Annotated in this window: 57 protein-coding genes and 2 pseudogenes (1 of these 59 cut by a window edge); 29 read left to right on the top strand and 30 right to left on the bottom strand. The window is 71.4% G+C overall.

Features of this window, described 5'->3' with window-relative positions; translation table 11 throughout:
* Window positions 1-65 carry the 3' portion of a DHA2 family efflux MFS transporter permease subunit gene (locus tag BT341_RS12075; RefSeq protein ID WP_072476379.1) on the top strand. It extends 1,468 nt beyond the left edge of the window, so 65 of the gene's 1,533 nt are visible here — the last part of the coding sequence; its start codon lies off the left edge, out of view; the stop codon is at window positions 63-65.
* Here the strand turns inward: BT341_RS12075 and BT341_RS43470 are convergent.
* Together BT341_RS43470 and BT341_RS47830 are read right to left on the bottom strand one after the other, a co-directional pair.
* Window positions 62-331, bottom strand: coding sequence for a transposase (locus BT341_RS43470; RefSeq protein WP_425426474.1), 270 nt, complete (start codon window positions 329-331; stop codon window positions 62-64). The genes BT341_RS12075 and BT341_RS43470 overlap by 4 nt on opposite strands.
* Window positions 259-552, bottom strand: a pseudogene (locus tag BT341_RS47830) (transposase); the annotation flags it as partial. The gene BT341_RS43470 and the pseudogene BT341_RS47830, both read right to left, overlap by 73 nt.
* 259 nt (window positions 553-811) lie before the next feature.
* Between BT341_RS47830 and BT341_RS12090 the strand changes: the two are divergent.
* A pseudogene (locus BT341_RS12090) lies at window positions 812-1,326 on the top strand (leucine zipper domain-containing protein); the annotation flags it as partial.
* Window positions 1,327-1,386: 60 nt separating this feature from the next.
* On the opposite strand, the gene BT341_RS12095 reads toward BT341_RS12090, so the two are convergent.
* Window positions 1,387-2,607 (bottom strand): acetyl-CoA C-acetyltransferase, encoded by a 1,221-nt coding sequence (locus BT341_RS12095; protein WP_072476380.1) that lies wholly within the window; start codon window positions 2,605-2,607, stop codon window positions 1,387-1,389.
* Between the two features lie 112 nt (window positions 2,608-2,719).
* Here BT341_RS12095 and BT341_RS46345 point away from each other — a divergent pair, with 112 nt between their 5' ends.
* The 7 genes from BT341_RS46345 to BT341_RS12125 all read left to right on the top strand — a co-directional run bounded on the left by BT341_RS46345 (window position 2,720) and on the right by BT341_RS12125 (window position 9,225).
* Window positions 2,720-3,181: a hypothetical protein gene (locus BT341_RS46345; RefSeq protein ID WP_245804945.1), complete on the top strand. Its 462-nt coding sequence runs from the start codon at window positions 2,720-2,722 to the stop codon at window positions 3,179-3,181.
* Between the two features lie 50 nt (window positions 3,182-3,231).
* Window positions 3,232-3,432: a pentapeptide repeat-containing protein gene (locus BT341_RS46350; protein ID WP_245805308.1), complete on the top strand. Its 201-nt coding sequence runs from the start codon at window positions 3,232-3,234 to the stop codon at window positions 3,430-3,432.
* A 350-nt stretch (window positions 3,433-3,782) separates the two neighbouring features.
* Window positions 3,783-5,153 (top strand): cystathionine beta-synthase, encoded by a 1,371-nt coding sequence (locus BT341_RS12105; protein WP_072481910.1) that lies wholly within the window; start codon window positions 3,783-3,785, stop codon window positions 5,151-5,153.
* A 129-nt stretch (window positions 5,154-5,282) separates the two neighbouring features.
* A complete protein-coding gene (locus BT341_RS12110; protein ID WP_245804946.1) occupies window positions 5,283-6,779 on the top strand; it encodes a hypothetical protein in 1,497 nt (498 codons plus the stop codon).
* A gap of 383 nt (window positions 6,780-7,162) precedes the next feature.
* The gene (locus BT341_RS12115; protein WP_245804947.1) at window positions 7,163-7,555 is read left to right on the top strand and encodes a hypothetical protein; all 393 of its coding nucleotides are present in this window, start codon (window positions 7,163-7,165) and stop codon (window positions 7,553-7,555) included.
* A gap of 43 nt (window positions 7,556-7,598) precedes the next feature.
* Complete coding sequence (locus BT341_RS12120; protein WP_084742838.1) at window positions 7,599-8,033, top strand: hypothetical protein; 435 nt, start codon at window positions 7,599-7,601, stop codon at window positions 8,031-8,033.
* Window positions 8,034-8,067: 34 nt separating this feature from the next.
* Window positions 8,068-9,225 (top strand): cystathionine gamma-synthase, encoded by a 1,158-nt coding sequence (locus BT341_RS12125; protein ID WP_072476385.1) that lies wholly within the window; start codon window positions 8,068-8,070, stop codon window positions 9,223-9,225.
* Window positions 9,226-9,228: 3 nt separating this feature from the next.
* Here the strand turns inward: BT341_RS12125 and BT341_RS12130 are convergent, their stop codons facing one another.
* Window positions 9,229-9,702, bottom strand: a complete 474-nt coding sequence (locus BT341_RS12130; RefSeq protein ID WP_072476386.1) for a TIGR03618 family F420-dependent PPOX class oxidoreductase — start codon at window positions 9,700-9,702, stop codon at window positions 9,229-9,231.
* Between the two features lie 82 nt (window positions 9,703-9,784).
* Window positions 9,785-10,048, bottom strand: a complete 264-nt coding sequence (locus BT341_RS12135; protein ID WP_072476387.1) for a hypothetical protein — start codon at window positions 10,046-10,048, stop codon at window positions 9,785-9,787.
* Window positions 10,049-10,141: 93 nt separating this feature from the next.
* Between BT341_RS12135 and ilvA the strand changes: the two genes are divergently transcribed.
* The gene (ilvA, locus tag BT341_RS12140; RefSeq protein WP_072476388.1) at window positions 10,142-11,344 is read left to right on the top strand and encodes a threonine ammonia-lyase; all 1,203 of its coding nucleotides are present in this window, start codon (window positions 10,142-10,144) and stop codon (window positions 11,342-11,344) included.
* 39 nt (window positions 11,345-11,383) lie between these two features.
* Here ilvA and BT341_RS12145 read toward each other — a convergent pair whose 3' ends face one another.
* From BT341_RS12145 to hppD, 4 genes are all read right to left on the bottom strand, one after another.
* Window positions 11,384-12,217 (bottom strand): ferredoxin, encoded by an 834-nt coding sequence (locus BT341_RS12145; RefSeq protein ID WP_072476389.1) that lies wholly within the window; start codon window positions 12,215-12,217, stop codon window positions 11,384-11,386.
* Between the two features lie 108 nt (window positions 12,218-12,325).
* Window positions 12,326-12,643 carry a type VII secretion target gene (locus BT341_RS12150; protein ID WP_072476390.1) on the bottom strand — a complete coding sequence of 106 codons (318 nt, stop codon included), beginning with the start codon at window positions 12,641-12,643 and terminating at the stop codon, window positions 12,326-12,328.
* An 11-nt stretch (window positions 12,644-12,654) separates the two neighbouring features.
* Window positions 12,655-13,200 carry a YbaB/EbfC family nucleoid-associated protein gene (locus tag BT341_RS12155; protein WP_072476391.1) on the bottom strand — a complete coding sequence of 182 codons (546 nt, stop codon included), beginning with the start codon at window positions 13,198-13,200 and terminating at the stop codon, window positions 12,655-12,657.
* 127 nt (window positions 13,201-13,327) lie between these two features.
* Window positions 13,328-14,527, bottom strand: coding sequence for a 4-hydroxyphenylpyruvate dioxygenase (hppD, locus tag BT341_RS12160; RefSeq protein WP_072476392.1), 1,200 nt, complete (start codon window positions 14,525-14,527; stop codon window positions 13,328-13,330).
* Between the two features lie 109 nt (window positions 14,528-14,636).
* Between hppD and BT341_RS12165 the strand changes: the two genes are divergently transcribed.
* Entirely contained in the window at window positions 14,637-15,110 is a 474-nt protein-coding gene (locus BT341_RS12165) for an Lrp/AsnC family transcriptional regulator (protein WP_072481911.1), read from the top strand.
* Here BT341_RS12165 and BT341_RS12170 read toward each other — a convergent pair whose 3' ends face one another.
* The 3 genes from BT341_RS12170 to BT341_RS12180 all read right to left on the bottom strand — a co-directional run bounded on the left by BT341_RS12170 (window position 15,111) and on the right by BT341_RS12180 (window position 17,205).
* Complete coding sequence (locus BT341_RS12170; RefSeq protein ID WP_072476393.1) at window positions 15,111-15,923, bottom strand: MBL fold metallo-hydrolase; 813 nt, start codon at window positions 15,921-15,923, stop codon at window positions 15,111-15,113. It abuts the gene before it with no gap.
* A 151-nt stretch (window positions 15,924-16,074) separates the two neighbouring features.
* Window positions 16,075-16,578, bottom strand: a complete 504-nt coding sequence (greA, locus tag BT341_RS12175; protein WP_072476394.1) for a transcription elongation factor GreA — start codon at window positions 16,576-16,578, stop codon at window positions 16,075-16,077.
* 195 nt (window positions 16,579-16,773) lie between these two features.
* A complete protein-coding gene (locus BT341_RS12180; protein WP_245804948.1) occupies window positions 16,774-17,205 on the bottom strand; it encodes a DUF4307 domain-containing protein in 432 nt (143 codons plus the stop codon).
* 136 nt (window positions 17,206-17,341) lie between these two features.
* On the opposite strand from BT341_RS12180, the gene mca reads away from it, so the two are divergent.
* Window positions 17,342-18,256 carry a mycothiol conjugate amidase Mca gene (gene mca / locus BT341_RS12185; RefSeq protein ID WP_072476396.1) on the top strand — a complete coding sequence of 305 codons (915 nt, stop codon included), beginning with the start codon at window positions 17,342-17,344 and terminating at the stop codon, window positions 18,254-18,256.
* Window positions 18,253-18,588, top strand: coding sequence for a hypothetical protein (locus BT341_RS12190; RefSeq protein ID WP_072476397.1), 336 nt, complete (start codon window positions 18,253-18,255; stop codon window positions 18,586-18,588). Before mca ends, BT341_RS12190 begins: the two co-directional genes overlap by 4 nt.
* Before the next feature lie 254 nt (window positions 18,589-18,842).
* On the opposite strand, the gene BT341_RS12195 is transcribed toward BT341_RS12190, so the two are convergent.
* Both BT341_RS12195 and BT341_RS12200 read right to left on the bottom strand, forming a co-directional pair.
* The gene (locus BT341_RS12195) at window positions 18,843-21,335 is read right to left on the bottom strand and encodes a polynucleotide kinase-phosphatase (protein WP_072476398.1); all 2,493 of its coding nucleotides are present in this window, start codon (window positions 21,333-21,335) and stop codon (window positions 18,843-18,845) included.
* Window positions 21,332-22,699, bottom strand: a complete 1,368-nt coding sequence (locus BT341_RS12200; protein ID WP_072476399.1) for a 3' terminal RNA ribose 2'-O-methyltransferase Hen1 — start codon at window positions 22,697-22,699, stop codon at window positions 21,332-21,334. Before BT341_RS12200 ends, BT341_RS12195 begins: the two co-directional genes overlap by 4 nt.
* A gap of 65 nt (window positions 22,700-22,764) precedes the next feature.
* Here BT341_RS12200 and BT341_RS12205 point away from each other — a divergent pair, with 65 nt between their 5' ends.
* The 5 genes from BT341_RS12205 (at window position 22,765) to BT341_RS12225 (ending at window position 29,418) form a co-directional block, all read left to right on the top strand.
* Window positions 22,765-24,741, top strand: a complete 1,977-nt coding sequence (locus tag BT341_RS12205) for a thioredoxin domain-containing protein (RefSeq protein ID WP_072476400.1) — start codon at window positions 22,765-22,767, stop codon at window positions 24,739-24,741.
* Between the two features lie 85 nt (window positions 24,742-24,826).
* Window positions 24,827-25,384 (top strand): hypothetical protein, encoded by a 558-nt coding sequence (locus tag BT341_RS12210; RefSeq protein ID WP_072476401.1) that lies wholly within the window; start codon window positions 24,827-24,829, stop codon window positions 25,382-25,384.
* 116 nt (window positions 25,385-25,500) lie between these two features.
* Window positions 25,501-26,925 carry a glycoside hydrolase family 28 protein gene (locus BT341_RS12215; RefSeq protein ID WP_245804949.1) on the top strand — a complete coding sequence of 475 codons (1,425 nt, stop codon included), beginning with the start codon at window positions 25,501-25,503 and terminating at the stop codon, window positions 26,923-26,925.
* Between the two features lie 80 nt (window positions 26,926-27,005).
* Window positions 27,006-28,895, top strand: a complete 1,890-nt coding sequence (locus tag BT341_RS12220; RefSeq protein ID WP_072476402.1) for an acyl-CoA dehydrogenase family protein — start codon at window positions 27,006-27,008, stop codon at window positions 28,893-28,895.
* A 148-nt stretch (window positions 28,896-29,043) separates the two neighbouring features.
* Window positions 29,044-29,418, top strand: a complete 375-nt coding sequence (locus BT341_RS12225; RefSeq protein ID WP_218177728.1) for a hypothetical protein — start codon at window positions 29,044-29,046, stop codon at window positions 29,416-29,418.
* Window positions 29,419-29,464: 46 nt separating this feature from the next.
* Here the strand turns inward: BT341_RS12225 and BT341_RS12230 are convergent, their stop codons facing one another.
* Window positions 29,465-30,226, bottom strand: coding sequence for a DUF2382 domain-containing protein (locus tag BT341_RS12230; RefSeq protein ID WP_072476404.1), 762 nt, complete (start codon window positions 30,224-30,226; stop codon window positions 29,465-29,467).
* Between the two features lie 50 nt (window positions 30,227-30,276).
* On the opposite strand from BT341_RS12230, the gene BT341_RS45240 reads away from it, so the two are divergent.
* Both BT341_RS45240 and BT341_RS12235 read left to right on the top strand, forming a co-directional pair.
* Window positions 30,277-30,435 (top strand): hypothetical protein, encoded by a 159-nt coding sequence (locus tag BT341_RS45240; RefSeq protein ID WP_177328789.1) that lies wholly within the window; start codon window positions 30,277-30,279, stop codon window positions 30,433-30,435.
* A gap of 80 nt (window positions 30,436-30,515) precedes the next feature.
* A complete protein-coding gene (locus BT341_RS12235) occupies window positions 30,516-30,989 on the top strand; it encodes a carboxymuconolactone decarboxylase family protein (RefSeq protein WP_072476405.1) in 474 nt (157 codons plus the stop codon).
* A gap of 52 nt (window positions 30,990-31,041) precedes the next feature.
* Here BT341_RS12235 and trhA read toward each other — a convergent pair whose 3' ends face one another.
* Entirely contained in the window at window positions 31,042-31,719 is a 678-nt protein-coding gene (trhA, locus tag BT341_RS12240; protein WP_177328790.1) for a PAQR family membrane homeostasis protein TrhA, read from the bottom strand.
* 82 nt (window positions 31,720-31,801) lie between these two features.
* On the opposite strand from trhA, the gene BT341_RS12245 reads away from it, so the two are divergent.
* On the top strand, window positions 31,802-32,578 hold the full coding sequence (locus BT341_RS12245; RefSeq protein ID WP_072476407.1) for an isoprenyl transferase: 777 nt from the start codon (window positions 31,802-31,804) through the stop codon (window positions 32,576-32,578).
* A 48-nt stretch (window positions 32,579-32,626) separates the two neighbouring features.
* Here BT341_RS12245 and BT341_RS12250 read toward each other — a convergent pair whose 3' ends face one another.
* Window positions 32,627-32,875: a hypothetical protein gene (locus BT341_RS12250; RefSeq protein ID WP_072481913.1), complete on the bottom strand. Its 249-nt coding sequence runs from the start codon at window positions 32,873-32,875 to the stop codon at window positions 32,627-32,629.
* 607 nt (window positions 32,876-33,482) lie between these two features.
* On the opposite strand from BT341_RS12250, the gene phoH2 reads away from it, so the two are divergent.
* Entirely contained in the window at window positions 33,483-34,877 is a 1,395-nt protein-coding gene (gene phoH2 / locus BT341_RS12255; RefSeq protein ID WP_072476408.1) for an RNA 5'-3' helicase PhoH2, read from the top strand.
* Window positions 34,878-34,917: 40 nt separating this feature from the next.
* Here the strand turns inward: phoH2 and guaB1 are convergent, their stop codons facing one another.
* On the bottom strand, window positions 34,918-36,357 hold the full coding sequence (guaB1, locus tag BT341_RS12260; protein ID WP_072476409.1) for a GMP reductase: 1,440 nt from the start codon (window positions 36,355-36,357) through the stop codon (window positions 34,918-34,920).
* 44 nt (window positions 36,358-36,401) lie between these two features.
* Here guaB1 and BT341_RS12265 point away from each other — a divergent pair, with 44 nt between their 5' ends.
* The gene (locus BT341_RS12265; RefSeq protein ID WP_072476410.1) at window positions 36,402-36,872 is read left to right on the top strand and encodes a DUF309 domain-containing protein; all 471 of its coding nucleotides are present in this window, start codon (window positions 36,402-36,404) and stop codon (window positions 36,870-36,872) included.
* On the opposite strand, the gene BT341_RS12270 is transcribed toward BT341_RS12265, so the two are convergent.
* Window positions 36,869-37,492: an MBL fold metallo-hydrolase gene (locus BT341_RS12270; protein ID WP_072476411.1), complete on the bottom strand. Its 624-nt coding sequence runs from the start codon at window positions 37,490-37,492 to the stop codon at window positions 36,869-36,871. The two genes, BT341_RS12265 and BT341_RS12270, sit on opposite strands and share 4 nt — an antisense overlap.
* A gap of 97 nt (window positions 37,493-37,589) precedes the next feature.
* On the opposite strand from BT341_RS12270, the gene BT341_RS12275 reads away from it, so the two are divergent.
* Complete coding sequence (locus tag BT341_RS12275) at window positions 37,590-38,804, top strand: NADH:flavin oxidoreductase/NADH oxidase family protein (RefSeq protein ID WP_072476412.1); 1,215 nt, start codon at window positions 37,590-37,592, stop codon at window positions 38,802-38,804.
* Here BT341_RS12275 and BT341_RS12280 read toward each other — a convergent pair.
* Complete coding sequence (locus tag BT341_RS12280) at window positions 38,801-39,424, bottom strand: Pr6Pr family membrane protein (protein ID WP_072476413.1); 624 nt, start codon at window positions 39,422-39,424, stop codon at window positions 38,801-38,803. The genes BT341_RS12275 and BT341_RS12280 overlap by 4 nt on opposite strands.
* Window positions 39,425-39,521: 97 nt before the next feature.
* Between BT341_RS12280 and BT341_RS12285 the strand changes: the two genes are divergently transcribed.
* The 3 genes from BT341_RS12285 (at window position 39,522) to BT341_RS12295 (ending at window position 41,244) form a co-directional block, all read left to right on the top strand.
* A complete protein-coding gene (locus BT341_RS12285; RefSeq protein WP_072476414.1) occupies window positions 39,522-40,343 on the top strand; it encodes an NBR1-Ig-like domain-containing protein in 822 nt (273 codons plus the stop codon).
* 179 nt (window positions 40,344-40,522) lie between these two features.
* Window positions 40,523-40,870: a hypothetical protein gene (locus tag BT341_RS12290; protein WP_072476415.1), complete on the top strand. Its 348-nt coding sequence runs from the start codon at window positions 40,523-40,525 to the stop codon at window positions 40,868-40,870.
* A complete protein-coding gene (locus BT341_RS12295) occupies window positions 40,870-41,244 on the top strand; it encodes a cupredoxin domain-containing protein (RefSeq protein ID WP_072476416.1) in 375 nt (124 codons plus the stop codon). The genes BT341_RS12290 and BT341_RS12295 overlap by 1 nt, the downstream gene beginning before the upstream one ends.
* A gap of 67 nt (window positions 41,245-41,311) precedes the next feature.
* On the opposite strand, the gene BT341_RS12300 is transcribed toward BT341_RS12295, so the two are convergent.
* From BT341_RS12300 to BT341_RS12310, 3 genes are read right to left on the bottom strand one after another with little or no spacing between them, the layout of a single operon-like run.
* Window positions 41,312-42,844, bottom strand: coding sequence for an ATP-dependent DNA ligase (locus BT341_RS12300; RefSeq protein ID WP_072476417.1), 1,533 nt, complete (start codon window positions 42,842-42,844; stop codon window positions 41,312-41,314).
* Window positions 42,845-42,884: 40 nt separating this feature from the next.
* Window positions 42,885-44,552, bottom strand: a complete 1,668-nt coding sequence (locus BT341_RS12305; RefSeq protein WP_084742840.1) for a PstS family phosphate ABC transporter substrate-binding protein — start codon at window positions 44,550-44,552, stop codon at window positions 42,885-42,887.
* A 52-nt stretch (window positions 44,553-44,604) separates the two neighbouring features.
* Window positions 44,605-45,477 carry a helix-turn-helix domain-containing protein gene (locus tag BT341_RS12310; RefSeq protein WP_072476418.1) on the bottom strand — a complete coding sequence of 291 codons (873 nt, stop codon included), beginning with the start codon at window positions 45,475-45,477 and terminating at the stop codon, window positions 44,605-44,607.
* Window positions 45,478-45,579: 102 nt separating this feature from the next.
* Between BT341_RS12310 and BT341_RS12315 the strand changes: the two genes are divergently transcribed.
* Window positions 45,580-46,605, top strand: a complete 1,026-nt coding sequence (locus BT341_RS12315) for an aldo/keto reductase (protein WP_072481915.1) — start codon at window positions 45,580-45,582, stop codon at window positions 46,603-46,605.
* Between the two features lie 985 nt (window positions 46,606-47,590).
* Here BT341_RS12315 and BT341_RS12325 read toward each other — a convergent pair.
* Entirely contained in the window at window positions 47,591-48,988 is a 1,398-nt protein-coding gene (locus BT341_RS12325) for a class II fumarate hydratase (RefSeq protein WP_072476420.1), read from the bottom strand.
* A gap of 122 nt (window positions 48,989-49,110) precedes the next feature.
* Between BT341_RS12325 and BT341_RS12330 the strand changes: the two genes are divergently transcribed.
* Complete coding sequence (locus BT341_RS12330) at window positions 49,111-50,097, top strand: NAD(P)/FAD-dependent oxidoreductase (protein ID WP_072476421.1); 987 nt, start codon at window positions 49,111-49,113, stop codon at window positions 50,095-50,097.
* Between the two features lies 1 nt (window position 50,098).
* On the opposite strand, the gene BT341_RS12335 is transcribed toward BT341_RS12330, so the two are convergent.
* The 6 genes from BT341_RS12335 to BT341_RS12360 form a co-directional block, all read right to left on the bottom strand.
* A complete protein-coding gene (locus BT341_RS12335) occupies window positions 50,099-50,848 on the bottom strand; it encodes a S1 family peptidase (protein ID WP_072476422.1) in 750 nt (249 codons plus the stop codon).
* An 8-nt stretch (window positions 50,849-50,856) separates the two neighbouring features.
* Window positions 50,857-51,906 (bottom strand): class II fructose-bisphosphatase, encoded by a 1,050-nt coding sequence (gene glpX, locus BT341_RS12340; RefSeq protein ID WP_072476423.1) that lies wholly within the window; start codon window positions 51,904-51,906, stop codon window positions 50,857-50,859.
* Window positions 51,907-51,991: 85 nt separating this feature from the next.
* Complete coding sequence (locus BT341_RS12345) at window positions 51,992-52,213, bottom strand: exodeoxyribonuclease VII small subunit (protein ID WP_072476424.1); 222 nt, start codon at window positions 52,211-52,213, stop codon at window positions 51,992-51,994.
* Entirely contained in the window at window positions 52,210-52,608 is a 399-nt protein-coding gene (locus tag BT341_RS12350) for a hypothetical protein (protein WP_072476425.1), read from the bottom strand. The genes BT341_RS12345 and BT341_RS12350 overlap by 4 nt, the downstream gene beginning before the upstream one ends.
* On the bottom strand, window positions 52,605-53,843 hold the full coding sequence (gene xseA / locus BT341_RS12355) for an exodeoxyribonuclease VII large subunit (RefSeq protein WP_072476426.1): 1,239 nt from the start codon (window positions 53,841-53,843) through the stop codon (window positions 52,605-52,607). The genes BT341_RS12350 and xseA overlap by 4 nt, the downstream gene beginning before the upstream one ends.
* Window positions 53,840-54,592: a lipid droplet-associated protein gene (locus BT341_RS12360; protein ID WP_072476427.1), complete on the bottom strand. Its 753-nt coding sequence runs from the start codon at window positions 54,590-54,592 to the stop codon at window positions 53,840-53,842. The genes xseA and BT341_RS12360 overlap by 4 nt, the downstream gene beginning before the upstream one ends.
* Between the last annotated feature and the right edge of the window lie 207 nt (window positions 54,593-54,799).

A 54,799-nucleotide genomic window follows, 5' to 3' on the forward strand; every position in this document is an offset into this window, starting at 1 on the left:
CCCGCCCGGCGGCCCCAGCCGCCCCGGAAGGCGAGGATGTGACGCCACCGGTGATGGTCCACTAGGGAACGGGGATCACGGCGGTGGTGCCGCGGTCCCGCAAATGTCTGCGGATGGCTCTGGAGGAGTAGGCCTTGTCGCCGCGGACGCGGTCGGGCCGGGTGCGGGCCCGGCCGCGTCCAGCGCGTGCCACGCGCAGGTGCCGCATCAGGTGCGGGAACATCGGTGCGTCCCCGGCCTGACCGGGACCGACCAACGTCACCAGCGGCCGGCCGTTGCCGTCGACGAGGTGATGTACCTTGGTGCTCCAGCCGCCGCGGGAACGACCGATCGCGTGATCAAGCGGCTCGGCGTGTAGATCCGTGTAACCCCGCCGCGTCGGCGTCGGTGAGCAGACGCTGCAGCACCGTGTCCCAGGTACCGTCGCCGGCCAACTCGGCGATGCCAGGTCCAGATCATCTGCCACAGACCGAAAACCTCGGGCACGTCCCGCCAGGCGATCCCGCACCGATACCGATAGATGATCCCCTCGACCATCGCCCGCGCATCCGAGAACGGCCGACCACGCTAACCGGTACGGACCGGCAGCAGATCCTCGATCAACGCCCACTGATCGTCTGAGAGCAACTGAAACCGCGACACAACCAGCAGCATCCCAGCCACCAACCAGCATGTTTGTCAGACACGCCCTAGCTGTATGACCGCGGAGGTTGGGTACGGGGCGACACGTGATCTGATGGTCTTGGAATAGGTGAGGGCCTCCGGGTCCGGTGTGGATGGCGACATCTGCACCGGTGACCTGGAGGCCGTCGTGACTCACGCTGACGCACCCTTGGCCCCGGCCGGGAGGCTGCGTCTGGCCCGCTGTGTCGTGGACGACGGCTGGCCGCTGCGACGGGCCGCCGAGCGGTTCCAGGTCTCGGTCGGCATCGCCGTGCGGTGGGCCGGCCGCTACCGCGAGCTGGGCGCGGCGGCGATGGTCGACCGGTCCAGCCAGCCGCGGACCAGCCCGGACCAGACACCTGCCCGGACCGAACGACGATTCATCAAGGTGCGGGTCCTGCGCCGGTGGGGCCCGGCCCTGATCGCCTACCTGCTCGGGCTGCACCGTCCACGGTGCATCGGGTCCTGACCCGGTACCGGCTGGTCCGCCTTGCCCACCTCGATGGGGCGACCAGCCGGCCGGTGCGCCGCTGTGAGCACGCCGGTCCCGGCGATCTGGTGCACGTGGACATCAAGAAGCTGGGCAACATCCCCGACGGCGGCGGCCACAAAGTGCACGGCCGCGTCACCGGCGGACAGGACAGAACAACTAGCGGGTCTGCCGCAGCCGGTCGTGAGTGAGGACAGGGATAGAACCCTGTTCTCACTCACGACCCCGCCGTGTCAGGAAAGCCGCTCCAGGATCATCGCCATGCCCTGGCCGCCGCCGACGCACATCGTCTCCAGGCCGAACTGCTTGTCGTGGTGCTGCAGCGAGTTGATCAGCGTCGACGTGATGCGGGCGCCCGTCATGCCGAACGGGTGGCCCACCGCGATCGCGCCGCCGTTGACGTTCAGGCGGTCCAGGTCGATGCCCAGGTCGCGGTACGACGGGATCACCTGCGCCGCGAACGCCTCGTTGATCTCCACCAGGTCGATGTCGCCGATCGACAGGCCCGCGCGGGCCAGTGCCTGCTTGGACGCCTCCACCGGGCCGTAGCCCATGATCTCGGGCGACAGACCCGTCACGCCCGTCGACACGATCCGGGCCAGCGGGGTCAGGCCCAGCTCACGCGCCTTCGTGTCGGACATGACCACCAGCGCCGCCGCGCCGTCGTTGAGGGGGCAGCAGTTGCCCGCCGTCACGCGGCCGTCCGGGCGGAACACCGGCTTCAGCCCCGAGACGCCCTCCAGCGTCACTCCCGCGCGCGGGCCGTCGTCCTTGGAGACGACGGTGCCGTCCGGCAGCGTCACCGGCGTGATGTCCTTGGCCCAGAAGCCGTCCGCGATGGCCTTCTCCGCCAGGTTCTGCGAGCGGACGCCGAACTCGTCCATCTCCTCGCGCGTGACGCCCTTCAGCCGCGCCAGGTTCTCCGCGGTCTGGCCCATCGCGATGTAGACGTCCGGCACCAAGCCGTCCTCGCGCGGGTCGGTCCAGGTGTCCGCGCCGGACTCGGCGGTCGCGGCGGTGCGCTGCTCGGCCTCGGCGAACAGCGGGTTGTGCGTGTCCGGCCACGAGTCCGAGCTGCCCTTCGAAAACCGGGACACGGTCTCGACGCCGGCCGAGATGAAGACGTCGCCCTCGCCGGCCTTGATCGCGTGGAACGCCATCCGGGTCGTCTGCAGGCTGGACGAGCAGTACCGGGTGATCGTGCAGCCGGGCAGGTGGTCGTAGCCGAGCTCGACGGCGACCGCGCGGCCCATGTTGAACCCGGACTCGCCGCCCGGCAGGCCGCAGCCCAGCATCAGGTCGTCGATGTCGGCGGGGTCCAGCTGCGGCACCTTGGCCAGTGCCGCCTGGACCATCTGCACGGTCAGGTCGTCGGGCCGCATGCTGACCAGCGAGCCCTTGTTGGCGCGCCCGATGGGCGAGCGCGCGGTGGAGACGATGACTGCTTCGGGCATGGCGGACACATCCTCGTATCGGCGTGCTAAGCGGTTGCTCACATACTGCCGCCTCCGCCGCCGGGCGCAAAGCCGAACGTGACCAACCCGAAAGCCGGCAGGATCCGACGGCGTGCCGAACGAGCTCGAACGGGTCCCGCGGACCAGGACGATCCTGCTGTGGGGAGCCCGGCTGCTGGTCGTCGCGGCGCTGGCCGCCCTGCTGCTCGCCGCCCGGCGGCAGCGCTCGGCCGAGCTGGACCTCGTCCAGAAGGACCACGACGCCACCGAGCGCCGCGTCACCGAGATCTACGGCAAGGCCGCCGACCAGCTCGGCAGCGACAAGGCGCCGGTCCGCCTCGCCGGGCTCTGCGCCCTCGAACGGCTGGCCGGCGGGTACGCCGAACACCGGCAGACCATCGTCAACGTCCGGTGCTCCTACGTGCGCATGCCGGTCGGCGGCCCCGGGGAGAACCTCGAGGAGCTGCAGGTCCGCAAGACCGCCCAGCGCATCCTGCTGGTGCACCGGCGGCCCGGCCCGGCCCGGCCGACCGGCCGGACGGGGGCTTCTGGCCGGACATCGGCCTCAACCTGACGCACTGCTCGGTCCGCTCGCTCGCCTGCTACGAAACCACGTTCTCCGAGCTGACGTCTTTCCGCGGCACCGGATTCCGCACCAAGGCGGATTTCGACAAAGCCCGTTTCGACGGCAGCGCCGATTTCCGCGGAACGGTTTTCACCGGCGGCTGCGAGTCCTTCAACAGAACCGTCTTCGCAGGTCCGGCCGATTTCGGGACGAAGTCCGCGGCCCGGCTGGCATGGTCGCGGGAACCCGCCCGGCGGTAGAATCGCCGTACCAATGTGAAGCTGCCATTCCGGGCGGAGGTGACGTGGCGATGCCGGCCAGGTGGGCCGTCCACTGGACGTCCCCGCCCCCGCGGACGGGTTGTCGCGCGGTGCCCGGCACCGGGCCGGAGCTCCGGGACGGGATGACGGCTCAGCGTGCAGCGGCCCGCGGGCCGGCACCGGCGTAGACGCGCGGCTTGGTGGCCGCCCGGGGTCTTCGCCGGGCCGCCCGACCTCGCGCTCGCGACCCGGAATCACCGACGCGCACCCGGAGACCCGCCGGAGCCGGAGCCGGTGCGGCAACGAGCTGAGTGGACAACGCCACCGGTGCGCCGTTTAGGCTGGCGGTCGTGGAGTACGCAGAGCACATCGCAGACCTCGTGGGCAACACCCCGCTGGTCAAGCTGAACTCGTTGACCAAGGGGCTCAAGCCGCTCGTGCTGGCCAAGGTCGAGTACCTGAACCCGGGTGGCTCGGTCAAGGACCGCATCGCGCTGCGCATGATCGAAGCCGCCGAGGCCTCCGGCGAGCTGCGCCCGGGCGGCACGATCGTGGAGCCGACGTCCGGCAACACCGGCGTCGGCCTGGCCATGGTCGCGCAGCGCAAGGGCTACCAGTGCGTGTTCGTCTGCCCGGACAAGGTCAGCGAGGACAAGCGCAACGTGCTCAAGGCGTACGGCGCCCGCGTCGTGGTGTGCCCGACGGCCGTCCCGCCCGAGCACCCGGACTCCTACTACAACGTCTCCGACCGCCTGGTCCGCGAGATCGACGGCGCCTGGAAGCCCAACCAGTACGCCAACCCGCAGAACCCGGAGAGCCACTACCTCTCGACCGGCCCGGAGCTGTGGACGCAGACCGACGGCAAGATCACGCACTTCGTCGCGGGCGTCGGCACCGGTGGCACGATCTCCGGCACCGGCCGCTACCTCAAGGAGGTCAGCGACGGCCGGGTGCGGGTGGTCGGCGCCGACCCCGAGGGCTCGGTCTACTCCGGCGGCTCCGGTCGGCCGTACCTGGTCGAAGGCGTCGGCGAGGACTTCTGGCCGGACACCTACGACCGGAACATCGCCGACGAGATCATCCCGGTCTCCGACGCCGACTCGTTCCAGATCACCCGGCGGCTCGCGCTCGAGGAGGGCCTGCTGGTCGGCGGCTCCTGCGGGATGGCCGTCGCCGCCGCGCTCAAGCTCGCCGAGCGGCTCACCGAGGACGACGTCGTCGTCGTGCTGCTGCCCGACGGCGGCCGCGGCTACCTGACGAAGGTGTTCAACGACACCTGGATGTCCTCCTACGGCTTCCTGCCCCCGGACTCGTCCGGCGCGACGGTCGCCGACGTGCTCACCAAGAAGAGCGGCCACCTGCCGGCACTGGTGCACTCGCACCCGAACGAGACGGTCGCCGAGGCCGTCGCGATCCTGTCCGAGTTCGGCGTCAGCCAGATGCCGGTGGTCAGCGCGGAGCCGCCGGTGATGGCGGCCGAGGTCGTCGGCGCGGTCAACGAGCGCGACCTGCTCGACGCGCTGTTCACCGGCAAGGCGCAGCTGGCCGACCGGCTCGAGCAGCACATGTCGCCGCCGCTGCCGACCATCGGCGGCGGCGAGCAGGTGGGTGCCGCGATGAAGGCGCTCGAAGGCGCCGACGGCGCGCTCGTGCTCGTCGACGGCAAGCCCGCCGGGGTCGTCACCCGGCACGACCTGCTGGGGTTCCTGGCCGGCCGCTGAACCGCGGCCGCGGAGAAGGTCAAATCGGCGGACCCGGCCGGGGCGTTCCGAGCGCCCTGCCGGGTGATCCGATAGCGTGGACGCGAGTAGAACACTTTCGCGTCCTCGTCAAGGGGGTTCAAGACCCACATGAGTGCACCGCAGCCACCGAACCAGCCGTGGGGTGGCGGCCAGCCACCCCAGGGCCCGCCGAGTGGCCCCCAGCCGCAGCAGGACAACCCGTTCGGCAGCCCGGAACCGACGCAGGTCGTGCAGCCCGGCCAGCCGCAGCAGGGTGGGTCCCCTTTCGGGGAGACGCCGGAGCCGACCCAGGTCGTCCAGCCGCCCCAGCCGGGTGACGGCGGGGCGGGCGCGACCCAGGTGGTCCCGCCGGTCGACGCGAACGCGACCCAGATGGTGAACCCGGCCGGGGGCGGCGAGGCCACGGTCGCGGACTCGACGCAGCTGGTCCCGCCGGGCTCGCAGCCGCCGGCGATCCCGTACACCCCGCCGCCGAGCGCGGCCGACAATCCGGCCGCGGCGTTCGGCCAGCAGCCGGGCGGCTTCGGCCAGCCGGGGCAGCAGCCGAGCCACCCGGGACAGCAGCCCGGCCAGCCGGGCGGGTTCGGCCAGCAGCCGGGCTTCGGCCAGCCGGGGCAGCCCGGTCAGCCGCCGCAGGGCTTCGGCGCGCCGGGCTTCGGTGGCCCCCAGCAGCCCGGGTTCGGTGGTCCGCAGCCGTTCGGCGCGCCGTCGCCGGGCGGCAACCGGCAGCTGTTCGGCTACATCGCCGGTGGCGTCGTCGCCGTCCTCGGCCTGATCGCGCTGATCATCTCCTTCGCCTACATGAGCGACGCGAGCGACTATTCGAGCGTCTTCAAACTCGCGCCCAGCCAGGCAGAGGCCGACAAGTTCCTCGACCAGTTCGGGATCGTCGGTCCCGGCACGGTCTGGTTCTACGTGATCATGATCCTGGTCGGCTCGCTGCTGTCGCTGGCCGGCGGTGTCGGGCTCGCGCTGGCGGGCAAGCTGGGCGGGATCCGCAAGTTCGTCCCGATCGTGGTCGTCGCCGGCGGTGCGCTGCTGACGCTGTTCGCCCTGCTGCTCAAGATCGGCATGACCCCGAAAGCCGACGCGCTGGCGCAGGTGTCCGCCACCGCGAAGGACACGTTCGGCCTCGGCCTGCCGCCGCTGATCCTCGGCGTCCTCATCCTCATCGCGGGCGTGCTCGGGCTCGTCCCGGCGACCCGGCAGTTCGTCGGCCTCGGTGACGGCGGCGCCGCCCCGGGCTTCGGCGGCCCGCCGAACCAGGGCTTCGGGGGCCCGCAGCAGCCGGGCGGCTTCGGCCACCCGGGCCAGCAGCAGGGCCCGCCGCCGGGTTACGGCCAGCCGGGTCAGCCGCCGCAGGGGTACGGCCCGCCGCCGGGTTACGGCCAGCCGGGCGGCCCCAACCCGTCCAGCGGCGGCTTCCCGCAGCCCTCGAGCGGCGGTTTCCCGCAGCAGCCGGGCGGGTACGGCCAGCCGCAGCAGGGCTACCCGCAGCAGCCGGGGCAGCCGCCGTACGGCTACGGGCAGCAGCCGGGCCAGCAGGGCCCGCCGAGCGGCGGGTTCGGCCAGCCCGGCCAGCCGCCGCAGCAACAGCAGTGGTGAGCTGACCGCCATTCGTGCCCCGGAACCGATTCGGTTCCGGGGCACGCTGCATTCATGGCCGAATTCGCCATTGTCCGAAGAGGACAAAAGGCCACGCGGCGGAATTCCGGCGCTAGCGCAACAAAATGATCTTGGGTTCCGCCGTCCGGCCGAATTCCGTTCTCTTTCCGTTCCGCCTCCCGTTTTCCGGACTAGGGTGAACGCCGTCGCCTCGCGCTGGAGCAGATGGGGGAGTAGTGACCGGTCCGCACGGATACCCGGTGTCGCATTCGCATTCGTCTTCATCGGCTCGGCCGTCCGGAGTAACGGCGGTTCTCGCCGGCGTGCTCGGGCTCGCGGCCGCCGTCGCCGCGGGGTGTGTACCGGTCAAGATCTTTCTCGAGATGCCCGCCGAATTCAGCCTCGGCGCCCTGCCGGGCTGGGTACTGGCCGACCTGGCCGGCTATCTCGGCGCCGGATTGGTGCTCCTGCTGGGCGCGCTGGCGACGCTGTTCCGCGCGACGGCGGGAGCGGTCCTGCTCGGCGTCGGCGCCGTGCTGGCGATCGGGGCGTTGCTGACGGAACCGGCGTCGGTCGGCGTCCCGCCCGCCCGGTTCGTGGACGCGATGTTCACCCACGGCGGGTTCGCGATGGCCGACCGGGTCGCGCTGGCCGGGCTGGCCGTGCTGGTGCTCGTGCTGGCGTTCCTGCCGCCGACGTTCCGCTACCTGCGCTACCGCACGCCGGCGCTGCCGGTCTGGGCCGGGCGGGAAGCGTACTCGTCGCGCAGCTGGTGACCCACGAGGCTCACTGTCGGTAGCCGGCCGTATCCTCGGCGCCGTGACCTCGACCGAACGCCGGACGGCGGTCGCCGCCGCGTTGCTCGCCCTGCTCGGCGGGCTGCTCTACCTGGCCGGGCTCGTCCTGGACGTCGTCGCGCTCGCCCGCTTCCCCGAAGACGCCGGACGCGTGGCCGTCCACGCCGCGGTCGACGCCGTGCTCGCGGCGACACTGCTGCCCGGCGCCGTCCTCCTGCTGCGGCACCGCCCGGCCGGCCGGATCTGCTGCATCGCCGGAAGTGCCGCGGCCGTGCTCGCGACGCTGACGTCGACGCTGCTCGGAGCCGCCGGGCGCACCCTCGATGGGCCCGGTGCGCTGACCGCGGGCGGCCTCGCGGCGCTGGCCGTGGTCGTACCGCCCGCCTTGGTCACGCTGGGGCTCGCGCTGTCCGATCCCACCGCGCGGTGGTGTGACACTGAGATCCATCCCACCTGACGGGAATGCCGGGGGCTCCCCGTACGCTGGACCAATGGTGGACGACTACTCCGTACTGGGTTTCGAGACGCGCGCGATCCACGCCGGTCAGAAGCCCGACCCCCGCACCGGCGCGGTCATCGTGCCGATCTACCAGACCTCGACCTACGCGCAGGACGGCGTGGGCGGGACCCGTGAGGGCGGCTACGAGTACTCGCGCACCGCGAACCCGACCCGCTCGGCGCTGGAGGAGGCGCTGGCCTCGCTGGAAGGCGGCCGGCACGCGCTGGCCTTCGCCTCCGGCATGGCCGCGTCCGACGTGGTGCTGCGCAGTACCCTGCGCCCCGGTGACCACCTCGTGCTGGGCAACGACGCGTACGGCGGCACGTTCCGCCTGATCGACAAGGTGCTCAGCCTCTGGGGCGTCGAGCACACCGTCGCCGACCTCGCCGACCTCGACCAGGTCCGCGCCGCGATCCGGCCCGAGACCAAGCTGATCTGGTGCGAGACGCCGACCAACCCGCTGCTGGGCATCGCCGACATCGCCGCGCTGGCCGGTGTCGCGCACGACGCGGGCGCCCGCCTGGTGGTCGACAACACGTTCGCGACCCCGTACCTGCAGAACCCGCTCTCGCTGGGCGCGGACGTCGTGCTGCACTCGACGACGAAGTACCTCGGCGGGCACTCCGACGTCGTCGGCGGCGCGGTGATCACGAACGAGGACGAGCTGCGCGAGCAGCTGTTCTACCTCCGCAACGCCGCCGGCGCGGTGCCCGGGCCGTTCGACGCGTGGCTGACGCTGCGCGGCATCAAGACGCTGGCCCTGCGCATGGAGCGGCACAGCGACAATGCCGAGCTGATCGTGCAGGCGCTGGTCAAGCACCCGAAGGTCGCGAAGGTCTACTACCCGGGGCTGCCGGAGCACCCGGGCCACGAGACGGCGGCGAAGCAGATGCGCCGCTTCGGCGGGATGGTGTCGTTCAGCCACGCCGACGGCGAGCAGGCGGCGCTGGAGGTCGCTTCGCGCACGAAGCTGTTCATCCTGGCCGAGTCGCTCGGCGGCATCGAGTCGCTGATCGAGCACCCGGGCAAGATGACCCACGCGAGCACGGCGGGCTCGACCCTGCAGGTCCCGGCCGACCTGCTGCGCCTGTCGGTTGGCATCGAGGACGGCCGCGACCTCGTCGCGGACCTGCTGACCGCGCTGGGTTGAGCCTCAGCGCACGTCCAGACCGCCGCCGTAGAGGCGCTCCACCCGGAGCGTGATCACGACGCGGCGGTCTTCGACCATGTTCCGCAGGAACACGGCTTCGTCTTCGGGATCGGTGAAGGGCGCCTGCATCGCGAGCAGCGCCCGGCCGGTCTCGTCACCGGGCACGGAACTGACCGGCGACACCTCGGCCACGCCCTCCGCGACCGCGAAGGCCAGGTGATCGTCGCTGCTGACGTACAGCGCCGCGCGTGGTTCGCGGGCGAGCTGGCGTACCTTCGCGCGTCCCGCGGTGGATCCGATCCGCACGACGCGCTGCGCCGGATCCCAGGCGTAGGCGACGGTCGACAGGTGCGGGAAACCGGCGCGGTTGACGGTGGCCAGCGCGCCGAGGCTCTGCGAGCCGAGCAGGCGGCTCGAAGCGTCTTCGGTGGGAGTGGCGGGGCCGGGGCCGCGGCCCGGTTCGTACACGGTGGTCATGCGTTGATCATCGGGGAACGCGCCGACACTGCGGAAGAAGGCACTTTCCTGTGCCAGGGGCACATCCAGGTGACCGACCTGGTCAGGGGTTGTAGTTGCCGTGCACGACACCGCCGGGCTTCGGGGTGCCCGTCGCCGGCAGCTTCGAGCCATCCACGCAGCCGCCGACCAGCTCGACGTGGCTGTCGTGGCGGATGTACTGGGCCGGGGTGCCGCAGGCGGCGTTGTCCACGGTGATGTACGCGGCCCCGGTCAACGCGGCGGCCGACGCCAGCCCGACCACGAGCGGAACCAGCCCGGCGGACCGGGTGGCGCGAGCCCGTCGAGCGTCGTTCCCCCGTGCCATGGTTGCTCCCTGTTTACCGTGTGTTGACACGCCAAGGGTACCCGGCTCCCGGTCCGGTCAACCTGTGGAGTTCCTGAGTGGCATAGTCCGGGCATGGAACTCGTCACCCTCGAGCGGATCCAGGCCGCCCGGGAACTCCTAAAAGGAGTGACCCGGGTGACGCCGATGGAGCACGCGCGCGACCTGCGCAAGCTGCACGGCGGTCCGGTGCACCTGAAGTGCGAAAACCTGCAGCGCACCGGGTCGTTCAAGATCCGCGGCGCCTACACGCGCATCCACGGCCTGACCGAAGCCGAGCGCGAACGCGGCGTCGTCGCGGCCAGCGCGGGCAACCACGCGCAGGGCGTCGCGCTCGCGTCGTCGCTGCTCGGCGCCAAGTCGACCGTGTTCATGCCGCTGCGCGCACCGTTGCCGAAGCTCGCCGCCACCTGCGGGTACGGCGCCGACGTCCACCTCCACGGCGTGCTGCTGGAGGAGACCCTGCGTGCCGCGATCGAGTTCGGCGAGCGCACCGGGGCGGTGTTCATCCACCCCTTCGACCACCCGGACGTCATCGCCGGCCAGGGCACCGTCGGCCTCGAGATCCTCGAGCAGGTGCCGGGGGTGAAGACGATCCTGGTCGCCACGGGCGGCGGCGGGCTGGTCGGCGGGGTCGCGTCGGCGGTCAAGGCGCTGCGCCCGGACGTCCGCGTGGTGGGCGTCCAAGCCGAGGAGGCGGCGGCGTACCCGCCGTCGCTGGCCGCGGGCGCGCCGGTGCGGCTGGGGTCGACCTCGACGATGGCCGACGGCATCGCGGTCGGCGAGCCCGGCCTGGTCAGCTTCGCGCACGTCGAATCGCTGGTCGACGACGTCGTGACGGTGTCGGAAGAGTCGTTGTCCCGAGCGGTGCTGCTCTGCCTGGAACGCCGGAAGCTGGTGGTGGAGCCGGCGGGCGCGGCGACGGTCGCGGCCCTGCTGCAGCACGTCGGCGCGTTCGAGCCCCCGGTGGTGGCGGTCCTCTCGGGCGGCAACGTCGACCCGGTGCTGCTCCTGCAGATCATCCAGCACGGCATGACGGCGGGCGGCCGCTACCTGCGCCTGCGCCTGCGCGTCGCGGACCGGCCGGGCTCGCTGGTGGGCGTGCTGTCTTGCGTGAGCGAGCTGGGCGCGAACGTGCTGGACGTCGAGCATTCGCGGATTTCCGGCAACCTGGGCCTCGGCGAGGCCGACGTCGAGCTGGTCCTGGAGACGCGCGGCCCCGAGCACTGCAAGGAGGTCGAGGCCGCGCTCATGGACGCCGGCTACGCGGTCGTCTGACTTCCGGGGGTTCCGGGTCGCGGCGGCCCGGCACGCGGGTCAGGGCTGTTCGCCGGTGATCGCCGCCAGTGCGAGGTCCTTCGCCGGCTCCGGCACTTCCGCCGGGGCGGTGAAGCGGCGGGCCCGGATGTGGGCGACCAGGTCCGGGTCCGGCGGCACCCCGTGCTCGCGCAGGTAGTACGCGACCGCGCCGGGCCACGCCCAGGCGCCGTCGGTGCGGAAGTTCATCGGCACCGCGTCCGTGCGGTCCGGTGCGAACGCGTCCGGGCCGTTGCTGCGCGAGGCCAGGATGACCGGCGCCGCGTCGAGGTAGGCCAGCACCCGTTCGGCCTCCGCCGGCACCAGCGCCGGGCGCCGGACGAGCGGCTTGCCCGCCGCGTCGAGGCCGTCGTAGATCCGGGGCGTGCGGATCTCGCCGTCCGGCACCGGCGGGGTCAGGCCGGCGCGTTCGCGCAGCCACGCCGGGATGTGCTGGTCGGCGCGCGGGAAGAACCGCAGCTCGTCCTGGAACCCGAGCGGCGGCGGCTGCCGGCGGAACGGCGGTTCGAGGTCCGGCCGCACGAACTCGACGTCCGGCGGCTGCCCCGGCGCGAACACGAGGATCGCGGCGAGCCACGTTCCCACGCCCGGCTGGTACATGCCCGACCGCAGCACGCCGAGCAGCCGCACGGCTTCCGGGTGCGGCTGCGCGGGCCTCGGCACGCCGTCCGGCCCGGTCACCAGCAGGTCGGCCTCGACGTGCCGGCCCGCGGCGCGGTATTCGGCGCGCAGCCGGCGCCACCCAGGCGGTACCTGCGCCGCGAGGGCGTGGCCGAGCTGCGCGACGAGCTCCTGCTGCTGCTCGGGGCGCAGCGGCCCCGGTGGCCCGCTCATGGTTGCTCCTCCTCGGATCCGCTCAGGACGTTCCGGCGTTCAGCGAGACTCGATGCCGGACGGGTGGGTCCGGCAGGTCGAGCTCGGCACGGTCACCAGATCAGCTCGTCACCCTTGAGGCCGGCCACCCGCGGACTTGTTCAGGTCGTCGGCGACGCCGGTTTCGTAGGACCGGTAGGCAGCCGCGGCTTCGCGCACCTTGCCGGACACCGCGGTCATCGCCTGCACGGCGTCCTTCAGCGCGTTGATGCCGTACTGCTCGACCGGGTCGAGCATCATCCGGAACGGCTGGCAGAGAATGCCGTACGCGTCGGTCGGCATGCTGACCTGGTTCGCCGCGTCGACGGCCTGCTGCAGCCCGTCACCGATGGCGTCGAGCTGCTTCGCGTGCGCCGTGAGGTCGGTGCTGAGTTCCACGTCTGCCACGGTTTTCCCCCTCAGGAAAGAATCGGTCCGCCGAATTCGTCGTCATCGTCGTCGACCGGGCGACGTCGCCGTGGCGGTTGCGGCGGCGACGGCGGGGTCCGCGGCGGTGCGGGCGGCTGCTCGTCGTTCTCCTCCGGCAGGAACCGGCGGACGCGGTCGGGCTCCGGGAACGCGGGTTCGGGCTCCGGCGGCGGTTCCGGGAACGTGCTCTGCGCCTCGCGGACGATCTCCGCCGCGGCCTGGTCGCCCGTGCCGGTCGTCTCGGCCATCGCCTGCTGCAGCAGCTCCGGGATCCGGGCCTGCGCGCGCTGCACCAGCTGCATCACCTGGGCCGACACCTCGGCCATGCGCTTGCCGGCCGCGGATTCGGCGATGACGAGGTTCTTCAGCAGGCCACGCGAATCGACGGTCACCTGGACCGAGCCGTCCTTCGCGCGCTCGGTGACCGTCTGGCCCTGCATGCGATCGGCCAGCGCCTGGTACCGGGCGGCGTTCTCCTCGAGCCGCTTGGTCCAGTTGTCGATCATCGCGTCGCTGGCGTCGATGCTGTCCGGCATCCCGGCCCCTTCTCCTCTGCTTCTCCCCACTGACGGATCCGGGGAGCCGTTGGTTCCCCCGAACGCCGTGAAGGCCACCATAAGGGACTCGACGTCCCTCATGGTGGCCTTCGCCGGTCTCAGGAGGTCACAGGTTGCCGCGGCGCTCCTGCTCGCGCTCGATCGCCTCGAACAACGCCTTGAAGTTGCCCTTGCCGAAGCCCAGCGAGCCGTGCCGCTCGATCAGCTCGTAGAACACGGTCGGGCGGTCGCCGATCGGCTTGGTGAAGATCTGCAGCAGGTAGCCGTCCTCGTCGCGGTCGACCAGGATGCTGTGCTCCTTGAGCGTCTCGATCGGCACGCGGACGTTGCCGATCCGGGCGCGCAGCTCCGGGTCGTCGTAGTAGGAGGCCGGGGTGTCGAGGAACTCGACGCCGGCGGCGCGCATCGCGGTCACCGTGGCGATGATGTCGTTGGTGGCCAGCGCGATGTGCTGGCAGCCGGCACCGTCGTAGAACTCGAGGTACTCGTCGATCTGCGACTTCTTCTTCGCGACGGCCGGCTCGTTCAGCGGGAACTTGACCCGGTGGTTGCCGTTCGAGACGACCTTGCTCATCAGCGCCGAGTACTCGGTGGCGATGTCGTCGCCGACGAACTCCGCCATGTTCACGAAGCCCATGACGCGGTGGTACCAGTCCACCCAGTAGTCCATCTTGCCGAGCTCGACGTTCCCGACGCAGTGGTCGATGGCCTGGAACAGCCGCTTCGGCGCCCCTTCCGGCCGCTTGACCGTGCTCTCGCGCGGCTCGTAGCCGGGCAGGTAGACGCCGTTGTAGCGCGAGCGGTCGACCAGCGAGTGGCGGGTCTCGCCGTAGGTCGCGATGGCGGCCATGCGGACCGTGCCGTGCTCGTCGGAGACGTCGTGCGGCTCTTCGAGGATGGTCGCGCCCTGCGCGCGGGCGTGCTCGACGCACTTGTCGACGTCGGTGGTCTCCAGCGCCAGGTCTATGACGCCGTCGCCGTGCTTGCGGTGGTGGTCGAGCAGCGGCGAGTCCGGCTTCACGCCGCCGGTGATGACGAACCGGGCCGAGCCGGACTTGAGCACGTAGGACTTGCGGTCGTAGACGCCGGTCTCGGGACCGGAGTAGGCGACGAGCTGCATCCCGAACGCGATCTGGTAGTACCAGGCGGTCTGGGTGGCGTTGCCGGCGACGAACACCACCGCGTCCATGGCCTTGACCGGGAACGGGTCGGTCGAGGCGTCGTGGTCGACGAGCCCGACGAGCTGACGCAGCTGGTCGTAGCTGACGTCGTCGAGTGCACCCTGGGGTTCGGCAGTCTGGGTCATACCTCGAAGGATCAGCCCTGCGAGGCAAGATGTGCAACGGTCTCTGTTTTTACTGGTCAATCTGACCAGTCATGGCCGGACATCGACGGTCATGGTGGACAATCTGTGCATGTCCGAGAACCTGGATGCGCTGGACGCGCGACTGCTGCTGTTGCTCACCGACTCCCCGCGCCTCGGCGTGCTGGAGTGCGCGCGCCGGCTCGGGGTCGCCCGCGGGACGGTCCAGGCACGCCTGGACCGCCTGACCGGGCGCGGCATCCTCGGCGGCTTCCCGCCGGAACTGGACCTGGCGGCGATGGGGTACGGCCTGACGGCGTTCGCGGTGCTGGAAATCGCGCAGGGCCGCCGGGCCGAGGTCGCCGAGGCGCTGGCGGCGATCGACGAGGTCTGCGAGGTGCACGCGACGACCGGGCAGGGCGACCTGTTCGTCCGCATGGTGGCGCGCGGCAACGACGACCTGCAGCGGGTGATCGACGAGGTGGTCGGCGTCCCGGACGTGCTGCGGACCTCGACGTCGATCGCGTTGTCGACGCCGGTGCCGCCGCGGGTCCGCCCCCTGCTGGAGCGGACCGCGCGGGGCTGACTACCGCTCGTCGATCACCTGGGCCAGGTACCGCTCCGCCGAGCGCTGGACCACCGCGGACCCGTCGGTGCGGACGATCGCGTCCCACCACGCGCCGTAGATCGCCTCGAACCGGTACCCGGCCAGCAGTTCCGCGGCGCGGCGGACGATGTGCGGGCGCTCCGGGATGTAGTTCGGGTAGCTGTACATGAAGGCGACGTGCGAGCGGTCACCGATGACCTGCACGATGTCGCCGGACAGCAGCGCGCCGCGGCCCTCCTCGCCGTCCGGCCAGTGCAGGACCGTGCCGCCGGTGAAGTGCACGCCCAGGTTGATCAGGCGCAGGTCGTCGGCGACGTCGAGGGTCGTGCCCGACCACAGCTTCACCGCCGGGTCCGGGCGCCCGATCCACTGCTGGTCGCCTTCGTGCAGGTAGATCGGCACGTCGAAGGCGTGCGCCCACTCCACCATCGTCGTGTAGTAGTGCGGGTGGCTGATCGCGATGCCGGTGATCCCGCCGAGGTCGCGGACCTGCTGGACCAGGGCGTCGTCGAGGTAGGCCGCGCAGTCCCAGAGGAAGTTCCCGGACCGCGCCCGCACCAGCAGCGCGCGCTGGCCGATCGCGAAACCGGGGTTGGAGCCGACGCCGACGAGCCCCGGCCCCTGCTCCTCGATCCGCGGCGTGTACGTGCCGCTCGCGCGGAGCGTTTCGAGGTTCGTCCACTGCTGCCCGGACTGCGGGACGTACTGGCGTTCGTCCTCGCAGACCGGGCAGTCGTCGCGGGCCACGGCGTACTGCATGCCGCACGCCTGGCAGATCGGTTCGGTGCTCACGGCGATGTCCTCCCAGAATGTGGATCCTGGGAGGACACGCTATCCCGGTTCACCGCGCCGATGGTGACCGATCCGGCCACAGCCACGGCCGAATCGCTTCGCGGCAACGGTCAAGCACCGCGTGGAGGGCGGCCTGCTTCGGCAGGACCGGTCACTTGGCGTCGGTGTAGGGCACCGCCTTGATCAGCGTGACCTTTTGGATCTTGCCGTTGGGCAGCTCGTACTCGCGCGACTCGCCTTCCTTCGCGCCGAGCAGGGCCTTGCCCAGCGGCGACTCCGGGGAGTACACGTCGAGTTCGCCCTCGGCGCCCTCTTCGCGGGTGGCGAGCAGGAACTTCTCCTCCTCGTCGTCACCCTCGTACTTGACGGTGAGCACCTTGCCGGGTCCGGCGGTGCCGTCGTTGGCGGGCGCCTCGCCGACCTTGGCCGAGCGCAGCAGCTCCTGGAGGTGCCGGATGCGCGCTTCGGCCTGGCCCTGCTCCTCGCGGGCGGCGTGGTAGCCGCCGTTCTCCTTGAGGTCGCCTTCTTCGCGGCTGTCGTTGATGCGCGCGGCGATGACCGGCCGGTTCTCGATCATTTCGTCGAGCTCCTGCTTGAGCCGGTCGTAGGCATCCTGGGTGAGCCAGGTCACCTTGGTGTCGCTCACGGTCACCATCTCCTCGTCGGGCCTGCCAGGCTTGCGTGTTCAAGCCGGCCCACACGGGCGTAGGTGCCCGCGTGGCTGAGATAAAGGAAAAACACGGCCCGTCCCGGGCCGTGCTGAGGATTCAGAGTATCACGGCGCGACAGTTCGACGCCCGTTAAATCCGCACGCCGTGGGCGTTGGGCGCGCGGTTCACCCCGTTGGCCGCTATGGGGTTGACAGATACCGTGGTATGTCGTACGAGCAGCCGAAGACGTCGGCCGTCACCGGTTCCCCGATGCTCTTGACCGTCGTGCTGATCCGGCTGTACCGCGCGCCGGCGGGGATCAGGAGTTCCTTGCGGCCGCTTTCGGCACCGGTCTTGTCCCGGACGCGCACGATGCACACGCCCGGCCTGTTGTCGTCGTCACGGGTGACGTTCAGGGTGATTTCCATCGCGTTGCCCGGTTTCGCGGCGAAGGCGACGCGCTCGGCGTCGATCGGCGCGGTGCCGAGGTTCACGTACGCGATCCACGCGATCCCGCCGCTGACCAGCAGGGCGACGGCCAGGAACACCCACCGGCGCCAGCGCCGCGACGTCGTCGCGCGCCCGCTGCCGTACCGCCCCTCGGGCAGTGCCGGCGCTGCCGTTTCCGCCAAGCCGGGGCCTCCTGCTCGTTCTTGTCGTACCCACGGGGACAATGGTGGGGCGGGTACGCCTTCGAGTATCCGCCCGCTGGGTGGGCGGCCCGCAGGTGGGTCGCGGAATACGGGGAGAAAAGGAGTCGTTCGCAGCATGGTGGACCAGCTGACGAAGACCGCCAAGCCGCGCCTGCGCATGATGGCCGTGCACGCGCACCCGGACGACGAGTCGAGCAAGGGCGCCGCCACGATGGCGCGCTACGCCGCCGAGGGCCATGAGGTGCTGGTCGTCACGTGCACCGGGGGTGAGGCGGGCAGCATCCTGAACCCGGCCATGGACCGGCCGGACGTGCTGGCGAACATGGCCGAGATCCGCCGCGAGGAGATGGCCCGCGCGGCCAAGATCCTCGGCGTGAGCCAGCGCTGGCTGGGCTTCGTCGACTCCGGCCTGCCCGAGGGCGACCCGCTGCCGCCGGTGCCCGAGGGCTCGTTCGCGGCCATTCCGCTGGAGGAGCCGACCGAGGCGCTGGTGCGCGTGATCCGCGAGTTCCGCCCGCACGTGATCACGACGTACGACGAGAACGGCGGCTACCCGCACCCGGACCACATCCGCACCCACGAGGTGACGATGGCGGCCTGGGAGGCGGCACCGGACCAGTCGCGCTTCCCGGATGCCGGCGAGCCGTGGCAGCCGCTCAAGCTGTACTACATGCACGGGTTCTCGAAGGCCAGGATGGTGGCGTTCGACGCGGCGCTGAAGGAGGCCGGGCTCGAGTCGCCGTACACGGAGTGGCTGGCGAAGTGGGACCCCGAGCGCGCCGATGTGATGGAGCGGGTGACGACCCGCGTGGAGTGCGGTGAATACTTCGAGGTGCGGGACGAGGCGCTGAAGGCGCACGCCACGCAGATCGACCCGAACAGCCGCTGGTTCTTCGTCCCGCTGGAGATCCAGCGGGAGGTCTGGCCGACCGAGGAGTACGAGCTGGTGAAGTCGCAGGTCGACAGCACACTGCCGGAGGACGACCTGTTCGCGGGCATCGCCGGCACCGAGGAGAAGGTGGACACATGAGTCTGACGCTGCCGGCCGGCGTGGCGCTTCCGGTGACCGCGTCGGCCCTGGTGCTGACGCAGCAGCCGGGCAACGGCGACAACGGCGGGCAGGGGGAGGACTTCGGCAAGTCCTCCCCGGTCGGCTTCCTGGTGCTGATCCTCTTCCTCATCGCGGTGGCCTTCCTGGTCCGTTCGATGACGAAGCACCTGAAGCGCGTCCCGGCGAGCTTCGACGAGCCGGCCGCGGAGGCGGCTCCGGAGCCTGGAGAGCCGGAGGAGAAGAAGGCCGAGGCGCCGGCGGAGCAGAAGAAGCCGACGAACAACAACACGTCCTCGTCGAAGGCGGACTGACCGCGGTCAGTGCAGTACTTTCGCAGGCGCTTGCGAAATCCTTGACGGACCCAGAGCGGACTGGAGCTCCATCGGTTCGCGATACTCTGCCGCTCGTGAACGGCAGCCCGTAACTTCGACACTTTCGTGTCGAGCGAGCGTCTCGCACGCCAGGTCGTCGGCCGCCGCTGCCGGGCGAAGGAGAAATGGCCGGCGACCACTGTCGAGGAGGCCGAGAAGCCCGCGAAGGACTCCTCGGCCACCAGGCCGACTAGCTACAACCTCGGGTCAACCGGATCCGACTCCAGCGCGAGGACCGCGAAGACGCACTCGTGGACCCGCCACAACGGCTCACCCCGCGCCAGCCGCTCAAGCGCCTCCAGCCCCAGCGCGTACTCGCGCAGCGCCAGCATCCGCTTCCGGTTCAGCCCGCGCTTGCGCAGCCGCTCCAGGTTCTCCGGCAGCGTGTAGTCCGGGCCGTAAATGATCCGCAGGTACTCGCGCCCGCGGACCTTCACTCCCGGCTGGACCAGGCCGCGCGGGCCGCGCGTCAGGTTCGCCGCCGGCTTCACCACCATGCCTTCGCCGCCCGCCGCGGTCAGTTCCTCCCACCACGCGACGCCCTTCGCGACCGACTCCTCGTCCAGCACGTCCACCGAAAGGGACCGCGTCCGCTGGAACCGCGGCCCTGTCAGGCCGTCCAGTACCGACAGGTGCCACGAGTGCGGCCGGTCATGGTAGGCCGTCCCTTCGGACGCCAGCAGCTGGAACGGCGCCAGCCGCACCCCCTCCAGGCCCGACGTCGGCCAGCAGTAACGCCGGTAAGCCGCCCGGTAAGAGTCCACTGTGGATGAACGCGAAGCCGTGCGCCGCAACAGATCGGAGACGTCGATGCCGCGGGCGGCCGTCGTCGCCAGTGCCGAGACCGCCGCCGGCAGCACCGCCTGGGCCGCCGCGCCCACCGACGCGTACTGCGCTGCGATCAGTGACCCCGCCTTCGCGCTCCACGGCAGCAACTCCGCGTCGAACAGCAGCCAGCCCGACTCCAGCTGCTCGAACAACCCGGCCGCCGCCGATCGCACGTCCGCCAGGAGCAACGCGTTCTGCTCCGCCGAGAAGAACGGCCGTCCGGTCCGCGTGTACACCGCGCCGCCGCCGCTGATCCCGAAGCGCCGCAACGCGACGTCCTCGTCCCGGCACACCAGCACCACGGCCCGCGACCCCATGTGCTTCTCTTCGCACACGACGGACTGCACGCCCGCCGCCCGGTACTCGGCGAACGCCTCCTCCGGGTGCTCGAGGTGATCCGGACGGGACGACGTCGAGCACGGCGCCATCGTCGGCGGCAGGTAGGTCAGCCACCGCGGGTCGACCGCGAACCGGCTCATCACTTCCAGCGCCGCCGCCGACTGCTCCGCCGAGACGCCGATCCGGCCGTGGTGGGCGGTCTGCACGATCCGCTTCCCGGTGACGTCGGCCAGCTCCAGCACCGCCGGCTCACGGCCACCCAGCGGACGCGAAGCATCGAGCGGCCGCGAAGGCTCGTACCAGACCCGATGCGCCTTCACCGACACGACTTGACGCTCCGGGTAGCGCAGCGCGGTCAGCTTCCCGCCGAAGACGCAGCCGGTGTCGAGGCACATCGTGTTGTTGACCCACTCCGGCTCCAGCGTCGGCGTGTGCCCGTAGAGCACCATCGCGGACCCGCGGTAGTCGCGCGCCCACGGCAGCCGCACCGGCAGGCCGTACTCGTCGGTCTCGCCGGTCGTGTCGCCGTACAGCGCCATGCTGCGCACCCGCCCGGACGCGCGCCCGTGGTAACGCTCGGGCAGCCCGGCGTGCGCGACGACGAGCTTGCCGCCGTCGAGGACATAGTGCGCGACCAGCCCGTCGCAGAACTCGTGCGCCTGCCGCCGGAACTCGTCGCTTTCGGCGCCGAGCTGCTCCAGGGACTCGGCGAGCCCGTGCGCGACGTTGACCTTCCGCCCGTGCAGCGCCCGCACCAGCTTCTGCTCGTGGTTGCCGCAGACGACGAGCGCGGTGCCGGCCGAAGCCATTCCCATCACGCGCCGCAGCACGCCCGGGGTGTCCGGTCCGCGGTCGACGAGGTCGCCGACGAACACCGCGGTCCGCCCGTCCGGGTGCACGCCGTCGACGTACCCCAGCTCGGCGAGCAGCTCCTCGAGCTCGGCCGCGCAGCCGTGCACGTCGCCGATCACGTCGAACGGCCCGGTCAGCTCGCGCCTGTCGTTGCGCAGCGGCTCGACGACAATCTCCGCCTCGGCCACCTCGGCTTCTGACCGGAGCACGTGCACGCGCCGGAAACCCTCGCGCTCCAACGACTTCAGCGACCGCTGCAGCTCGCCGCGCTGCCGCCGGACGACGTGGTCGCCGAAGTCGCGGTCCGGCCGTCCGGCGTTGCGGGCGAGGCACACCTGCACCGGCAGGTCCAGCACGATCGCGGTCGGCAGCACGTCGTGCTCCTTCGCGAGCTTCACCAGGCTCGCCCGCGAAGCGCGCTGGACGTTCGTCGCGTCGATGACGGTCATCCGCCCGGCCGCGAGCCGCTTCGCCGCGACGTAGTGCAGCGCGTCGAAGGCCTCGGCCGACGCCGACTGGTCGTTCTCGTCGTCGGCGACGAGCCCGCGGAAGAAGTCGCTGGAGAGCACCTGCGTGGGCGCGAAGTGCGTGCGCGCGAACGTCGACTTGCCGGAGCCGGAAGCGCCGACGAGCACGACGAGCGCCATGTCGGGGACGGTCAGCTTCACGCGGCCACCTCCTCGTGGGTGGTGAAGACCGCCATCTGGGTCGGCGGTCCCGATTCCTGGTCCACCGGTCCGATCGGCACGTATCGGACGTCGTAGCCGCGTCGGGTCGCGACGCCGTCCGCCCAGGCGCGGAACTCGGCTCGCGTCCATTCGAACCGGTGGTCGGCGTGCCGGAAATGCCCCATCGGCAGGAACTCGAACAGCCGGTTGTACTCCGCGTTCGGCGTCGTGACGAACACCGTGCGCGGCGCCGCGACCCCGAACACCGCGTGCTCCAGCGCCGGGAGCCGCTCGGGGTCGACGTGCTCGACGACCTCCATGAGGACAGCGGCGTCGTACCCGGCCAGCGCCGGGTCGGCGTAGGTCAGCGCCGACTGCCGCAGCGTGACGCGGGAGTTGTCCTTCAGCCGCTTCTCGGCGGTGTTCAGGGCGCTGCTGGAGACGTCGACGCCGACGATCTCGGTGAACGAGCGGTCCTCCTCGAGGACGCGCAGGAGTGCGCCGCTCCCGCAGCCGAGGTCGAGCACGCGCCGCGCGCCGGCGGCCCGCAACGCGGCGAGCACGCTGCCGTGACGCTGCGCCGCGAGGCTCTCCGGCCGGTCTGGCACCTCCGTGACCAGTGCTTCGGCTTCGGCGGGGACGTCGTCGGCCTCGGCGAGCCGCGAGAGCGCGTAGGTGACGACCGGACGGCGCCGCTCGAGGTAGCGGTTGGTGATGAGCGTGCGCTCGGGATGCCCGGCGAGCCAGCCGTCGCCGGCGCGCAGCAGCTTGTCGGCCTCGTCCTGCCCGACCCAGTAGTGCTTGTCCCCGTCGAGCGCGGGCAGCAGGACGTAGAGGTGACGCAGCGCGTCGGCGACGCGGTGCGTGCCCGAAAGGCGGAGGTCGACATAGCGGCTGTCGCCCCACTGCGGGAACTGCTCGTCGAGCGGGATCGGCGTGGCGGAGACGTGCCAGCCGAGCGGCTCGAACAGCTTGTGCACGACCTCGGCCCCGCCGCGCGCGGACAGTGACGGCACGTGGATGTCCAGGTCGAAGGGCGCGTCGACGAGGTCAGGACGCGCGGCACACCGTCCGGCGAGCGCGGTCGTGAACGCGGCCCGCAGCGCGACCGCGAGGTACGACCCACCGGCGTAGGGCCGGTCGTTGACGTACTGGGTCAGCGAGGTCCCACCCCCGCGAACGAGCGCGACGGGATCGATCTCGACGAAGAGCGCGACGGTACAGCGCGCCGGCGAAGCCTCCGGGTAGAAGACGTGCGCGGTCCCGGCCGACAGCGCGACCGACTGCGCCTTCTCCGGATGCTTGTGCAGGAGAAAGCCCAGGTCGGTGGCGGGGTCACGGGTCGTGGTGATCGTCAGCAGCACCGGCCCAGTGTGGCGGAGGGGCCGGTGACCGCGCGCCCGGTTTTCCCGGGTGCGACCCTGGAGTCATGAACCGCCTCGCGCGAGCGACCAGTCCGTACCTGCTCCAGCACGCCGACAACCCCGTCGAGTGGTGGCAGTGGGGGCCCGACGCGCTCGCCGAGGCGAAGCGGCGGAACGTGCCGATCCTGCTCTCCGTCGGCTACGCCGCCTGCCACTGGTGCCACGTCATGGCGCACGAGTCGTTCGAGGACGCCGAAACCGCGGCCGTGATGAACGCGCACTTCGTCAACATCAAGGTCGACCGCGAGGAACGGCCCGACATCGACGCCGTCTACATGGCCGCCACGCAGGTGATGACCGGGCAGGGCGGCTGGCCGATGACCTGCTTCCTGACCCCGGACGGCGAGCCGTTCCACTGCGGCACCTACTACCCGCCGTCGCCGCGGCCCGGCATGCCGTCGTTCCGGCAGTTGCTCACCGCCGTCGCGGAGGCCTGGCGGGAGCGGCCCGGCGAGCTGGTGGACGGCGCGAAGCAGGTCGTCGCGCACATCGCCGAGCAGACCGGCCCGCTCCAGGAGTCCGTTGTGGACGAGGCCGTGCTCGCCGGCGCGGTCGGGAAGCTGCAGCAGGAGGCGGACCCGGTCAACGGCGGGTTCGGCCGCGCCCCGAAGTTCCCGCCGTCGATGGTCCTGGAGTTCCTGCTGCGCCACCACGAACGCACCGGCTCGCGGGTCGCTTTGTCCCTGGTGGACGCCACGGCGGAGGCGATGGCCCGCGGCGGCATCTACGACCAGCTCGCCGGCGGCTTCGCGCGCTACTCCGTCGACGCCGAATGGATCGTGCCGCACTTCGAGAAGATGTTGTACGACAACGCGTTGCTGCTCCGGTTCTACGCCCACCTCTGGCGGCGCACCGGCTCGGCGACGGCGTTGCGGGTCGCGACCGGTACCGCGGAGTTCCTGTTCGAAGGGCTGCGCACGCCCGAAGGGGGCTTCGCGTCTTCGCTCGACGCCGACACCGAAGGCGTCGAAGGCTTGACGTACGTCTGGACGCCTTCGCAGCTGCGTGAAGTGCTCGGTGACGAAGACGGTGCTGCGGCGATCGAGCTGTTCGGCGTCACGGACGAGGGGACTTTCGAGCACGGTACGTCCACGCTGCGCCTGTTCGGTGACCTGCCGGAACACATCCGCGTCAAGCTGCTGGAAGAGCGGGCGAAGCGGCCGCAGCCGGGTCGCGACGACAAGGTGATCGCGTCGTGGAACGGCCTGGCGATCACAGCGCTGGCGGAAGCGGGCGTCGCCCTCGATCGTCCACAGTGGATCGAACGGGCCGTCGAGGCCGCGCAGCTGCTGCTGCGGGTGCACGTCGTCGACGGCCGGCTGCGCCGCAGCTCGCGTGACGGTGTGGTCGGGGAGTCCGCCGGCGTGCTCGAGGACTACGCCTGCGTCGCCGACGGGTTCCTCGCCCTGCACCAGGCGACCGCCGACCCGAAGTGGCTGGCCGAGGCGACCCGGCTGCTCGACCTGGCGCTGGCGCACTTCGCGTCCCCGGACGTCCCGGGCGCGTACTTCGACACCGCCGACGACGCCGAGACGCTGGTGCAGCGCCCGGCCGACCCGGGTGACAACGCGAGCCCGGCCGGGGCGTCGGCGCTGGCCGGGGCGCTGCTGACGGCGTCCGCGCTGGCGGGCCACGAGCATGCGGCGCGCTACCGGGAAGCCGCCGAGCAGGCACTTCGCCGCGTCGGCGTGCTGGCCACGCGGGTGCCGCGGTTCGCCGGGCACTGGCTGTCGGTCGCGGAGGCCCTGCGGGCCGGTCCGGTGCAGGTCGCGGTGGCCGGCGTGGATCCGGCGTTGCGCCTGGCCGCGGCGCGGGGCATCCACGGCGGCGGCATCGTGCTGGCCGGCGAGCCGGACGCGCCGGGCGTCCCGCTGCTGGCGGACCGGCCCCTGGTGGGCGGCGCTCCCGCCGCCTACGTCTGCCGTGGCTACGTCTGCGACCGCCCGGTCACCTCGGCCGAGGCGCTGACCGCTCAGCTCTGATCGCCCTCGGTGAACGCCATCCCCACTCGCGTGATTTCGGCGTAGCTTCATTAGCGATGTAATCATGTAATCGCGGAGGTGCGACATGGGACGGGGATGGCGAGGCGGCCGCGGCTGGCAGCAGGCCGAGGTGCCGCCGGCGGACGACGCGGCGGCCTGGTTCGGCGGGCGGCTGCCCGACGGCTGGTTCACCGGCGCACCGGAGGTCACGGTCGACCGCGACGAGATCATCGTGGTCGGCGAGCTGCCGCCGCTGACCGAGGAGTACGCGGACGACGCCGCCCGCGCGGCCGCCGAGGACGGCCGCATCAGCCGGTTCCGCGAGGACACGCGGGACGAGCGCATCGAGATCGCGCGCCAGGGCGAGCACCGCTACCAGCGCAAGGTGGCGTGGGGCGCGCGGCTGGGCGGGACGAAGGCGCTGTTCACGACGCATTCGGTCCCGGTGATGACGCGGCTGCGCCAGCCGGAGCGCCGGGTGCTGGACACGCTGGTCGACGCGGGTGTGGCCCGGTCGCGGTCGGACGCGCTGGCCTGGGCGGTCCGGCTGGTCGGCGAGCACGCGGACAGCTGGCTGGCCGAGCTGCGGGAGGCGATGAGCAAGGTCGACGACCTGCGCTCGAAGGGCCCGGACCTCGCCTGACGAGTCCGCCGTGCGGCCGGTCGTGAGTGTGAACAGGGTTCTAACCCTGTTCACACTCACGACCGGTCTTGGTCCGCGCGGCCGGCACCCGATAGAGTTCGTCGTGCCCACGGTCCGTGCCGTGGATCCGCCGTCGCACAGGGTCTTTCACGCGAAGGAAGGCGTCCACGGACGGCAGGTTCACCCGGCGGCAGCTGATCAAGGGCACGCTGGCGGTCTCACTGGTCCCCGCACTCCCGGCCCCGCCCGCGCGCCGGTACCGCGTCGACGTCCCCGTCCTCCCGTGGCCGGCGGCGAACGACATCGTCGCGAACACCACGATCCCCACCTTCCCGGACCGCAGCTTCCCCATCACCGGCTACGGCGCGAAGAGTGACGGCAAGACCGACAACACCGCGGCCATCGGGAAGGCGATCGACGCCTGCGCCGCGGCCGGCGGCGGGCACGTGATCGTGCCCTCCGGCGGCAGCTTCCTCACCGGCGCGATCCACCTCAAGAGCAACGTCGACCTGCACCTGGAGCCGGGCGCGGTGCTGACGTTCAGCGGGGACGCCTCGAAGTACCCGAACGTGCTGACCCGCTACGAAGGCATCGAGTGCGTCAACCGCTCGCCGATGATCTACGCCTACGGGCAGAAGAACATCGGCCTGACCGGCAAGGGCACGCTCGACGCCGCGGCCACGTCGTCGTGGAACAAGGGCAGCGACCGCGCCTACCTGGAAACGCTGGTGGCCAAGGGAACCCCGCCGGACAAGCGGGTCGTCCCGGGTTCCGGGCACACCATGCGCTCGGCGTTCGTCGAGCCGTACGCCTGCGAGAACGTGCTGATCCAGGGCGTGACGCTCAAGAACCCGATGTTCTGGCAGCTGCACCCGACGCTGTGCCGCAACGTCACGGTCGACGGCGTCACCACCGATCCCAGCACCGCGCACAGCAACACCGACGGCTGCGACCCCGAGTCATGCGACCACGTCGTGATCGCGAACTGCGTCCTCGGCGCGCACGACGACAACATCGCGATCAAGTCCGGCCGCGACGCCGACGGGCGCCGGGTGAACGTGCCCTGCCAGAACCTGGTCGTCGTCAACTGCGTGATGAACGGCAACTGGGGCGCGATCACCTGCGGCAGCGAGCAGACCGGTGGGATCCGCAACGTCTACGCGTACCGGCTCACCGTCAAAGGCGACACGAAGTTCGCGCTGTACGTGAAGTCGAACACGCTGCGTGGCGGGTTCTCGGAGAACATCAACCTGGACAGCGTCAGCGGCACGTTCGCCCGCGCCTTCGTGTACGTGACCTCGACGTACAACAGCCAGACCGGCGGTTACGCCCCGTCGTTCGGGCCGTTCACGATCAGCAACTGCGCGAGCACGAAGGTCGCGGGCAAGACCTTCGACGTCAGCGGGCTGCCGAACGCCCACGTGCACGGGCTCGCCGTGACGAACTGCGCGTTCGCCGGTGTGTCCGACACCTCGAACACGCTGAAGTACGTGGACAACGCCCGGTTCACGAACGTGACGGTCAACGGCAGGCCGATCTGAACCTGCGGGATCGGCGCGGCTGCGGCAGGCTTACTACCAACGAGTAGGAAGCCTGCCGTTCGTCCTTTCCGGAGGTAGCCGTGGACGTCCCCGAAGTGCCCTCGAAGGTGGATCCGGACGCGCTGACCAACGTCCTCGACGGCCGCTGGGCCGACCTGCGGCGCGCGGTGCGGGCCCAGATGACCGGCACGGAGTTCCGGGACCCGGTGGACCTGGACGTCGAGGCCCACCGCGCCCAGGTGCTCGACCAGCTGCGCGCGCTCGCCGCGACCGACCGGCCCGCGCTGGGCTTCGACCCGGCCTACGGCGGCGGGGGCGATGTCGGCGGCTCGGTGACGTCGTTCGAGCTGCTCGGTTACGGCGACCTGTCGCTGATGGTGAAGGCCGGTGTCCAATGGGGACTGTTCGGCGGCGCCGTCCAGCTGCTGGGCACCGAGCGGCACCACGAGAAGTACCTGCGCGAGATCATGAACCTCGACCTGCTCGGCTGCTTCGCGATGACCGAGCACGGTCACGGCTCCGACGTCCAGCACCTCTGCACGACGGCGACCTATGTGGACGGTGGCTTCGTCGTGCACACGCCGGACGCCATGGCGCAGAAGGAATACATCGGCAACGCGGCCCGCGACGGCCGGATGGCGGTGGTGTTCGCCCAGCTCGTCACGGGCGGGGAGTCGCGCGGCGTGCACGCGTTCCTGGTGCCGATCCGCGACGCGGAAGGCAACCCGATGCCGGGGGTGTCCATCGAGGACTGCGGTCCGAAGGCAGGCCTCAACGGCGTCGACAACGGACGGTTGAGCTTCGACCACGTCCGGATTCCCCGCGAGGCCCTGTTGAACCGCTTCGGTGACGTCGCCGAGGACGGGACGTATTCCAGCCCGATCGAGAGCGACAGCCGCCGGTTCTTCACGATGCTGGGCACGCTGATCCGCGGCCGGGTGAGCGTCGCCGGCAGCGCGGGCAGCGCGACGAAACGCGCGCTGGCGCTGGCGATCCGCTACGGCGAGCAACGGCGTCAGTTCATGACGCCGGACGGCGACGAGGTCGTCATCCTCGACTACCTGGCCCACCAGCGGAAGCTCCTGCCGGCGCTGGCGAAGACGTACGCGCTGCACTTCGCGCAGGAGGAGCTGGTGTCGAAGCTGCACGACATCGACTCGTCGGCGCCCGAAGAGGAGCAGCGCGAGCTGGAGTCGCGGGCCGCCGGGCTGAAGGCGGTCGCGACGTGGCACGCGACGTCGACGATCCAGGCGGCGCGCGAAGCGTGCGGTGGCGCGGGCTACCTGTCGGAGAACCTGCTGCCCGGGCTGAAGGCCGACACCGACGTCTTCACGACGTTCGAAGGCGACAACACGGTGTTGCTGCAGCTGGTCGCGAAGGGCCTGCTGACCAGCTACAAGCACGACTTCGAGGACCTTTCGCCGCTGGCGACGGCGCGATTCTTCGCCGAGCAGGTGGTCAGCACGGTCCTGGAGCGCACGTCGGCGCGCAAGGCCGTCGAGTCGCTGACCGTGGGCTCCGACTCGGACGTTTTCTTCCGCCGCGAGTGGCAGCTGCGGCTGTTCGAGGACCGCGAGGAACACGTCGTGGAAGGGGTGGCGAAGCGTCTGCGCAAGGCGGCCTCCGACCCGTTCGGGGTGTTCAACTCGGCGCAGGACCACGTGCTGCGCGCCGGCCGGGTGCACGTGGAGCGGCTGGTGCTGGAGGCGTTCACGGCGGCCGTCGAGCGGTGCGAAGACCCGGACGCCCGCACGCTGCTGGAGCGCGTCTGCGACCTGTACGCGCTGTCGGCGATCGAAGAGGATCTGGCGTGGTTCCTGGGCCACGGCCGCCTGACGGCGTCGCGCGCGAAGGCCGTGACGGCGGCGGTGAACAGCCTGTGCTCCCAGCTGCGGCCGCACGCGCGGGCGCTGGTGGACGCGTTCGCCATCCCGGAGCAGTTCCTGGCGGCGCCGATGCTGCGGTCCTGAGCGGACGGTCCTTCGGGTGGACGTCTACAGTGGCGCGTCCGCTTCCCGTCTCCCCGAAGGACTCCCCGTGGGCGCACGCCGTGAAAGACGCTTGCTCGAAACCGCCGCACCGATGCTGCAACCGGGCGAAACGCCCGAAGTGATCGCCATGGCGAAGGTGGGCTCGCTGCGGAAGGTGATGGGTGAGCACTTCGCGCTGAGCATTGCGACGGCGGTGCTCAGCGGTGGGACGATGTTCTCGCTCACGGCCCAGCGCGAGCTCTACCTGCTGCTGACCGACCGTCAGCTGCTGTTCTTCGAGGCCGACCCGTACACCGGCGGCCCGGGCAAGGCGCTGTTCGGCGTGCCGCGCACGCACGTCGCGATCACCGAGCCGACGTCCGGGTTCCTGGTGAAGTTCGAGCTGTTCGTCCACGGCTGGGACCAGGCCATGACGTTGTCGATGCCGCCGCTTCCGCCCTCGCTGCGGAAGAAGGGCCTGCGCCTGGTCGCCGCGCTGCCGCGGGTGCCTGCCGCGGCCTGACCCCCAGGGGGTGGCCGGCTGTCGGGGAGCCGGCCACCCCGGGCCGTCAGGACCTGCGGCGCTTGCCGTCGTCGTCGGTGACTTCGAACTGCTCCTTGCGGACCTTGCCGGAGACGGTCTGCTCGTCGGTGACCGTCTCGGTCCGCAGCCGCGCCCGCTCCACCGGCACGGATTCCTTGCGCACCACGGGTTTCTCGGCGTGGAGGACGACGTCCTGCTCGGCCTCACCGATCTCGGCCCCGCCCCGGCCGTCCTTGATCGGCTCGCGTTCGATGCGCACTTCCTCGTGCCGCACCGGAACGGTGACCTGCTGCTCTTCGGTGACGACGTACTTGCGCAGGCGCACGCGCCCGGTTTCGACCTGCTCGGTGCCGACGTTCAGCCGCTCCTCGGAGCGGGTCATGGCCTCGGGCTTGCCGCGGCCGCCGCCCATCGCGGGATCGCGGCGCTGCGACCGTTCGCCGGTCCGGCCCGCCATCCGCCCGTCGGGGGAGGTCCGCGGCATCGGCAGGCCGTAGTGCCGGTAGAGCTGCGCGCTCTCCTCCGGAGACAGGTGGCCGTCGGCGTCGATGCGCGGCGCGTCGGTGACGGCTTCCTTGTCGACCTGGACGTGCACGCCGTCCTTGTCGGTGTGCGCGCCGGAGAGCGGGACAAAGCTCTCCTTGGTGCCGAACAGGCCGGTCTTGACGGTGATCCACTCCGGCTGGTGCGTGGCGTCGGCGAGGTAGACGTTGCCGACCTTCCCGAGCTTGTTGCCAGCCGGGTCGACAACGGCGCTGTCGATGAGCTCTTGGGGCTGCATGGTCATGGCCGCTCCTTTCGCACGTTGGGTCCGTACGGCCACCGTCGGACGCGCCGGTGATCACGGCAACCGTCGTGGTGTCCCCGTGGGTGACCCCGGAAAGTGGTGGTTTGAAGCGCGGCCCGCTGGCGAGGACCGGGGTGGCCGCCCAGGTGGTGCGGGGTGCCGCCGCCGTGATCGAAGACGTGGGTGATGCCGCGAAGGTGTATATGTGACCGGCGCCACATTTCGGGCTGTCACAACGCCGCCGCGGACCTCGTCAAGGGGGTGAAGCAAGCGACGGAAGGAAACAGCGATGGAAGCGCGTCTCAACGTGTTCGAGAACGAGGTCACGACGAAGTTCTTCAAGCGCCTGATCGCGGCGTCCCGCCCGATCGAGGAGTCGACGCTGCCGAAGGCGACGCAGGAGCTGGTGAAGATCCGCGCGAGCCAGATCAACGGCTGCGGAATGTGCCTGGACATGCACACGAAGGACGCGGCGGCGGCGGGCGAGACGGCGGTCCGCCTGGCGATGGTGGCGGCGTGGCGCGAAGCGGTGGTGTTCACGGAGGCGGAGCGCGCGGCCCTGGCGCTGACCGAGGAGGGAACCCGCCTGGCGGACGCCCACACGGGAGTCAGCGACGAGACGTGGGCCCAGGTCCGCAAGCACTTCGACGAGGACCAGATCGGCGCGCTGGTCTGCCTGATCGCGGAGATCAACGCGTGGAACCGCTTGAACGTGATCGTCCGCAACCCGGCGGGCGAGTACCAGCCGGGAATGTTCGGCTGAGGTACGTGGGGCTTCGTTCGCCGGGGGTGTGCGAGCGAAGCCCCTTTCCGGCTCAGGCGTACATGGCCAGCCAGATCGCGATGTAGTGCGAAATCGCCGCCAAAACGGTGCAGGCGTGGAAAAACTCGTGGTACCCGAACGTGTCGGGCCAGTAGTTCGGCCATTTCACGGCATAGAACACCGCGCCGAGCGTGTAGAACAGCCCGCCGACGCACAGCAGCACCAGCGCCGCGATTCCGGCGTGCGTTGCCAGCTCCGGGAAGACGAACACCGCCACCCAGCCCAGCGCTATGTAGATCGGCACCCCCACCCAGCGGGGTGCGTGCGGCCACAGCATCTTCAGTGCCACGCCCAGGATCGCGCCGCCCCAGACGATCGACAGGATCACGTAGCCCGTCGGCTTGGACATCGCCAGCAGGGTGAACGGCGTGTACGTGCCCGCGATGAACAGGAAGATCATCGAGTGGTCCGCGCGCTTCATCCACTTGTACCCGCGGGGGCTCCACAGGTGACGGTGGTACAGCGCGCTCACGCCGAACACGCCCATCACCGTCAGGCCGTAGACCGAGGTCGCCAGTGTCGCGAGCGGGGACACTGTGGACGCCGCCAGCGCGATCAGCGTCGCCGCCGCCACCAGGGCGCCGAAGAACGTCCAGAAGTGGATGTGGCCCCGCAGCCGTGGGCGGAGGTCCACTACGGGCTCGGGTGGTTCCGTCTTCAGGCTCACCATTCCAGGTTACGGGACCGTAGGTTTTCCGGCACTGCTCAAGGCGAGTCACGCGCCTCACACCGGGTGCGTACTCTTCCTGGACGTGAGTGTTCGCTCCTTCTTGTCCGACGTCGTGTACAGCGCCTACGGCAGGCGCCTGATCCAGCAGGCGGCCGGCCGGCATCCCCGGCACATCGCCATCATGCTCGACGGCAACCGCCGTTGGGCCCGCGAAGCGGGCTTCACGGACGTTTCGGACGGCCACCGCGCCGGGGCGAAGAAGATCGCGGACTTCCTGAGCTGGTGCCAGGAGGCCGACGTCGAGGTCGTCACGATGTGGCTGCTCTCGACCGACAACCTCAACCGGGACCCCGACGAGCTCACGCCGCTGCTGAAGATCATCACCGACGTCACCGACGAGCTCGCCGCCCCCGGCACGCCCTGGCGGCTGCGGATCGTCGGTGCGCTCGACCTGCTGCCCGCCGACGTCGCCAAGCGCCTCAGCGAAGCCGCGGCGCGGACCGAGGGGCGGACCGGGATGGAGGTCAACGTCGCGGTGGGTTACGGCGGACGCCAGGAAATCGCGGACGCCGTGCGCAAGCTGCTGCTCCAGCACGCCGACGAAGGCACGTCCATTCACGAGCTGGCGAAAATCCTCGACGTCGACCACATCTCGGAGCACCTCTACACGTCCGGGCAGCCGGATCCGGACCTCATCATCCGCACTTCCGGTGAGCAACGGCTTTCCGGATTCCTGCTCTGGCAGTCCGCGCATTCGGAATTCTGGTTCACCGAGGCGTATTGGCCGGCCTTCCGCCGCGTCGACTTCCTGCGTGCCATCCGTGACTACGCCTGGCGGCACCGCCGGTTCGGGGCCTGAACACGCCGAAAGGCCCCGGAGCGCACTCCGGGGCCCTTCGCCGACGGCTCAGTGGTGGTGGTGCTCCAGCGAGTGCAGCACCAGGGCCGGGGTCAGTGCGACGCCGGTGTAGGCGCCCGCGACCAGGGAGGCCGCACCATAGCCCAGGGCGCCGCCGCCTTCGATGAACGTCGCGTACGCGTCGCCGAACGTCGGGTCCGGGGTGCCCGTCGTGTCGCCCGTCGCGGCGAACGCGGTGCTGCCGACCATCATGAGACCCGCGGCGGTGGCCGCGACGAAACCAGCCTTCTTCAGCACTTCGCACACTCCTAGGTAGAACTGGTGAATACGGGCACCGGATGTCCGGTGGTGTGTTCCCGCAGGCAGGAAATTACTCGTTGACCTGGGCTGCCGAGGGGTGAGTAAGCCCATTGTGTGAGCCCTGTGCAGGCGCTTTCACCCGGCCCGGTGGGGAAAACTGCGGCGGAGAACCGGACGTGGTAAAAGCCGTTCAGTCGATCTTGTGAATACGACCGGTCACAATTCTCATCAAGATCATTCCGGTGGGGGCGCGTCGATCGGGGAGTCGATCACTCGCCGTGACCGTAACGGTGTGTCGATGTCGGCCGACCGACGGTGAGGTGACGATCTGGCGAATCACCGTGTTGGCTCCCTGCGCGATCCCGCATTCGTGGGTACCTTCCGAGATGAGGGCACGCGTTCCGTGCGGGTCCTCGCGGGAGGCCCTGGTCGTGACGGTGATCGAGGGGGCGGCTCAGCCGCCCACGAGACGCACGAGGGGGCCGGCACCCGGCCCTCGCGGCCGCGTCACCTGACCCAGGTCAGGAGAACGGTCCAGCCAGGGAGGTGCCCGGCCCAGCGAGTGCGGGCGTGAGGTGCACACGCCCTCGAGGGAGATGCCGTCGTGACTGCGCAGCGTTTACCCCGTAAGGCCTCTGGCCGTTCTTCGACCGGTGCCGTTCCTGGCCCGGAGAAAGCCTCGACCTCGCCCGAATCCCAGCGGTCCACCTTTGTTCTGGACACGTCGGTCCTTCTTTCGGACCCCTGGGCGGTGACCCGGTTCGCCGAGCACGCCGTCGTTCTGCCGCTGGTCGTCATCAGTGAACTGGAGGCGAAGCGCCACCACCCGGAGCTGGGCTGGTTCGCCCGGGAATCCCTGCGCATGCTCGACGACCTGCGCCGCCAGTACGGCAGGCTCGACGCGCCGCTCCCGATCGGGGACCACGGCGGCACGCTGCAGGTGGAGCTGAACCACTCGGACCCGACGGTCCTCCCGGTCGGGTTCCGCACGGACTCCAACGACCACCGCATCCTCGCCTGCGCGCTCAACCTGGCGGCGGAACGCGAGCCGGTCACGCTGGTGACGAAGGACATCCCGCTGCGGGTCAAGGCCGGGGCCGTCGGCCTCGAGGCGGACGAGTACCGCGCGCAGGAAGTGACGCCGTCCGGCTGGACGGGCATGGCCGACGTCGACGTCCAGCAGGAGGTGCTGGACGCGCTGTTCGGCGGCAGCACCGTCGACCCGGTCGAATGGGGCATGGACGAGCTCGCCGAACTGCCCTGCCACACCGGGCTGCGGCTGCTCGCGGGCACCTCCAGCGCGCTGGGGCGGATCACGGCGGACAAGCGCATCCGGCTGGTCCGGGGCGACCGCGAGGCGTTCGGGCTGCACGGCCGCAGCGCGGAGCAGCGCGTCGCGCTCGACCTGCTGCTCGACTCCGACGTCGGCATCGTGTCGCTGGGCGGCCGGGCCGGCACCGGCAAGTCGGCGCTCGCACTGTGCGCCGGGCTGGAAGCGGTGATGGAACGCCGTCAGCACCGCAAGGTCGTGGTGTTCCGCCCGGTCTACGCGGTCGGCGGCCAGGACCTCGGCTACCTGCCCGGGTCCGAGAGCGAGAAGATGCAGCCGTGGGCGCAGGCGGTGTTCGACACGCTCGGCGCGCTGGTCAGCCAGGACGTCCTCGACGAGGTCTTCGACCGCGGCATGCTCGAAGTGCTCCCGCTGACCCACATCCGCGGCCGCTCGCTGCACGACACGTTCGTGATCGTCGACGAGGCCCAGTCGCTGGAGCGCAACGTGCTGCTCACGGTGCTCTCGCGGCTCGGCACGGCGTCACGGGTGGTGCTCACGCACGACGTCGCCCAGCGCGACAACCTGCGCGTCGGACGGCACGACGGCGTCTCCGCGGTGATCGAGAAGCTGAAGGGTCACCCGCTGTTCGCGCACGTCACGCTGACGCGCTCGGAGCGTTCGCCGATCGCCGCCCTGGTCACCGAGATGCTGGAGGACCACGGCTGACGGGCCCCGGGGGCGGCGCGCCCGCGCCGCCCCCGGCTCGTCACCAGCCCGAGGGCAGCGGGCGGCCCTCGGCGAACCCGGCCGCCGACTGGACGCCCAGCAGGGCGCGTTCGTGGAACTCCTCCAGGGTGCGCGCGCCCGCGTAGGTGCAGGACGACCGGACGCCGGAGCCGATCGAGTCCAGCAGGTCCTCGACGCCCGGCCGCTGCGGGTCGAGGGCCATCCGCGACGACGAGATGCCCTCCTCGAACAGCGCCTTGCGCGCCCGGTCGAACACGTTGTCCGTGCGCGTCCGAGCGCCCACCGCGCGCTTCGACGCCATCCCGAACGACTCCTTGTACGGCCGGCCCTGCTCGTCGAACCGCAGGTCACCGGGGGATTCGTACGTCCCGGCGAACCACGAGCCGACCATCGCCGCCGACGCTCCGGCGGCCAGCGCCAGCGCGACGTCACGCGGGTGGCGGACGCCGCCGTCGGCCCAGACGTGCTTGCCCAGCTCGCGCGCCGCGGCCGCGCAGTCGGCGACCGCGGAGAACTGCGGGCGGCCCACGCCGGTCATCATCCGCGTGGTGCACATCGCGCCCGGCCCGACACCGACCTTGACGACGTCCGCGCCGGCCTGGATGAGGTCGCGCGTGCCCTCGGCGGTGACGACGTTCCCGGCGACCACCGGGACCTTCGGCGACACCGACCGGACGGCCTTCAGCGCGGCGATCATCTTCTCCTGGTGCCCGTGCGCGGTGTCGACGACCAGCACGTCGACGCCCGCGCTGAGGACGGCGTCGGCCTTCGCGGCGACGTCGCCGTTGACACCGATCGCGGCCGCGACGCGCAGCTTGCCCGCGTCGTCGACGGCCGGGGTGTAGATCTCCGCGCGGAGAGCCCCGACGGCGGTCAGCACGCCCGCGAGACGGCCGTTGTCGTCCAGGCCGAGCGCCAGGTTGGCGCCGTGGCTGTGCAGCAGCTCGAAGACCTCACGCGCGGGTGTGGTCAGCGGTACCGCGACGCTCGCCGGCTGTGCGACGTCGGCCAGGCGCGCGAAGCGGTCGACGCCCGCGCAGGACGCTTCGTCGACGATGCCGACCGGGCGGCCTTCGCCGTCCACGACCACGACGGCGCCGTGGGCCCGCTTGTGGACGAGGTTGAGCGCGTCGGCGACCGCGTCGCCGCCGGTGAGGACCAGCGGGGTGTCCCAGACCGTGTGCCGGCTCTTCACCCAGCCGACGATCTCGGCGACGGCGTGACTGTCCACATCCTGGGGCAGCACGACCAGGCCGCCGCGGCGGGCGACGGTCTCGGCCATCCGCCGTCCGGCGACCGCGGTCATGTTCGCGACGACGATCGGGATGGTCGCGCCGGTGCCGTCGGCGGTGGAGAGGTCGACGTCGAAGCGGGACTCCACGTCCGAACGGTTCGGCAGCAGGAACACGTCGTCGTAGGTCAGGTCGTGGGCGGGCCGGTGGCCGTCGAGGAAACGCACGAGTCACCAGACTACCTGGCGAGCCCGTGGCAGGATCTCAGGGTATGAGCCGCCGCGACCGGGACGCCGAGGGACGGGCACGCAACGCACGGCCGCGCGACGGCCTTGGCAGGCCGCTCCCGTACGGCGCCGACGGCGTCGAACGCCAGCCGGAGGGCATCGAGCGGACGCCGGCGCAAACGCTTGCGGAGGCCCAGCGCCTGCTCGACGACGGCAAGCCGTTCCACGCGCACGAGGTCTTCGAGGACGCGTGGAAGACAACGGACGGCCCGGACCGCGAGCTGTGGCGCGGCCTGGCGCAGCTGGCGGTGGGGCTGACCCACGCGGCGCGCGGCAACAACGTGGGCGCGGTGTCGTTGCTGGAACGCGGCGCGGCGAACATCGAGCCGTTCCGCGGCGAGCCGCCACACGGCATCGACGTCGCCGGGCTGCAACAGTGGGCGCGAAGCCTGGCCGCTGAGGCGCAGCTGCGGGTCCGGATCTCGCCGTCCCCGCCGCGGCTGACGGCCGGCTAGGGCTGGTCCCAGCCGCTCGAAGCCGCCTTCTCCGCGCCGATCGTCGTGCCCTCGCCGTGGCCGGTGTGGACCTTCGTCGCTTCCGGCAGGACGAACAGCTTCTCGCGGATGGACCGGACGATCGTCGGGTAGTCCGAGTAGGACCGGCCGGTGGCGCCGGGGCCACCGTGGAACAGCGTGTCGCCGGTGAACAGCACGCCCAGCTCCGCCGCGTACAGGCAGACCGCGCCCGGGGCGTGGCCCGGCGTGTGGATCACGCGGAAACCCGTGCCCGCCACCGTGATCGTCTGGCCGTCCTTCAGCTCGCCGTCCGGCGCGCGGTCCGGGTGGGTCTGGTCCCACAGCACGCGGTCGTCCGGGTGCAGCAGGATCGGCGCGCCCGTGGCTTCGGCCAGCTCCGGGGCGGCGTTGACGTGGTCGTTGTGCGCGTGCGTGCAGACGATCGCGGCCAGCTTCCGCTCGCCGACGACGTTCTCGATCGCCTTCGCGTCGTGGGCCGCGTCGATCACGATCACCGCCGTGTCGTCGCCCACGATCCACACGTTGTTGTCGACGTCCCAGCTGCCGCCGTCGAGCCGGAAGACGCCGGAGGTCACCAGGTTCTGCACGATCGCCGTCATGGGGCCGACCCTAACGGTCATGCGACCGGTAGATGACATACCGACGGTATGCTACTTTCGAGTCACCTTACTTCGAGTAAGTTCGAAAGGGGACGCGATGACCCGGGACCTCCTGGCCGAGCCGCTCAAGCTGCGCTGCGGCGCCGTGCTGCCGAACCGCCTGGTCAAGTCGGCCCTGAGCGAGCAGCTGGGCGATCGCCGCAACGGGCCGACGCGGGAGCTGCACGAGCTGTACCGGACCTGGGCCCACGGCGGGGCCGGCGCGCTGATCACCGGAAACGTCATGGTCGACCCGGCAGCGCTCGGCGAGCCGCGCAACGTCGTGGCGACCGCGGACCCGGCCGGCTTCCGCGCGTGGGCGCGGGCGGCCGAGGGCACGGATACGCGGTTGTGGGTCCAGCTCAACCACCCTGGCCGGCAGAGCCCGCGATACCTCTCGCGGGAGCCGGTGGCGCCGTCCGCCGTGCCGTTCGGCAATCGCGGCATCCGCACCGCCTTCGCCGCTCCGCGCGCGTTGACCGGCGACGAGATCGAAGCGATCGTCGAGCGCTTCGCGGTGGCCGCGCGGACGTTCGTCGACGCCGGCTTCCACGGCGTCCAGATCCACGGCGCCCACGGCTACCTCGTGTCGCAGTTCCTCTCGCCGCTGACCAATCTGCGCACCGACGAGTGGGGCGGCGACGCCGTCCGCCGGCGCCGGTTCCTCCTGGAGATCGTGCGCCGGGTGCGGGCGGCGGTCGGCGACGACGTCCCGCTGGCCGTGAAGCTCAACAGCGCGGACTTCCAGCGTGGCGGCTTCACCGAGGACGAGTCCCTCGAGGTCGTGCGCGAACTCGGCGAAGCCGGGCTGGACCTGCTGGAAGTTTCGGGCGGCACGTATGAGAAAGCCGTGATGATGGGTTCGAGCCGAGCCAGCACGCAGGCGCGCGAAGCGTACTTCCTGGGCTACGCGGCGAAGGCCCGCGAAGTGTCCGACGTCGCCCTGATGGTCACCGGCGGCTTCGCGACGCCGGAGGGCATGACGGAGGCGTTGCGCTCAGGCGCGCTGGACGTCATCGGGCTCGGACGGCCACTGGTCGTCGACCCGCGGCTGCCGGCACGGCTGCTCGACGGCGAAGACGTCCGCGCCGAGCGGCTCTGCCCGAAGACCGGCATCCGGCTGGCCGACAGCCTGCTGGAGATCCAGTGGCACACCCGCCAGATGCACCGGATCGCCGCCGGCAAGCCGGCCGACCGGCGCGGCGCGCTGCCGACACTGGTGCGCGCCGGGCTGACCGACGGGCTCAACGCGTTCCGCCGCGTCCGCGGCTAGCCCGGCTGGGCGGTTCCGGGCCGGGTGAGCCGGCGGTCGTACAGCAGCGCGCCCGCGGCGAGCGCGATGAAGAACAGCCCGATGAACACGCAGTTCAGCGTCACCCGGCCGTAGCCGAGCGCGCCCGCGTCGACGAACGGGTACGGGTAGAAGCCGGTCAGCGCGCCACGCGGCAGCGTGAACGCCAGCCAGGCCAGCGGGTAGACCAGCGACCACCGGACCGCCGGCCACGTCAGCGCGCCGCGCGGGCCGACGAGCAGCCAGCCGAGCACGAACAGGATCGGCGTCACCTTGTGCAGCACCGTGTCGGCGAACAGCGACAGGCCGTGCAGCTCGTAGAGGCCGGCGAGGGCGACCTGGTAGACGATGCCGGTCACGGTGATCCCCACCAGCGCGTCGAGCCAGAGGACGGTGAACAGCCGCCCGCGGGCCACGCCCAGCGCGACGAGCGCGGCGGTGAGCGCGACCAGCAGGTTCGAGTCGATGGTGAAGAAGCTGAGCAGGTTCGCCACCCGGGCGCCGGGCGTGTTCACGGTGGCGACGACCTGGGCGACCAGACCGGTCAGCGCGACCAGGGTGGTGACCGCGAACCAGGCGCGGGTGGGCATCTCGCTGCGCATCCGCGGAGAATAACTCCACTGTGGACGATGTCGGGGGCCGGGGACCACTCGATCGGGTAGCGCCGGTCGGCCGCCGCGGGTCTTATCCTCGGCGGGGATGGACGTCGAACGCACGCCGGGGCGCCGCGGCCGCGTCGCGCTCGGCCCGGCGGAGGAAACCGGCCCGGTCGCCGCCTTCGCGCGGCGCCTGTGGGAGCTCAAGCGCGCGGCCGGTGACCCGTCCTACGACCGGATGCGCGACCAGCTGGGCGCGCTGGCGTCGAAGTCCGCGCTGTCGGCGGCCGCACGCGGGCGGCACCTGCCGAGCTGGGAGACGACTTGGGAGTTCGTGCGCGTCCTCGCGGTCGGCGTGCTGGGCCAGGACGAGACGGCGGCGCGGCTGGAGTGGCGTGGCCGCTGGGAACAGGCGCGCGAGCCGTCCGCGCCGGAAGCCCTGGCACCGGAACCCGCGCCGCCGCGGCGGCGCTGGGCGGCGTACGGGCTGGCGGGCGCCGTCGCGATCGTGCTCGTCGTCGCCGTGCTGCTCGTCTTCGGCGGCGCGTTCTCGGTGGAGGAGCCCGCCGCGGCCGGCGACGTGTCGGAGTTCGTCGCCGACGTGACGGTCCCGGACGGCACCGCGGTCCCGGCGGGCAGCCGGTTCGTCAAGACGTGGGAGCTGCGCAACGCCGGATCCGTCGGATGGATCGGCCGCTACCTCGTCCGCTCGGGTTCGTTCGGCAGCCCCGGCGAATGCCGCACGCCCGGCCGCGTCCCGATCCCGTTCACCGCGCCCGGCGAGCACGTCCGGATCTCCGTCGACGTGCAGGCGCCGCCGGCCCCGGGGCATTGCCAGGTCTACTGGAAGATGGCCGACGCGGAGGGCCACCTGCTGCTGCCGGACGCGCGCGCGGTGTTCTTCTCGGTCCGGATCGTGCCCTGAATTTGGCCATCCAGTGCCGCCGGTCAAATCGCTGACCTGCGCGGATGATCTTGGTTTGGCTTTCGCGCCGGGATGGCCGCCGAATGCCTTCCGCGGTACCGGCGGCGATCCCTAACGTCGTCGGTGCCCGGAACTCCCGGGCGAATCCATTTCATCTTTCTTGGCAGGGAAGGGAATCCATGCGTCCGAAACTGAAGGTCGCGGCCGTCGTCGGGACCGCGCTCGCCGCGGGCCTGCTGCCGGCCGGCACGGCTTCGGCGGCGGCCCCGGCGGCCGGCACCGTCGCGAGTGATCCGATCATCACGTGCGAGTCCGGGTACCACGGCTGGATGCGCCGCGCCGGCAAGGACGCCATCTGCCTGTGGCCGGGCGAGCGCACCTGGGACATCCGCGTCTTCGAGTGCGCGGGCGACCTGACGCTGTACTTCGAGAACGGCAAGCAGGCCTACTGCGGCGGCTCGATGAAGTTCGGCATCGACATCGCCGAAACGTCCCATGTGGTCAAGACGAAGGTGGGGAACCGCTGATGCGCAAACTGATCGCGATCGCTCCGGTGGTAATCGCCGCGACGCTGCTGACCGCGCCGTCGGCCTCCGCCGCGACGAAAGTGTGCGAAGGCGGCCCGCTGATGGGCGGGGCGACGAAGGTCGTCGAGGTGAGCGCCGGGCAGAAGATCGACATCACCGTGCACAACCACGACTACCGCGCCATGCTCGTCCAGATCGTCGAGGACGTCTTCGACAAGGGCCTGTGGAGCGGCGCGATCGCCCCGGGCAAGGAGCACACGGTGTCCCACGGCGTGCTCGGCGACCCGCCGGTGTACCACAAGATCCGGTTCGAGGTGACGTCCAACCTGTCGAACAATTACACGTACGCGATCAAGTCCGACCGCTGCTACTGACGCCGGGCGCGTCCCGGTGCCGTCCGCACCGGGGCGCGGCCGTTCTCCCGATGGCCGAGTTTCGAGGTCAGCTCCCTTCCGAGCGGTCGCCGTGCAGCAGGCCGCGGACGGTGTCGATCGTGTCCGCCTCCGCCGGGTCCTTGTCCGGGCGGTAGCGGACCACCCGGGCGAACCGCAGCGCGACACCGCCCGGGTAGCGGGTGCTGACCTGGGCGCTGTCCAGCTCGATCTCCACCACCACCTCCGGGCGCACGTACACCGTCCAGTCGTCGCGGCGGGTCTCGATCTCCTGGAACGTCCTCGTCTGCCAGGCCAGCAGTTCGTCGGTCATGCCCTTGAAGGTCTTGCCCACCATGATCGGCGGGCCGCCGTCCGGGTCGCGGGCGCCCAGGTGGAGGTTGGACAGCGTGCCGGTGCGCCGGCCGTGTCCCCACTCCGCCGCGAGCACCACGAGGTCGATCGTGTGCACCGGCTTGACCTTCAGCCACGCCCGCCCGCGCCGCCCGGCCGCGTACGGCGACGCCAGGTCCTTGACCATCACCCCTTCGTGGCCCGCGTCCATGGCCGCTTCCAGCACCGCCTCCGCCCGCGCGGTGCCGATCTCGCCCGGGATCACGTGCGCCCCGGCGACCTTGCGCAGCGCCGCGTTGCGCTCGGACAGCGGCGCGTCCAGCAGGTCGACGCCGTCGAGGTGCAGGCAGTCGAAGAAGTACGGCCGCAGCAGCAGCGCCTTCACCTGCTCCTCGCGCGTGCTGCCGAACCGGCTCATCGTGTCCTGGAACGGCCGCGGCCGCCCGGCGTCGGTCAACGCCAGCGTTTCGCCGTCCAGCACCACCGACTCGCACGGCAGTGCCCGCACCAGCTCGACCAGCTCCTGCACGCTGCCGGTGATCTCGCGCAGCGTGCGCGTCCACACCCGGACCTCGTCGCCCCGGCGGTGCACCTGGATCCGCGCACCGTCCATCTTGTACTCGACGATCGCCTCGGCGTGCTCGGCCACCGCCTCGTCGAGCGACTCCGCCGGCGACGCCAGCATCGGCCGGATCGGCGTGCCCAGCGTGAGCCGGAACTCCGCCAGCGCGGCCTGCCCGCCGGTCAGCGCCGCGACGCCGGTGACGCCCAGCTTCCCGGACAGCATGAAGGCCCGCCGCACGTCCTCGGCCGGCACCTCGGCCGCGGCCGCGATGGCGTCGACCATCACGCCTTCCAGCGCGCCCTGCCGCAGCTCGCCGGTGACCAGCCGGAACAGGAACTGCTGCTCCTCCTTCGTCAACCGGGCGAACAACGCGCGCAGGATCTCCTGACGGCGGCCCGAAGAGCCCGTGCCCGCCGCGACACCCGCCGCCGAGGTCAGCGCCGCGTCCACCTCGGCCACCGTCACCTGCGGTGCCGGAGCGGGCGAAGCGCCCAGCGCGGCCAGGGTGCGCCAGCCCGCGCCCAGCCTGTCCTGCGCCGTCTGTCCCGTCAGGTACGCGATGACCGTGGGCAGCTCGGCCGTCTCCGCCGCGCGCAGCACCGCGGCCAGGAGGGCGATCTTCGCCTTCCTGGACCGGGTCGCCGCCAGCTCGGCGGACGCGTGGACCAACTCGCTCAGCAACACCCCGACATCATGACCCGCACCACCGACAATTTCAGTGCGGTCAGATGTCCGGCCTGGTGCAGTGGGGGTCGAGCAGGCCGTCCTTGGCCACGCACGGCGTGTACCCGGCGTCCTGCAGCTCGGCCCGCGCGGCCGGGCTCGCCAGGTAGTCGAGGAACCGCTTCAGCACGCTCCCGTTCGAGGGCACGCCCTTCGTGTAGAGGTACTCGACGGTCCAGAACCGGTAGCCGGCGTCGACGGTCGTGACGTCGGGGTAGTGGCCGTCGAGCTGCACGACCGTCACCTGGCCGTCCCGCGCCGCGGCCCCCTTCGCCGCCGGGACGTCGGCGTACCCGATCGCGCCGGGCACCGCCGCGACCTCGGTCAGCACCTCGGCCGTCGTGCCGCGCTCGCAGCGCGTGGTCGCCGCGGCCGGGTCACGTTCGGGCTTGCGGCAGGAATCCGAGGTCAGCCGGTCCTCCGCGCCGCCGAGCACCTTCTGCTCGAACGTCTTGCGCGTGCCCGACTCCTGCCCGCGCCCGACGATCCCGATCGGCACCGACGGGCCGGGCCGCAGCTGCTCCCAGTCACGCACGCGGCCGCTGAAGATGTCCTTGACCTGCTGCGTCGTCAGCCGGTCGACACCGGCGGCGCGGTTGACGACCAGGCTGTACACGACCACCGCGACCGCCTTCGCTTCGAGGTCGGGCCCGGCTTCCCCGGACCGGCCGTCCGAGAGCACCGCCAGCTCGTCCTTGCCCGCCGAGTCGACCGGTCCGAGCGCGCGGACACCGGTGACGCTGCCGGTCGCGCGGGTCGTGATGGCCGCGCCCTCGCACTGGCCGTGGTACTCGGCGGCGATGCCCGCCATGATCGGGACGAACGCGCTCGACCCCTCGACCGAGAGCTTCCCGGTGGCGCACTGCGCGGTCTCGGCCGGCCGCGACCAGGACACGAGCAGGGTCGCCAGCAGCGCGCCGGTCAGCAGCACCCCGACCGCCGTCGTGATCACCGGCCAGCCGAAGCGGCGCTGCTTGCGGTCGTCCTTGATCCGGCCGGCGGCGAGCCGGGCGTGGTGGTCGATGTCCTTGCTGATCTCGCCGTCGCGCCCGTCCGGCTCGCGCAGGACGACGACCAGCTTGAACTTCTCCTTGCGCTTCAGCGAGAGCCGCGCGAACCGCACGCCGTGCCACTCGGGTGCCTCGGGCGCGGGCACACCGGCCAGCCGTTTCGGCAGCAGCGCGCGCACGAGGGACAGCTTCGCGCCCTCGGCCGGGTGCTGCGGAGTTTCGCGCGTGAAGAACTCGAGGCCGTCGCGGACGTGCTGGCGCAGGCCGTCGTCGGTGGCGTCGGACACCCGGGCGTCCCAAACGATCCGGCGGCCGAAGGTGAACGACAGCGGGATCTCGAAGTCGCCCGGCGCGATGTCGAACCCGCCGGTGTTGTGGATCCGGATCACCACCACGCTCAGCCGGCTCAGCAGCCGCGCGGTGCGTTCCAGCTGCGGATCCGCCTGCGCGGAGCCGTTTTCGCCGTCGTGCAGGTCGATCGGCGACAGCCCGATCTTGGAGTTGTACAGCACCCGGAACGTCAGCCGTCGCCGCCGGATGAAGTAGCGGTCCACGAACGGCGCGGCGATCGCGGCCAGCGCGGCGATGCCGAGGACCAGGCTGCCGGAGTCGGAGCTGAGGATCTCGGCGAGTGACTGCATCGTCGCGCCGACGCCCACCGTGCCGCTCCTCTGCCCCCGGACTCCCCAGGGCAAGCAGCCTAGGCAGCGCTCACCAGGCGTGGGGCCGTGCCGGCCGAGTGTTCACCGGTCGTTCACCGGTGGGTGCCTCGGCGACCCAGCTGGCGAGCAGGCCGAGCGCGCGTTCGGTCGCCGACCCCGGCTCGGCGTGGTAGATCACCATGCCCTGGTCGGGGTCGTCCGGCAGGCGCAGCGTCTGGTACCGCAGCCGCAGGTCGCCGACCACGGGGTTCACGATCAGCTTCCAGCCCTGGGCCTTCTCCCGCACGGCGTGCTCGGCCCACAGCTTGCGGAACTGCTCGCTGGCCAGCGAAAGCTCGCCGACCAGCCGGGCCAGCTCCGGGTCGCCCGGATACTTCCCGCTCTCCGCGCGCAGGTGCGCGACCAGCTCACGGCACACCGCGTCCCACTCCGGATGCAGCTGCTTCGCCCGTTCGTCGGTGAAGACGAGCTTCGGCATGCTGCGCTCTTCGAGGTTGCCGAAGTCGAAGGAGACCGCGCCGCCGAGAGCGTTCCAGGCCAGCACCTCCAGGTAGCGGCCGAAGACGAAGGCGGGTGCCTGGATGGCGTCGAGCAGCTGCTGCAGCTCGGGCCGCACCCGTTGCGGTGCGCTCCGCGGCCGGCGCTTCGGCGTGGCGAGGTTGCGCAGGTAGGACTCCTCGTCCGCGGTGAGGCGCAACGCGCGGGCCAGCGCGTCGAGGACCGCGTCGGAAACGTTCTTCGCCCGGCCCTGCTCCAGGCGCGTGTAGTAGTCGACGCTGATGCCGGACAGCTGCGCCAGCTCCTCCCGGCGCAGGCCCTTGACCCGCCGTTGCGTGATCCCGGGCGGCAGGCCCAGGTCGGCGGGGTCCAGGGCGGCGCGGCGTGCCTTCAGGAAGGCGCCCAGCTCGGCTGCGTCACTCATGCCTCCAGTATCGCCGCGGCCCCCGGCGGCCCGCCTGGTACTGGCGGACCCAGGTTGAGCGTGACCTGGTCCGGCCACCGCGGCCGCCGCAAGGTCGGCACCATGGAACGACGAATTCTGGGCGGTACGGGGATCTCGGTCAGCGAGTACGCGTTCGGCGCGATGATGCTCGGGCAGTGGGGCAACGCGGACCACGAAGAAGGCATCCGGATGCTGCGCACGGCGCTCGACGCCGGCATCAACTTCTGGGACACGGCCGACATGTACAGCCACGGCGAAAACGAGCAGATCGTCGGCAAGGCGCTGAAGGGCCGCCGCGACGACGTCGTGCTGGCCACCAAGGGCTTCTTCCGGATGGGTGCCGACCCCAACGAGGGTGGCCTGTCGCGCCGCTGGCTGACGCGGGCGCTGGAGGACAGCCTGCGGCGGCTCGGCACCGACTACATCGACCTGTACCAGGTCCACCGCCCCGACCCGGCGACCGACATCGAGGAGACGCTGTCGGTGCTCACGGACTTCGTGCGGGCGGGCACGGTGCGCGCGATCGGGTCGTCGGACTTCCCGGCCGAGCAGATCGTGGAAGCCCAGTGGGTGGCCGAAAAGCGCGGGCTGGTGCGGTTCCGCGCCGAGCAGCCGCCGTACTCGATCTTCAACCGGGCGATCGAGGCCGCGGTGCTGCCGACCGCGCAGAAGTACCGCATGGGCGTGCTGACCTGGAGCCCGCTGGCCAGCGGCTGGCTGTCCGGGAAGTACACGAAACCGTCCGACGTGGACCTGGCCGAGGGCCGCCGGACGTTGCAGGCGCACAAGTTCGACCCGGCGCTGCCGGAGAACGCGGTGAAGTTCGAGGCGATCGCCCGGCTCAAGAAGCTGGCCGACGACCTGGGCCGCCCGATGACCCACCTGGCGACGGCGTTCGTCCGGGCCCACCCGGGCGTGACGTCGGTGATCATCGGCCCGCGCACCCCGGAACAGCTGGACGACCTGCTGGCCGGTGCGGACCTCGTCCTGGACGACGAGGTGCTGGACCGGATCGACGAGATCGTCCCGCCGGGCACGGACCTCAACGCGGCGGAGAAGGACTACACCCCGCCCGCGTTGGCGGACAAGCGCCTCCGGCGCCGCTGACGCGGTGGCGGGCCGGGTGACTCCGGCCCGCCACCGCTGGGCACCGATCGCCGTAGCCTTGCTTCCATGCGGACCGAACCGGTCACCGAGGACACGATCGCCGAGAACCGCAGAGCGGCCGAGGAACACCCGGCCACCGGCCTGCCGCGGCTGGCCCGGAGCCTGCTGAAGTTCGGCCGGCAGCTCCCCGCCAGGCGCATCCCGTACTTCGAGGAAGCCGCGGCCATCTACCGCGGCTTGGTCGCGGGCGGAGCCGAGGAACACCTCAACGCGGCGATGCGCGCGATCTCCTCCCGGCCTGCAGTACTCACTCGCACACGCCGACGACCTGGCACTGACCGCGAAACACGAGGCCGCGGCACTCGCCCGGCGGGTCAACTCGCGCCGCGAGGGCGCCGAGAAAGAGTTCGGGCTCATCGCGGACCTCGCGGAGTCCCGGCAGTTCGCCCGGCCGGTGGCGGTCCAGCTCGAGGTGACCGACGGCTGTCGCGAGACGGGATCCGCGGCGGCTACCCGTGGCCTGACAACGTCGCGTGATCGCTGCTGGACTTGACCGTCTACCTGGACCTGGCCGGGGCGAGCCTGGAGATCGAACAAGAGGCACTGACGCTCCTGCGCCGCATGGCGCAAGACGATCCACGGCGGCTGCCGGGGTTCGCGATCTGGGCAGCCGGTGCCTCACTGCGGCTCTCCGGAACCGGCGACCACCAGGGGGCGCGAGGACTGCTGCAGGAGGCCGTCACCGCGTGCGACCGGCTGCCCGCCCAAGGCGGCCTCGGCAACTTCGGATTCCTCCAAGCCCTCCAAGCCGCGCACTTCGCCAGATCCGGCGCCGACGCCGAGCGGCCTGGCGCGGGTCGAGCGGTCCCAAGCCATCGGGCACCTCGCCGCAAGCTGCAACGCCGCCGCAGGCCGCGCTCTGCGCGAGGCACGCGACCTCTCCGCGACCACCGAGGCCCCCTGGCACTGACCGCGCGCAGGCCCGTCACTTGCCGCCGCGGGCCATGCGGAGGACGTCCAGTGCTTCGTCCAGCTGCTCCTCCGTCAGCTTGCCGTCGCGGACGTACCCGCGCTCGATCACCACTTCGCGGATCGTCTTCAGCTCCTTCAACGCCTGCTTCGCGACCGCCGCCGCCTCCTCGTAGCCGATGTACTTGTTCAGCGGCGTCACGATCGACGGCGAGCCCTCCGCGTACGTCCGCGTGCGGTCGGCGTTCACCGTGATCCCCGCGAACACCTTGTCCGCCAGCAGCCGTGACACGGCCGCGAGCAGGCGCGCCGACTCCAGGACGTTCCGGGCGATCACCGGCAGGTTGACGTTCAGCTGGAAGTTGCCCGCCGCGCCGGCGAAGGCGACCGCCGCGTCGTTGCCGATCACCTGCGCGACCACCTGCAGTGTCGCCTCCGGGATCACCGGGTTCACCTTGCCCGGCATGATCGACGAGCCCGGCTGCAGGTCCGGCAGCGCCAGCTCGGCCAGCCCGGTGCGCGGGCCGGAGCCCAGCCAGCGCAGGTCGTTGGCGATCTTGTTGAGCGACACGGCGATCGTGCGCAGGTGCCCGGACGTCTCGACGACGCTGTCCTGCGTCGCCTGCGCCTCGAAGTGGTCGCGGGCTTCGGTCAGCGGCAGCCCGGTCACCGTCGCGAGCTCGGCGGCGACCGAGGCGCCGAAGCCCTCCGGCGCGTTGAGGCCCGACCCGACCGCGGTGCCGCCGATCGGCAGCTCGCCCAGCCGCGGCAGGCCCGACTTCAGCCGTTCGACGCCGAACCGGATCTGCGCCGCCCACGCGCCCGCTTCCTGGCCGAGCGTGATCGGCACCGCGTCCATCAGGTGCGTGCGCCCGGACTTCACGACGTCGGCCCACTCGGCGGCGCGCACCTCGATCGTGCCGGCGAGGTACTCGAGCGCCGGGATGACGTCCTTGATGACGGCCTCGGTCGCGGCGACGTGGATCGTGGTCGGGAACGTGTCGTTCGACGACTGCGACGCGTTGACGTGGTCGTTCGGGTGCACGTCCCGCCCGAGCGCGCGCGAAGCCAGCGTCGCGACGACCTCGTTGGCGTTCATGTTGGACGAAGTGCCGGACCCGGTCTGGAACACGTCGATGGGGAAGTGCGCGTCGTGCTTGCCTTCCGCGACCTCGTCGGCGGCGGCCGCGATGGCGTTCGCGACGTCGGCGTCGAGCACGCCCAGCTTGAGGTTCACGCGCGCGGCGGCGGCCTTGAGCAGGCCGAGCGCGCGGATCTGGGCGCGCTCCAGGCCCCGGCCGGAGATGGGGAAGTTCTCGACGGCCCGCTGGGTCTGCGCCCGGTAGAGCGCGTCGGCGGGCACGCGGACCTCGCCCATCGTGTCGTGTTCGATCCGGTATTCCTGATCAGCCATGACATCGATTCTGGCCCTGTTCGCCGCGCGCCGCGTGGTGGTGTCGGCCACCCGGCGCGGCCGCCGGGGCTAGGATCGGCTGTGTTCTCGATCACTGCCGTCCACCACTGGCTGGAGCGAGCATGACTGACGCTGGGGATACCTACGACCTCGTGATCGTCGGTGCGGGCCCGACCGGCCTGTTCGCCGCCTACTACGCCGGGTTCCGCGGCCTTTCGATGGCGGTGGTCGACTCGTTGCCCGAGCCCGGCGGCCAGGTCACGGCGATGTACCCGGAGAAGATGATCTACGACGTCGGCGGGTTCGCCGAGGTCCGCGGCCGGGACCTGGTCGAGGGGCTGGTGAAGCAGGCCGCGCCGTGGCAGCCGGCGTACCTGCTGGGGCGCAAGGCCGAGAAGCTCGAGACCGTCGGCGACCGGATCGAGCTGACCCTCGACGGCGGGGAGACGCTCAACGCCGGCGCGGTGCTGATCACCGCGGGCATCGGCGAGTTCACCCCGCGCCCGCTGCCCGCCGGCGACGGCTGGCTCGGCCGCGGCATGGTCCACTTCGTCCCGTCGCTGCAGGCCCACGCGGGCCAGCACGTCGTGGTCGTCGGCGGCGGCGATTCGGCGTTCGACTGGGTGCTGGCCCTGCACCCGGTCGCGGCGAGCGTCACGCTCGTGCACCGCCGCGCGAAGTTCCGCGCCGCCGAGTCGATCGTCCGGCAGGCCCGCGAGCTGGGCGTCCGGATCATCACCGACGCCGAGGTCACGCGGTTCGCCGAGGCTTCGGACGGCACGCTCGAAGCGGTCGACGTCGCGGTCAAGGGCGGCGGAGTGGAGCGGCTGCCCGCCGACGCCGTCGTCGCGGCCCTCGGGTTCACCGCCGACCTCGGCCCGATCGAGAGCTGGGGCCTGGAGATCGACCACCGCGCCATCGCGGTCGACACGACGATGGCGACCGCGCGCGAACGCGTCTACGCCGCCGGTGACGTCGCCGCATATCCGGGGAAGGTCAAGCTGATCGCCACCGGCTTCGGCGAAGCCGCGACGGCGGTCAACAACATCGCCGTCGCGCTCGACCCGGAGGCTCACCTGTTCCCGGGGCACTCCAGCAACGCCGAGTAGGTCACGCCTTCGTCTTCTCCGCGATCCACGGCGCGTACGCGACAACCGAGGTGTAGATCGACGGCGCCGTCGCGCATTCCGGGTCGTTGTTGCCCGGGCGGCTGGTGACGCCGACGAGCAGCCAGTGATCGCCGTCGCGCACGATCTCGGGCCCGCCGGAGTCGCCGAAGCACGCTCCGGCCTTACCACCCGGGTTGTCGGTGCACAGCTCGGCCGTGCCGTCGAAGACCGACGTGCATTTCGCGCCTTCGACGATGTGCGTGTCGAGCTGCTGCAGCGTCGTGGGGATCCCGCCGCAGTTGAGCTTCGGGCAGGTCTGGCCCCAGCCCAGGATCCGGGTCGCGGTGCCCGGCGACGCCGCGGCCGCCAGTCCGATCGGCGCGGCCTGCACCGGCGCCGCCAGCCGCAGCAGGGCGATGTCACCCGCCGGGCTCTGTGTGTTGAACGCCGGGTTCACGATGATCTCGGCGAGCTGGGCGGCTTCGCCGCCTTCACCGGCTTCGTTCGTCCCCGCCCGGGCCGTGACCGCGGACGGCGCCTTGTCGAACGCGCAGTGCGCGGCCGTCACGACCCAGGTCGGCGCGATCAGCGCGCCGGCGCAGAAGAGCTTGCCCGACGACGAGTGCAGCGACACGGCGAACGGGTACGGCTGGTCCGCGGCCGTGCCCCCGACGATGGCGGGGGCGGCCGCGGCGGTGCCGGGGACCAGGACGAGCAGCGAGACCAGCAGGGCCGTCAGTCGCCTGGACACGGATCTCCTTACGGCAGCGGGGGAACGACGTCGTCGGCGGGCACGTCCAGGTGGCCGTCGAAGTTGACCGAGGAGTACGCCCGCAGCTTGTTGAGCCGGTGGTAGCCGTCGATCATTCTGACGGTCCCGGACTTGGACCGCATCACGATCGACTGCGTCGTCGCGCCGCCCTCGCGGTAGTGCACGCCGCGCAGCAGGTCGCCGTCGGTGACGCCGGTGGCGCAGAAGAAGACGTTGTCCCCGCGCACGAGGTCGTCGTTCAGCAGCACGCGGTCGAGGTCGTGGCCGGCGGCGAGAGCCTTCTCACGCTCGGCGTCGTCCTTCGGCCACAGCCGGCCCTGCAGCTCGCCGCCGAGGCACTTCATCGCGCAGGCCGCGATGATGCCCTCGGGTGTCCCGCCGATGCCGAGCAGCATGTCGACGCCGGTGGTCGGACGGGCCGCGGCGATGGCACCCGCGACGTCGCCGTCGGAGATGAACCGGATCCGCGCGCCCGCGTCCCGGACCTCCTTGATGATCTGCTCGTGCCGCGGGCGGTCGAGGATGCACACGGTGACATCGCTGACGCTGCTGTTCTTCGCCTTGGCGACGCGCCGGATGTTCTCCGCGATCGGCGCGCCCAGCTCGACCTTGCCCGCCGCGTCCGGCCCGACGGCCAGCTTCTCCATGTAGAACACCGCGGACGGGTCGAACATGGCGCCGCGCTCGGCGACCGCGAGCACCGCGAGGGCGTTGGGCATGCCCTTGGCCATCAGCGTGGTGCCGTCGACCGGGTCGACGGCGACGTCGCAGTCCGGGCCGTCGCCGTTGCCGACCTCTTCGCCGTTGAACAGCATGGGCGCTTCGTCCTTCTCGCCCTCGCCGATCACCACGACGCCGCGCATCGACACCGTCGAGACGAGCTGGCGCATCGCGTCGACGGCCGCGCCGTCGCCGCCGATCTTGTCGCCGCGGCCGACCCAGCGGCCGGCCGCCATCGCGGCGGCTTCGGTGACCCGGACCAGCTCCATCGCGAGGTTGCGGTCGGGCGCTTCACGACGACTCTCTGCGGTGGACATCATTGCCTCCCGGATGCTGGAACTGGCGGGTCAACAGTCTGTCAGATACCGGCCGCGTTTCCAGATACCGTGGGCATGGCCTACCTCACTGCGCGGAGTCGTCCTCCACGGACGCGAGGGCCGCTTCGATCCGCTCGCGCGCGCCTTCGAGGTGGTGCTCGCAGATCTTCGCGAGCTTCTCGCCCTTCTCCCACAACGCGAGTGACTGCTCGAGGGACAGGCCGCCGGCCTCCAGCTCGCGGACGACCTCGACGAGGCGGTCGCGGGCCTGCTCGTAGCCGAGCTCCTCGCTGGGTGTCTCACTCACGCTCGGTGTTCTCCGACCTTCCGGGCTTGCACGCTGTTCGCGCACACTACCGCGCTGGCCATCGCGTGGTCGTAGCCGACGAAGGCCAGGGCGAACTCCTGGCCGTCACCGTCCGCGATCGCCTCTTCGAGGTTCTCCTGCGCGCCGGCCACGCGCTTGCGGTGCCCGGCGCCCTCGGCGAACCACCAGAGCGAGCCGACCTGCATCGACGTCGCCTCGGACAGCCGCCGCAGCTGCGGGCCGAGGTCGCGGCGGGCGCTGCTGTGGCAGCCGGCGAGCAGCGCCGTCCAGCACTCGGCGGCGGCCCGGTCGGTGCGCACGGCCTGGTCCAGCAGCGGCCGCGCGCCGAGCTTCCTGGCCGCGTCCACGGTGAGCGGGAGGAACGTCACCTTCACCCCGGCTCTCCTTCCGCCACCGCCTTGATCGCGCCGTCGCCCACGCGCACGCGCAGCCGGGCACCGGCCTCGACTTCGGAGACGGAGCGGAGTACCTGGAGGTTGCCTTCGGCGTCCGTGAACTGCACGACCGCGTAGCCGCGGGCGAGCGTCGCCGCCGGGCCGAGCGCGGTGAGCCGGGCCCGCGCGCTGGTGAGCTCGGCCTGGTCCTTGGCGAGCAGCGTCAGCATGGCGCGGCGCGCGCGTTCGCGGTGGACGTCGACGTCGTCCTGGCGGCGCTGGATCGGGCCGAGCGGATCGGCCAGCGAGGGACGGCTGCGGATCTGGTGGAGCAGCCGTGTCTGGGTGTCGACCCAGCCGTGCAGCGCCCGGCGGCCGCGATCGCGCATCTGCCGGACCCGCTCGGTCTCCTCGCGCAGGTCGGGCACGATCCGCTTGCCGGCGTCGGTCGGCGTCGAGCAGCGCAGGTCGGCGACGTGGTCGAGCAGCGGAGTGTCCGGTTCGTGCCCGATCGCGCTGACCACCGGCGTGCCGGCGGCCGACACCGCGCGGCAGAGTGCCTCGTCGGAGAACGGCAGCAGGTCCTCGACGCTGCCGCCGCCGCGGGCGATGACGATGACGTCGATCTCGGGGTCGGCGTCCAGGATCCGCAGCGCCCGCATGACCTGCGGCACGGCCTGCGAGCCCTGCACGGCGGTGTTGAGGACCTTGAACCGGACGTGCGGCCACCGCGTCTGGGCGTTGACCAGCACGTCCCGCTCGGCGGCCGACGCACGGCCCGTGATGAGCCCGACGCCCTTCGGCAGGAACGGGACCGGCCGCTTGCGCTGCGGGGAGAACAGGCCTTCGGCGGCCAGCAGCTTGCGCAGGCGTTCGACCCGCGCCAGCAGCTCGCCGATGCCGACCGCGCGGATCTGGTCGGCACGCAGGCTGATCGTGCCGCGGCCGAAGAAGAACGACGGCTTGGCGTGCACGACCACGCTGGCGCCCTCGCGCAGCGGCGGCTCCATCTCGCGGACCAGCCAGTTCGGGCAGGTCACCGACATCGAGACGTCCGCCGAGGGGTCACGCAGCGTCAGGAACGCGGTCTGCGTGTTCGGCCGCGCGCTGATCTGCGTGACCTGGCCTTCGACCCAGACGGCGCCGAGCCGGTGGATCCAGTCGCCGATCTTGCGCGCGACGGTCCGGACCGGCCACGGCTTTTCGGCGGTGCTCGCTTCGGTCTCGGTGGTCACTGGCCGTTCTCTTGGCCGTCTTCCCCGGCCTGCTCGGCCTTGCGCGCGTTGGCGATCCGGCGGGACAGCATCCCGGTGAAGGACGAGCGGTCGGCGTGCGCGCGCTCGTACTCGAGGATCGTCTCGAGCTGGTCGATCGAGAGCTGGCGCAGCCGGGCCCGCAGCTGCGGGAGCGTGAGCTGGTCGTAGCCGGTCAGCCCGGCCGGACCCTCGTAGCCGCCGGCGCTGGTGCGGGGGATGTCGCTCTTGGCCTTCTTGTCGACCTTGGGCGTGCCGGGCTTGGGCGTCTGCGGCGGTTCTTCGGCGGCCGCCCCGGTGTCTTCGCCGGCGTCGAACTCGCCGTCGGCGTGGTCCTCGGCGAGGGCGCGTTCCTCTTCGGCCCACGGGTCGCCCAGCTCGGCTTCGAGCTCGGCGGCCGACGGGATGCGCCCGTTTATTTCGGAGCGGGGTTCCGGCACGTCGGCGACCGAGCCGAGGTCCGGGCGGGTGGGCTGGACGTCGAGGTCCTGGTCTTCGTCGAAGGTCGCCCAGCTGGGGGTGTCCTCGACCGGGCGCAGGCTCGACAGCGCGTTGTCGCCCTTGATCGCGAGCTCGGTGACGTGCTGCTGCACCCGCATGGAGGCCTGCAGCACCTGGCTGACCACGGTCACCGGCAGCCCGGCCAGCTGCCGGGGAAGTTCGCGAACCCGCTCGGCGGTGGTGACGGCGAGGCCCGCGGCGACCCGGAGGGGGAGCGGGAATGGCTTCATGGGGTCCAGCCTGCCGCATGTCCGGCCGTCTTGCCCAACCGAACGGGTGAGGCTTGTTCTGGTCAGCCCGCCGCGGCCCGCACGCGAACCGCTGGTCAGCGGGGAGCCTGCGGCGGGCGACGGCTGAACGAGCCTCATCGGGGTCGGCCGCGGGGCGTGACCTCCGGCACAGCACGGTAGAGGGACGAAGCTCACCCGAAAGGGACT

The organism is Amycolatopsis australiensis (assembly GCF_900119165.1).
In the GTDB taxonomy this organism is placed as follows: domain Bacteria; phylum Actinomycetota; class Actinomycetes; order Mycobacteriales; family Pseudonocardiaceae; genus Amycolatopsis; species Amycolatopsis australiensis.

What these genes read in the sequence shown, in the direction of transcription:
- BT341_RS12095 (WP_072476380.1), bottom strand. Translation starts at nt 2,607, where the DNA reads ATGCCCGAAGCAGTCATCGTCTCCACCGCGCGCTCGCCCATCGGGCGC.
- BT341_RS12110 (WP_245804946.1), top strand. Translation starts at nt 5,283, where the DNA reads ATGAGTGCACCGCAGCCACCGAACCAGCCGTGGGGTGGCGGCCAGCCA.
- BT341_RS12115 (WP_245804947.1), top strand. Translation starts at nt 7,163, where the DNA reads ATGCCCGCCGAATTCAGCCTCGGCGCCCTGCCGGGCTGGGTACTGGCC.
- BT341_RS12125 (WP_072476385.1), top strand. Translation starts at nt 8,068, where the DNA reads ATGGTGGACGACTACTCCGTACTGGGTTTCGAGACGCGCGCGATCCAC.
- BT341_RS12130 (WP_072476386.1), bottom strand. Translation starts at nt 9,702, where the DNA reads ATGACCACCGTGTACGAACCGGGCCGCGGCCCCGGCCCCGCCACTCCC.
- BT341_RS12135 (WP_072476387.1), bottom strand. Translation starts at nt 10,048, where the DNA reads ATGGCACGGGGGAACGACGCTCGACGGGCTCGCGCCACCCGGTCCGCC.
- ilvA (WP_072476388.1), top strand. Translation starts at nt 10,142, where the DNA reads ATGGAACTCGTCACCCTCGAGCGGATCCAGGCCGCCCGGGAACTCCTA.
- BT341_RS12145 (WP_072476389.1), bottom strand. Translation starts at nt 12,217, where the DNA reads ATGAGCGGGCCACCGGGGCCGCTGCGCCCCGAGCAGCAGCAGGAGCTC.
- BT341_RS12155 (WP_072476391.1), bottom strand. Translation starts at nt 13,200, where the DNA reads ATGCCGGACAGCATCGACGCCAGCGACGCGATGATCGACAACTGGACC.
- hppD (WP_072476392.1), bottom strand. Translation starts at nt 14,527, where the DNA reads ATGACCCAGACTGCCGAACCCCAGGGTGCACTCGACGACGTCAGCTAC.
- BT341_RS12165 (WP_072481911.1), top strand. Translation starts at nt 14,637, where the DNA reads ATGTCCGAGAACCTGGATGCGCTGGACGCGCGACTGCTGCTGTTGCTC.
- greA (WP_072476394.1), bottom strand. Translation starts at nt 16,578, where the DNA reads ATGGTGACCGTGAGCGACACCAAGGTGACCTGGCTCACCCAGGATGCC.
- mca (WP_072476396.1), top strand. Translation starts at nt 17,342, where the DNA reads ATGGTGGACCAGCTGACGAAGACCGCCAAGCCGCGCCTGCGCATGATG.
- BT341_RS12190 (WP_072476397.1), top strand. Translation starts at nt 18,253, where the DNA reads ATGAGTCTGACGCTGCCGGCCGGCGTGGCGCTTCCGGTGACCGCGTCG.
- BT341_RS12205 (WP_072476400.1), top strand. Translation starts at nt 22,765, where the DNA reads ATGAACCGCCTCGCGCGAGCGACCAGTCCGTACCTGCTCCAGCACGCC.
- BT341_RS12210 (WP_072476401.1), top strand. Translation starts at nt 24,827, where the DNA reads ATGGGACGGGGATGGCGAGGCGGCCGCGGCTGGCAGCAGGCCGAGGTG.
- BT341_RS12225 (WP_218177728.1), top strand. Translation starts at nt 29,044, where the DNA reads ATGGCGAAGGTGGGCTCGCTGCGGAAGGTGATGGGTGAGCACTTCGCG.
- BT341_RS12230 (WP_072476404.1), bottom strand. Translation starts at nt 30,226, where the DNA reads ATGACCATGCAGCCCCAAGAGCTCATCGACAGCGCCGTTGTCGACCCG.
- BT341_RS12235 (WP_072476405.1), top strand. Translation starts at nt 30,516, where the DNA reads ATGGAAGCGCGTCTCAACGTGTTCGAGAACGAGGTCACGACGAAGTTC.
- trhA (WP_177328790.1), bottom strand. Translation starts at nt 31,719, where the DNA reads ATGGTGAGCCTGAAGACGGAACCACCCGAGCCCGTAGTGGACCTCCGC.
- BT341_RS12265 (WP_072476410.1), top strand. Translation starts at nt 36,402, where the DNA reads ATGAGCCGCCGCGACCGGGACGCCGAGGGACGGGCACGCAACGCACGG.
- BT341_RS12270 (WP_072476411.1), bottom strand. Translation starts at nt 37,492, where the DNA reads ATGACGGCGATCGTGCAGAACCTGGTGACCTCCGGCGTCTTCCGGCTC.
- BT341_RS12275 (WP_072476412.1), top strand. Translation starts at nt 37,590, where the DNA reads ATGACCCGGGACCTCCTGGCCGAGCCGCTCAAGCTGCGCTGCGGCGCC.
- BT341_RS12280 (WP_072476413.1), bottom strand. Translation starts at nt 39,424, where the DNA reads ATGCGCAGCGAGATGCCCACCCGCGCCTGGTTCGCGGTCACCACCCTG.
- BT341_RS12285 (WP_072476414.1), top strand. Translation starts at nt 39,522, where the DNA reads ATGGACGTCGAACGCACGCCGGGGCGCCGCGGCCGCGTCGCGCTCGGC.
- BT341_RS12290 (WP_072476415.1), top strand. Translation starts at nt 40,523, where the DNA reads ATGCGTCCGAAACTGAAGGTCGCGGCCGTCGTCGGGACCGCGCTCGCC.
- BT341_RS12295 (WP_072476416.1), top strand. Translation starts at nt 40,870, where the DNA reads ATGCGCAAACTGATCGCGATCGCTCCGGTGGTAATCGCCGCGACGCTG.
- BT341_RS12310 (WP_072476418.1), bottom strand. Translation starts at nt 45,477, where the DNA reads ATGAGTGACGCAGCCGAGCTGGGCGCCTTCCTGAAGGCACGCCGCGCC.
- BT341_RS12315 (WP_072481915.1), top strand. Translation starts at nt 45,580, where the DNA reads ATGGAACGACGAATTCTGGGCGGTACGGGGATCTCGGTCAGCGAGTAC.
- BT341_RS12325 (WP_072476420.1), bottom strand. Translation starts at nt 48,988, where the DNA reads ATGGCTGATCAGGAATACCGGATCGAACACGACACGATGGGCGAGGTC.
- BT341_RS12330 (WP_072476421.1), top strand. Translation starts at nt 49,111, where the DNA reads ATGACTGACGCTGGGGATACCTACGACCTCGTGATCGTCGGTGCGGGC.
- glpX (WP_072476423.1), bottom strand. Translation starts at nt 51,906, where the DNA reads ATGTCCACCGCAGAGAGTCGTCGTGAAGCGCCCGACCGCAACCTCGCG.
- BT341_RS12360 (WP_072476427.1), bottom strand. Translation starts at nt 54,592, where the DNA reads ATGAAGCCATTCCCGCTCCCCCTCCGGGTCGCCGCGGGCCTCGCCGTC.